Here is a 57,671-nt window from a genome sequence, read left to right as displayed (position 1 = left end):
CCTTCTGGATAATTGCCTGTTTCATAGATTCGCCCTGGTCTCTGGCTTCAGAAAGGATTGCATCCTTTTCTTGTTCCAGATTAGCAATACTCTTTTCCACGTCCTGCAACTTCTTCTCTGCTGCGACCTTGCGGTCTTTCAGATCTTGAAGTTCCTGCTTAATTCCAGCCTGACGTCCTTTGAAGAGTCCGGCAATTTTCTCGCCGGCAAACTTGTAAAGAATTCCAAGAACTAAAATTAAGTTAAGAACGCGCCAAGTAAAGTTCATCCAGGGAATCTCATGTTCCCCCGCTCCACCGCTAGCAAAGGCTGCGCCTGCTGCCAACAATGCAGTAAGAGTGGCAATTGCCATGATCATGTGTTTCCGCTTCAAGGCTAACCCCCCTTCGATATTGATTAGGCCTAGCCAAGAACCTTGGCTGTAACCTTCTGAGCAAAAGCTTCGATCTCACCATCAAGAACTTTCAAGGCTGCACCTTTTTCAGATGCAACTTCTGCGCGGGCATCTTTCATGGTCGTCGCTGCGACCTTGCCTGCGCCAGAAAGTAAAGCCTGCTCTTCTTTGGCACCCTGTTCTTTAAAGTCGTTCCGGATTTCCATACCCTCTCTGCGGGTACCATCCAGAGCGGCTTCATAGTCCTTAACCTTCAAATCAGCCGATGCTGTGAAATTTTCAACATCAGAAAGCTGATCGCTCATAAGCTGAGAACGCTTTCTGATAATTTCACGAATCGGGCGAAACATTAGAAGGTTGAGAACAAGAAGGGTGATGATGAAGTTTGCTAACTGGATAAAAAAGCTAATATCTAAATCAATCATGCCTGCTCCCGAAAAGGTTGTGAATTTTTGTCCAAAGTCAGAGGCCCTTTAGCTTTTATTCAAAGCTGTGTCAAAGGGTTTTTCGTTTTGAACTGCTTACTCAAACCTGTTCAAGCCCCGTAAATACTGGCTTGTTAAAAAATTAACTAATTTCTTCAGTTTCAGGCGAGGCCGTCTCAGCCCCCTTAGAACTCATAATAACGCGACCTTCCAAAACTGCTCCTTCTTCAACAACTAGGACTGGTGTAACCAGATCCCCTTGAAGGTTTGCAGTCTTGTGAAGAACAGCTTTATCACTCGCGTACACTTCACCTGTAACTTTCCCGCTCAACACGAGCTGACCTATCCTCAAAACACCTTCAACCTGGGCGTCCTTACCCACGACAAGAGTCCCTTCGGACTCGACTTCACCGCTGAAGTTGCCGTCAATACGCACTGCGCCCTGAAAACTAAGCTTTCCGTGATAATCAGTTCCACTACCTAGAAAAGCATTTATTTCATCTCTTGCCATTTGTGCTCCTTTCCCCTCAGCGCCGGATTTTGAAAAACCAAACATTCGGCTTACCCCTGTTTGAATACGTAACGTCTCATGGAAACGTTTAAAACGAGTCCCACGAGACAAAAATTGACCACAGTAGCGCTGCCACCATAGCTTATGAATGGTAGAGGGATGCCTACTACCGGCATTAATCCGAGCACCATACCCATATTGATCAGGATTTGCCAGAAGAAATAGAAGAACACGCCAGCCGCGAGATAACTTCCAAATAAATCCTTTGCATCCCTAGCAGTTACAACCATTTGATATAAAAAAACACAGAAGAGACTTAACAGAGACATTGCTCCGACAAATCCCCATTCTTCTCCAAAAACTGCAATCGCAAAATCTGTATGTTTTTCCGGTAAAAATCTCAACTGACTCTGAGTTCCGCCAAGAAAACCTTTACCCCAAAGACGACCTGATCCGATCGCAATTTCTGATTGAATAATATGATAACCCGCTCCCAATGGATCACTGGCTGGATCCATAAAGGACACGACTCGCCTCTTCTGATAGTCGTGCATAAATAGCCATCCGAGAGGAATAATACATGGGATTGCAACGGCCATAGTTTTAAAAACTTTAGACGTTAACCCTCTGTACAAAATCATTCCACCCAGAATGAGCAATATATTCAGCCCCGAACCAAGGTCAGGCTGCAAAATAACCATAACAGCAGGGACAAGACCTACACCGACAACATATGCCAGCTTAGTAAATCCTAAGGGATCTGAATCTTTTGATAATATTCTTGCACCGATAATTAGTATTGTAATTTTAGCAAGTTCACTTGGCTGGAAATTAAAAAAACCTAAATCCAGCCAGCGGCGAGCTCCATAAATTGTTTTTCCTGCAAATGGAACGGCTATCAGCAAAAGTACTGTCACAAAAAATAGCGGCCACGCAATTGTCTTCAAGTGCCTATAATCAAACAGCATAAAGGTTATCATCCCGCCAAAACCCATTAGGCCCCAGATAAGCTGCTTCTGATAAAAGGAATTAACACTCATGCCGTCTTCCATACGGAATCCGCTTGCAGAATAGAGGTTCATAACCCCTACAAAAAATAACACCCCTGCAAGGCCTAGCAAAAACCAGTTCATATGGATGAGTAATCGTCTGTCAACTGGCGACATTAGTCTCTTACCGCCTCGCCTTCCGGCTTTTTAGCATAAAGCTGATCATACAACGCCTTTACAATCGGCCCCGCACCAGAGGCGCCGTGAAGGCCGTGCTCGACCATACAGACAATCACATACCGTTCAGCTCCTCGTTCAGCAAAACTAGCCATCCATGCATGATCCCTGTATTTATAGGGGATATCTTTATCTTTCATTTTTTTCAGTTCATCAGTGAGCTTAACAACCTGCGCAGTTCCGGTTTTACCACCTACGACGATTCCTTTCATGCGAAGCCTTCGGGCAGTTCCATGCGCACCGTCAACAGTTTCAATCATAGCCTTTCTAATTAACTGCAACTGCACATCACTTAAGGGCAGACGTCCTTGCTCTTCAGCGGGCTCTCCCGCCAAAAGTTGCGGTCTCAGCAACCGGCCCCCATTTACAACAGAGGAAATGAATCTAGCCACCTGTAAAGGCGAAGTAAGGGTATATCCCTGTCCGATAGCGAAATTTAAATTTTCTCCCGGATGCCAAATCTCTCCGAAACGTCTACGTTTCCATGCCCGGGTCGGAATAAGACCGGGCTTTTCATGTGGCAAAGAAATACCTGTCTTCTTTCCAAAACCAGCTTTAAAAGCGAATTCACTAATGCGATCAACTCCGAGCTTCATTCCGAGTTTATAAAAATAAACATCACAGGATTGAACCAGAGCCTGCTCCATATTTACATCACCATGCCCATATTTTTTCCAGCAGCGGAAAACGTATTTTCCGAGCTTTACGAAACCGGGACAATGAACTGTTTCTTTAAGATTAATTACATTGTAATGGAGCCCTGCAGCAGCTACAGCCAGTTTAAAAACAGACCCCGGAGGGTACACGCTCTGAATGACTCTATTTTGCAAAGGGTGCATTGGATTATTCTGTAACTCCGCCCAATCTTTGCGACTAAAACCGGTGGTGAATAAATTATTATCGTATGATGGAGCACTGACAAAAGCCAATATTTGACCATTATCCGGGTTCATGACCACTACTGCCCCGGCCTTACCTTCCAAAAGCTTTCCACCAAGCGTTTGAAGTTCTATATCGATGGAAAGATCTATATCTTCACCCGCAACTGGCGGATTTAAAATTCTCTCTTTCAAACGTCTGCCAGTGGCATCAACTTCTACCTGCCTACGCCCCTTTACGCCACGAAATCTCTTTTCGAGCATAAACTCAAGGCCCTGCTTGCCGGTAAAATCGCCAACAGCTAGACCTTCATCGGCTTCAAGCTCTGCCTCTGTGGACTCAGCAACATAGCCCAGCACGTGGGACAACAAAGGCCCTTGCAAATATTTCCGTCTGGAGCGGACAACAACCTCAAGGCCCGGCCAATGCAACGCATTAGCCTCAATTATGGCGACCTGTTTAAAGGTCAAATTTGGAATGAGTATTAAAGGCTCAAAGGGCTTAACGCGTTTGCGGGATTTTTTGAAAACGTCTTTAAGTTTTGCCAGATCCACACCAGTCCACTTAGAGACAGTAAGCATAGTAGCATCAAGATCTTTGCAATCCTCACGAACTAGACCCAGCGCATAGGCAGGCTCATTAAGCGCGAGAAGCTTGCCCTCACGATCTCGGATTAATCCGCGCGGAGCATAAAGTCTGTCCTGCCGAAGCTGGTTGTTTTTGGCCTGCTCTTCGAAATAAATTCCCTTATGAATTTGTAGAAACCAAAATCGCAAGGCGAAAATAAAGAAAAGCAAGAGTATAAGCCCCTGCAGCAGCAGCAAACCTGTTTTAGGAGGCTGCTGAGATTTTGAATCATGCAGAGAACTCATGCTTCAACCGTTCCGGATAGATATATTTGAGAAAAGCCCACTCGAGCGGGAATATAAGAAATTGCAGAACCCCTTCCAAAAAATAGCGATCAGCCGTCCACTGCATATCTGCAAGAACCGCCATCAGACCTGTAAGAAGAGGATGTAATAAACCAAGCCCGGCTCCGCAAAGAATTGCAAACATCAGGCTCTGAACATCGAAGAACATTGCCCCGCAGCGGTATAAAGCAACTATGGAAGAATACCACAATATTGAGTAGCCAAACGGAAGTCCGCCAAGTCCTTCTTGTATAAGAGTCCAGACAATAAGCAGCCAAAAAAATAAAGTTTTCCGCTCAAGCTGAATACACAGCAAAAGACCCGGAGCCAAAAAATCCACCCCCGGCACGAACCTTTGCGCCCATATACCGGCAACGGTGAAAAGGGTCCACCATACGACAGACAACATATTAGTTCCCATCCGCAGATGTAGAGTTCGAAGCTGGACTAGACGTCGCGTTTCTATGGAGCAAAAGAATCTCTTCTGTATTTTCCATATCCACCATCGGAACAGCTTCTACTTTTAAAAATAATGATATATCTGAGCGTTCTACAGATGCAACCTTCGCAACAGGAAGACCGGGAGGGTAAAGCCCTGCAAGCCCTGATGTCACGAGAATCTCACCTTCTGAGACAGGCGCATTGAGCTTCATATACTTAACGTTCAGAGTTTCCCCTTCACCAGTTCCGGACAATAATCCGGTGGACCTGTGAAGCTGTCCTCGAACTGAAATTCTACTATTGAGGTCTGTGATCAGCATCGCCTTTGAAGCACTTAAGCCAGGCTGGACAACCCTGCCGACAATGCCGAGAGGAGTCAGGACAGGAGTGTCAGGCAAAACACCCGAAACAGATCCTTTACTGATAATAATTGAGTCTAATGCGGCGGAAGGACCCATTCTGTGAGCAATAACTCTAGCTCCGTCGACATACCATCCTTCGACGGGCGAAAATTTAAGCAGCGTTTGAAGCCTGCCAGCTTCTTCTGCTTTCTCTCTAAGCGTCATTATTTCTAGACGCATCAAATCGTTTTGCGAACTTAACTGGTCGTTAGTTTGCTTTAAACCTACGAGATAAATATACCTGTCCCAGAAATCTACAGAGCGATCATGTACCCATTCTCCGGGCCACATAACCCATTTGACAATTTCAAGTCCTGTATAGTCAGCTAAACGGTCAAGCTTACCTGACTGCAGATTCCACGAGTAAAGACTGAGGTAGATGAATAAACCTACAATGAGGGCTATAGCGGTACGCTTGAGCTTCAAACTAATCCTCTAGCTTATTTAAATGGAGATTGTGCCAAACAAAAAAAGAGGCCGACTGACACAACAATGCATCTTTCTAAAAGCATAGTTTTACGGACAAAACCTGTAAAACTATGCTTTTAGCAAAGAAAAATGCAATCTCTGCTAGTCCACCGCAAAGCAATAGAAGTTAATCTATTGTAACTTCTTTATAGATGTCTATTTCTTCAAGAGCCCTGCCGGAACCAATAACAACCGCATTAAGCGGGTTATCTACAACGGTGATAGGAAGGTGAGTTTCCTGACTGAGTAATTGATCCAAGCCTTTAAGCAAAGCTCCCCCACCAGTCAGCACAATACCTCTATCAACGATATCCGCAGCAAGTTCAGGAGGAGTTTGTTCCAGAGCAACGCGAACGCCTTGGACAATACTATCAACCTGTTCAGAAATAGCTTTTCGGATTTCACCAGAGGTAATCAAAATATTCTGAGGTATTCCAGTCACAAGGTCGCGGCCTTTGACTTCCATTTCAATCTCTTCTTCAAGAGGAAATGCAGAACCAATTTTAATTTTAATACGCTCTGCAGTGCTCTCCCCGATCAACATTGAATATTTGCGCTTCACATGCTGCATGATAGATTCATCCATCTTATCGCCACCAACTCTTACAGAGCGGGCATAGACGATACCGGACAGAGAAATAACTGCAATCTCAGAAGTACCACCGCCAATGTCTACGACCATATTGGAAGTAGGCTCGGTGATGGGAAGATTTGCTCCGATTGCCGCAGCCATGGGTTCTTCAATAAGGTAAACCTCACGAGCTCCAGCACTTTGAGCAGATTCTTTAACCGCTCTTTTTTCAACCTGAGTTATACCGGTAGGCACACAGATCATGATCCGCGGCCTTACTAGCCTGCGGCGGTTATGGACTTTTGAAATAAAATGACGCAACATAGCTTCAGTAACCTCAAAGTCAGCAATTACGCCGTCTTTCATAGGTCTGATAGCTACGATGTTACCGGGAGTACGGCCAAGCATTCTCTTGGCTTCCATCCCTACGGCGAGAACTTTACTTCCGCCGTGAACATCCCTTTTTACAGCTACAACCGATGGTTCGCTGAGCATTACGCCTTTACCCTTAACATAGACCAGAGTATTTGCTGTACCAAGGTCAATTGCAAGGTCGCTAGAAAACGAGCCGAGTATCTTGTCAAATATAGATGCCATATTCTACTGGAAACTCCAAAAAAAATGTGATTCAAATAACGCCGCAACAGACGCTTACTTTTCTTATATAAAAAGAAATTCCTAGGTATTAACTAGCAGAAGATATTACTACAGGCAACATATTACACCAATTATGACAACTACTACCCTAAAGCCATAAACCACTGTATATACTAATTTAATTAGATATTATTTATCAAAAGCAAACAGACTTCCTCATAAAAAGGAGCTTCGATGTATCGTTTTTACGGACTTGCCGCCAGGCTTAGACAAAATTTCGGCAAGCGGGTTCAGAAAGTACCTCTTGATTTTGGTTTCTCATGTCCCAACCGAGATGGTAAAATATCCACCGAAGGATGCATATTCTGCAATCCTCTTGGATCAGGGTCCGGTATGCATTCGCAATCCATGCCGGTCGATCAGCAATGGGATTTCTGGACTAAAAAATTTACAAGACTATACAACGCAAAACTGTTTCTAGCCTATTTGCAGTCTTACTCCAACACTTATGGAACCTTAGAAGAAGTTAAGTGTGCGCTTGACAAAATCCGTAATCTTCCGGGATTAACAGGGATATGCATCGGCACTCGCCCAGATTGCATTGATAGCGAAAAACTACAGCTTATTAAAGATTTGAACCTTAAAGAAACGTGGCTTGAACTTGGTTTGCAAAGCTCCAATGATGCAACCCTCGCCCGTATCAATAGAGGGCATGACGCTAAATGCTTTGCAGATGCAGTAAAACTAGCTGACTCTTTCGGAATAGAAGTTTGCGTCCACATAATAGCTGGTCTGCCCGGTGAAACGAAGGAAGACTTCCTTGCTTCAGTTGAATTCATTAATGCGCTGCCCGTCTCAGGCATTAAGTTTCACAATCTTTATGTCAGCCACGACACACCACTTCAGAAAATGTATGATGCGGGTGAATTCATACCTTTTTCTATGGCTGAATATCTCGAAATGCTCGAAGCGGCCATATCCATCCTACGGCCCGATATTGTGATTCATCGAATGAATGCAGACCCGACTCCGGGTGAACTGGTTGCACCGGACTGGATTGAACATAAAAGAAACGTTCAGAACGCAATTGATATGATGTTCCAAAACAATGATCTATGGCAAGGTAAAGCCAGAGAAGACGCGCCTGAGAGTCCTCCAGAATGGTTTGGTCCGGATCACATGCCGCCCGGAAGAGAAAGGAAAATATAACATGTTTCACACAGAGTTTATTGCAGCAGAAGATATCTGCATTCGGCTATTCTGGCAGGATGGCATGATCCGCAAAATTAAGCTTAACTGGGCAGACAGCCGCGAATCAGATCCGAACCTCAGCTCTTATGCGCTTAAGATTCAGAGCAAACTTGCAAAATATGTACGCGGTGAAAAAGTTGAATGGCCCGATCTTCCTCTCGATTTTTCTCAGCTTACTCCTTTTCGACAGCAAGTCCTAAAAGCCCTGTCAAAAGAGATAAAATGGGGAGTAGCCACCTCCTACAAAGATCTCAGCAAACTGGCGGGCTCACCACGCGCAGCCAGAGCAGTCGGAACCACAATGGCTAACAATCCATTTCCATTGATTATTCCGTGCCACAGAGTACTTGCGGCCGGAGAAAAGATCGGCGGGTTCAGCGGTTCAGGTATTCCAATGAAAGAGTATCTTCTAAATCTAGAAAAAATTTCATTTAAAAATGGATAGATGCGGTGAAGTTTATCTTGCCATTTTTTTCTGCATTCTGGCTCTAATGTATATAGCAACCATATTCATGCCCAGAACCAAAGTAATCAGCACAAGAGACGTTCCATATTGAATATGCCTCGTCTTCTCAATTTCTGTCCCGGCAGTCGCTAGTACATATATATGATATGGAAGAGCCATCACATCATCAAAAAGGGATGCTGGCATGTCCGGTGTAAAGAAAACTGCGGCGGTAAACATAATTGCTGCCGTTTCGCCAGCAGCTCTTGAAAGAGTCAATATAGCCCCTGTCAGCATACCCGGAAGAGCTGCGGGAAGAACTACTCTGTAAATAGTCTGCCACTTAGTTGCGCCAAGGCCGAGTGAGGCTTCACGATATGTCTGCGGGACTGAGCGAAGTGCTTCTTCAGATGCCCCGATAACAAGAGGTAGAGCCAGCGCACCAAGAGTGCAAACACCGGCCAGAATACTCACGCCCATACCCATGACAGTAACAAAAAGAGACAGTCCGAAAAGACCGAATACTACTGAAGGAACACCGGCAAGGTTGTTAATGCCAAGTCTGAGGATTCTTACCAATTTTGGAGATGTCGCATATTCATTAAGGTAAATCGCCGTTGCGATACCCCAAGGGAGCGCAACCATCAGTGCGCCATAACTAAGGACTATAGTCCCGACGATACAAGGCAGAATACCGCCTTCAGTCATTGAATTTCTTGGATTTTCAGTGAGAAACTCCCAGCTCATAGCCGGTAGACCGTAATAAAGAACGAACCCGCAAATAATCAATAGTGCCAATCCATTTATTGCGACTGCGCCCTTAAATAGCAAAAATACTACCTTCTGAATTCTCTCGCGCATTGCGTAGTTACCAGACCCGCCATGAGGCATCTGTTCACTCCTGTTACCTTCAGCTGTAAGCATCGAATCCACCTGTTCTATCGTATCTGCAGAATTACTCATTATTTGTACCCATTCATTCCCTTTATGTTGTTAACTTCTCTCGCTACAGAGTTGCCGAGCCGACTTGTGTATACTTGTGAGCGACATGATCAGCTATCAGATTGAAAACCATGGTGAATAAAAACAGGACCATACCAATGGCAAATAATGCGTGATAATGCTCGCTATGAAATGGAGCTTCTCCCATTTCTGCGGCAATTGATGCAGGCATAGGTCTTACAGGATCAAAAATCGATCCAGGCAAAAGGCCAGCGCCCCCAGCGACCATCAACACAACCATAGTCTCACCAATGGAGCGGGCCATTCCAAGAATAATCCCCGTTGATATCCCGGACAATGAAGCCGGTATCATAACTTTATATATGCTCTGCCAATGCGTTGCACCGAGGGCGAGGGAAGCTTCTTTGAGTTCAGGAGGAACCGAATAAAGAGCATCCTCAGAAATACTTGTTATTGTCGGAACAGCCATAAATGCCAGCATTACAGAGGCATTAAAGAGATTTAAGCCCACCGCAATATCAAATGTATCCTGTAGAAAAGGAGCAACTACGACCATTCCGAAAAAACCGATAACGACAGACGGTAGAGCTGCCAGCATTTCAACTGCGGGCTTCACAATGTCGCGAATTTTCGTAGGTGCAATTTCAGCAAGATAAATCGCAGTCATCACGCCCAGCGGAATGGCAATGAGGGAAGATAATAATGTAACAGCACCAGAACCGACAATCAGAGCCCAAATTCCAAAAGCAGCAGGTTCATCCGTCGGATACCATTCAAATCCGAAAATAAAGTCTTTCACTGATACGAAATTAAACACTGGTAATCCTTCAACAAATAAGAACACCATAATTAAGAACAGAACCAATATGGATGTAAATGCTGTTACGAGGAAAAATGAATGAATCAAACGTTCTGTTGAACGGCGTCCGAGATTTAATGCTTTAAGGATTAATATGACGGCTCCACCTAAGCCAAGTATAATACTGAAAATATACCAGCCACTGGATCTTGACGCGATAATATTATGAACACTTTCAGTAACAGCAGCTAAAAGAAGATTGCTATCCTTACCTTTACTTTTGCTCATCACGTCTCTGTCAGTGCGAACGTATGCATAAATACCGTTCAGGCTGTCAGTAAGACTCTTTACTTTAGACTCTTTTTCCGCCTGTGTAAGTTTAGATTCACTCACAGTTTCAGCTATTTCGTGAGTCGAAAGCATCATAACTTTCTTTAACGCTCCAACCGTGCTCATCGAGTAATCGCCCCTTTGCGCGACCTTATCAGTGGAATAAATAAAGATCTGTTCCGCTTCGGTTAATCCTGAAAGTTTATAGGCATAACCCCCGCTAGCTATCGCAAGGGTTATTAAGAAAACACAGATGTTTCGAGACGTAATCACGAGCATTCCCCTGATATAAAGAAAATTAGTAATGCAATTTCAATCAACCACGAACAATTGAGGCGGAAAAATCTTCGGGAGAAATTCACCTCCCGAAGATCCATAATCAGGCATTTTAGTATCAATAGTACTATTTTACTGGAATGAACCCTGTGTCAGCAGCAAGAGTCTGACCTGCGGGGCTCATCATGTAGTCGATAAGAGCTTTTGCTTCACCGGTTGGTTCGCCGGGAGTGTAGATATTAAGACCGCGGGCGATTGGGTAGGATTTATCTTTTGCAGTAGCAACTGATGCGGCAACACCCTGAACTTCAATACCTTTCAGCTCTTTATTCAAGTATGCAAGACCGACATAACCAATTGCTTTTTTATTTTTAGAAACAGCCTGTGCAACAGCGCCGTTTGAAGCCTGAAGAAGCGCCCCAGGAAATACACGGTGCTTTTTGCCGTCTTTCTTCATGACTTTGCTCTTCCAGCAATCGTAAGTTCCAGATGAAGTGTCACGAGAGATTACAACTATCTGAGAGTCATCGCCGCCAACTTCTTTCCAGTTTTTAATTTTGCCGGTATAAATTCCGAAGAGCTGATCTTTGCTGAGCCCTGAAACGGGGTTGTTCGGATTAACAACAGGAACGATGCAATCAAGAGCTACAATAAACTGGACAGGAGCGCGTCCATTGTCTGTCGCTTTCTGAATTTCAGCAGGTTTCATGTCACGTGACATCATTGCGATATCGGTAGTGCCATCGATTAAAGCTTTTGCTCCGTTACTTGATCCGCCACCAGAGATAGAGATCGAAGTAGATGGATTAGCTAACATGAAAGTTTCAGCTGATTTCTGCATTAACGGAAGAACAGTTGTTGAACCTTTGACTTGTACTGATCCAGCAAATGCTGATCCTGTAAACGCCATAACCATAATAGAAACTAAGGCGATAATTCTAGATTTCATTTTCCTTCCTCCAAATTTAAATTTTTTGCTGACACGTTGTTACCTAGTCAGTTTTCTTTGTCGTTGAAGAAGGGTCTATACGAGCTTAGTTACAAACTTGTTACGGCCAAGAGAAAGGTACGTGACATCACACTGGCATATTCATTGCTTTACATTCTCTAATTATACTAAAATTAGACGGAGATATTCCTGTGAAGCGAAAGTATGCTATAATCGGCGCGGGTCCAACGGGTCTCGGAGCTGCTAGACGGCTGATGGAACTAGGCGAAAAAGACTTCATTATTCTGGAAAAAAATTCCTATGCAGGTGGACTTGCGTCTAGTTTTACCGACGAGAAGGGGTTCACATGGGACATTGGCGGACATGTAGTCTTTTCCCATTACGAATATTATGACGATCTTCTTGCTGAAATTCTTATGGATGAATATCTGGAACACCTTCGTGAATCATGGGTGCGTTCCGTCAAAACGTGGGTTCCTTACCCTTTCCAAAATAATATAAGACACTTACCTAACCAGATTAAATGGAAATGTGTGCGAGGACTTCTTCCCGGAGTTCGCTCGGAAGACACTCCTGCAAACTTTTACGAGTGGATTAACAATACCTTCGGTGCGGGAATCGCAAAATATTTCATGCTGCCATATAACTATAAAGTATGGGCGACTTACCCTGAAATGATGTCATTTTCGTGGATTGGTGAGCGTGTAAGCGTTGTTGATCTTAAAACAGTGCTCAAAAACATTATTCTCGAGCAGGATCACCTGTCTTGGGGCCCTAACAATAAATTTAGATTCCCTCTTAAGGGCGGTACAGGTTCAATTTATAAGAAGTTGGCAGAGACAATCAGCAGCAATATTTTATACAATACTTGCGTTTCATCCATTGACCATAAGAATAAAATTCTCACTGATGCCCAAGGCAATACTTATGAATATGAATATTTGTTGTCCACTGCACCTGTAGATATTCTAGTTAAACAATGGCTGAACAAACCATCTGAAGACCTCATCAATGCAGCAAATATGCTAAAACATAACAGCGTAGTAGTTGCAGGAATAGGGCTATCGACCTCTAAAGAAGACACCCGTTGCTGGATGTACTTCCCTGATGATGACAGTCCATTTTACCGTGTGACAAACTTTCACAACTACTCACCGAATAATACACCTGTTTCAGGTGTTGGACGTGCGCTTATGTGCGAAGTTTCATATTCTAATCATAAAAAAATTAACCATGATCAGGTGCTTAGCGAAGTTGAAGATGGCCTCGTAAACACTACAATGATCACTGAAGAAGATAGAAAAGATATAATTTCCCGCTGGTCCATAAATGTGGATTACGGTTACCCTATCCCTTGCCTGCAACGCGATGAAGCGTTACAGATTCTGCAACCTGCTCTTGAATCCATGTCCATATTTTCCAGAGGCCGCTTCGGTGGCTGGAAATATGAAGTTTCAAACATGGACCATTCTGTAATGCAGGGCGTAGAATGGGCTGAAAGAATGATAAACGGTAAGCCCGAAACCACATACAGGATAAGTTAATCACATGACCATATCTGCCGCCACTTTCGAACAAAGGCGGGAAAGAGTCCGCAAACGTCTAAAAGACCGTGGACTCCCTCCTCTATTGGTAAATTTTGCTGCAAACCGTTATTATCTCAGCGGATTTGAACTTCATGACCCGCAATGCAACGAAACCGCTGGATGGGTTATCATTTGCCCTGACGGAAAAGATTTCCTTCTTACAGACCCAAGGTACTTAGACGCAGCACGCAGATTATGGAACGAAGAAGATATTTTTATCTATTCCGGACGCAAGTTCGATGCGCTCAAAAATTTCTTTAAATCTAATTCTATTTCTGCGCTGGCCTACGATCCTAAGTCTATTAATATTTTCGAGCACGAAAAACTAAACGAACTTTGCGAGCTTAAGCCTGTTTCAGGTTTGGTTGAACAACTTCGTCTTATTAAAGATGCTGATGAAATTGAGCTGATGGAAAAATCCTGCGCTCTTAATCATAAAGTATATGAGCTGATAGAGCCTAAACTTCAGGAAGGTCGCACTGAAGCTGAAATTTCATGGGAACTTGAACAGCTTTTCCGCAACAACGGTGCTTCTGAGCTATCATTTCCTTCCATTGTAGGCGTCGGCCCCAATGCCGCACTGCCGCATGCAATTCCCGGAGACACAAAACTTCGTGAAGGCGAGCTTGTTCTCATTGATATGGGTTGCAGACTTGGCGATTACTGTTCGGACCAGACCAGAACATTCTATATTGGCGACAAGCCTTCTGATCGTTTTTTAACTGTACGTGATCAAGTTCAGGAAGCACAAATGGCGGCAATCCGAGTATTGCGACCCGGCCTTCCAATTAAGCACGCATACCACACAGCAAAAGCGGTCTTTGAAAAGTATGAAGTAGAACAGTATTTCACCCATTCTCTAGGACACGGCATCGGCCTTGAAACACACGAACAGCCGAGCGTCAGCCCTATTGCAACAGGTGAACTCAAACCAGGTATGGTTATCACCATCGAGCCGGGATTGTATTACCCAGATTGGGGTGGAATACGCTGGGAATACATGGTTCTCATCACAGAAGATGGCTACAAAATAATGTAATTTCCGCAGGGTTCCCCGGAACCCTGCTTTTGATACAAGTCCTAAACCTCATAATATTCTTCAAGATTAAAATATGGCCCGTAAAAAAAGAAAACCACGCCCGCGTCCACTACCCGCTCCACCTGAATTTTCCAGCCGCGTTTATGTTCAGATAGCGCCGGCGGATATTGCTATATTCAGATTCCTGCTTGAAGCAATGGACAACCTTTCCATGTTTACAGTTGCTGATAGATTCAAAGGAGTACTGATGCTACGCTATAGCCCCCATCAGGAAAGAGAATTCAACGAATTTATGGACAGCATTAAGGATGAAATTAACATCAAATTCATCCCTACCCCGTCCACGACAGCCTGATTTAACTTCCCCTTTCTACGCCCTAACTCCTCCTGAAACTCTTTCTACATCACAATATGAATATAAATTCATATTTGTTGACAATATGAATATGAATTATTATTCATTAAAAAAGCTAATTTTATGAACCTGTTCATAAAAGTCACACGGACTACCGGAGAAAATCCAATGGTTAGAGATCCCATTCAAAGGCGAAGTAAAGAAAAGAAGCGCAAAATAATCGTTGCCGGCATGAAACGGTTTTCAGAAAAAGGATTCCACAAAACTGGTATCGCTGAAATTACAGAAGAGGCTGGAGTTTCGGTGGGATCATTCTACGGTTATTTTGAAGACAAAAAAGATCTACTTATTCAGGTTGCGCAGGCATACGGCAGCAGCATAATAAGAGGGATCTACGGAAGGATCTCAGAAGAAGCCCCTTTGTCTGGATCAAGCCATGAAATAGTTAAACATATGGTAGATTCTGCAATTCAAGCGCATACACTTTCAACAGAATTACATAGAGAAATGCTGGCCCTCAAAAACCGCGAACCGGAAATGGCCAAACTAGATAAGAGCATCACAGACTCATTTCAGACAGGAGTTGAAGCAATACTTGAAAATTGCGGAGATAGAATAAAAGTAAAAGACATAGAGATTGCTTCAAAGCTTGTGACAAGGACTATTGAAGAAACTATGCACAGCTGTTTTTTAGAACATTCCGATGTACCTAATGACAAAATATTTGATGAATTAGTTGAGATGTGTACGGGCTATTTATTTAAATCTACTGATCGGAATGAGATGAAGATTCAGAATGGTTAGATTGAGCAAAGTGATTAGGATGAATAGGGTCAGTAGAAAGGTTGCCCTTATCGACAAGGTCGGAATTAAGACAATCATAAGTGCAATTCATCTTTTTACAATCTTCGATTTCACAATATGAGTGTCGTGCTTCATTAACTATTTTCTTAAATGCCCCATCTTTTTTCATTTCAATTAACGTTATTGCCACCTTTTCAGCGAGGGCGGCATGTTTCTTATGCATATAAGCGTAAATTTTCGTCTCTTTTAGTTTTCCGACTTCTTTAATTCCATGAAAATCAGGATGTTTTAGCACCAGACGCTTCCCTTCAAGCCCCCCAGAAATGGCATATTCGATATACCCCTTGGCAAGCATTTTAAAAAGGTTGGGTTCAGAACTTTGGCGAATAATATTTTCGGGCTTTAAAGTTTTACCCAAAAAACTCTCCGCATATTTTTTACCACTTACAAAACCAACCTTAGAGCCGACTAGCTGTTCCCAATTAACAATTTTAACATCAGCATTCTTGGAAAAAACCGCAAGATAAATGGATAAAAGATCGCATTCTATACGTACTAGATTTGGATACTGCCCTCCGCTCACTTCGTGAAAATTATAAACGCGGTGAAGTTCTCCATCAAGAGCACCGGAATTAGACATAAGCAAAGACCTTGGGCTAGGGTAGCTTTTAGCATCAAATTCTACCCCATTTCTCTTAAAAGCTTCCTTAAGAAGAGGATAAATAACGCGCGATTGATAAGTCGAAAGAGGTGAACCAGAGGCAAAAACAACTTCACCCTGAGCAACGGCAGTGCTGCACAAGGTAAAAATAAAAACTATTATAAATGAATAAATGAAATGATGCATAATAAAATCCCATATAAAAACAAAGAAATCTTGCAAGAGATGCATAATATAAAATATATTTCTATTGCTATTACAAATCTACCACTCTGACATCATTAGTATCAATTTCTACTCCAAGAAAAGATCCACCAACAGCAGCAAATCTCTGTGCCGAATCCGTAGCTAAAAAAGAAACTTGCCCTTTATCCTTATCAGTGTTGCAAATTTTAGCTTCACTTAAAATATTTTCCACGGTCCTCGCTGTAGTCTCAGCAGAATCAACAAGTCTTATTGCGCTTCCTGCTACATTTGAAATTGCCTTCCTAAGCACGGGAAAATGAGTACAGCCAAGTACAAGAGTATCCGGCCCCACTTCACCGAAAGCGGCAAACAAAGGTTCCAAATAGCGAGCAACAATAGCTTCTACCAATTCACCTTCAACCCAACCTTCTTCCGCAAGGCCCACAAATAATGGACAAGGATAAGCAATTATCTCAGCGTCAGGATGCATACTACATATTGTCCGCTGATACGCTCCACCATTTACGGTGCTTTCAGTCGCAATGACGGCTATTTTACCATTGATGGTAGTTGCGCACGCAGCCTCTGCGCCGGGCTTAACAACACCAACTACCGGAAGCGGACCATACTCAGCAGCCAAAGCGTCTATTGAAACGGCAGATGCTGTATTACAAGCAACAACAAGCATTTTTATGCCTTCGCGAACAAGTGCCCCGCCGGCTTGCAAGGCATATTTGGTCACAGATTCCGGGCTTTTAGTTCCATATGGAACCCGTGCTGTATCACCAAGATACAAGAAATTTTCATTAGGTAACAGTTCACGCAGAGCTCGAAGCACAGTTAGCCCGCCAACGCCGGAATCGAACACCCCTATAGGTAAACTACTCGTACAAACTGACAATGTTAATACTCCCGAATCTTCAATTTTTACCAGCCAAAAATATATACTAAGTATCTAGTCTGTAACTCTACAATTAGTAAAGTAGGCGTACACCGTTCACTGTTTTATAGAGCAGTAGTCACAATTTAATGGTCTAGTATTCTACCCAATTTGTTCTGAATAAAAATTAGTCTAATACTAAAATACCACCATTGCTATTATTGACATAACAAAAAGAGTATTCAAGTATGTTAAGGCGTTTTAAATGAAGGAAAAGTTCAAAATTAAATAAGCAAGTGACTCAAACTTGAGGAAAAAAGATTCCCATGAAAACACAAAGCATGACTTATTACGGAGTCGGCCCTAGAATAATGAGGCCAACAGCTATCTATGGTATAATAGCCATATTACTGACAATTTTTTCTCCAAAACTGTTTCTAATGAATTTTATGCCGAGTGCGGTCTTCCATATAATAGGTGGGATTTTTCTGGGATTCGGAATCGCATTTCTTTACATATCAAGCAAAGCTATGAAAATAGCCGTTTCGAAAGGTAAACTCGAGACAACAGGAACTTTTGCCTTGGTCAGAAACCCGCTCTATTTTGGGTGGATGTTTTTCATTTTTACAGGAATCGCAATTGTGTCGCAGGCGTGGTTGATCTTCGGAATGCCCGCATTAGCGTATTTTAGATTTAACAAATTAATCTCACAGGAAGAAGACGCGCTGGAAGAAGCTTACGGAGAAGAATACATCACATACAAAAAAAACGTCCCTTTGATCATACCACGCTGTAAAGATATTTTTTAGAGATTAAGCTTGAGAAGCTCGTGGATTTTATGCCTCAACTGAGGCGGAGATTTATGACCCTCATGTTTTGCCCAATGAACTTTTAAATGAACCATCATTTTTATTTATATTGACGTTTTGTTTATCTTTTTCATGTCTGAAATTTATTTCCCAGTTATCGGGGGCAACTCCCTTCTTCATTTGAACGCAAAACAAATCACGCGGCAACGTACCCTCTTCTAAGCGAATGACATCTAAGAGCTCATATCCCTTTGACAAGTTATTCACTTTTGCTTGATCAAAAAAATGTATAACAAATCCTCCAATCTCATAAATATCATCAGACAAATGTTTTCCTGCTCTGAAATGCTTATCAAAATTATTCCGAACAGAATAAAAAACAAGACCATCAGGCTTAAGTACACGGTGAATTTCTCGCAAAACAAATGCAACTTCAGAATTAGTGAGGTTCATACACAGCAACATATGTGAATAACATACATCAAAAGAACAACTTTCAAATGGTAAAGTTTTCCTGACATCGTGCTCTTGAGGCTTAATTAAAGAAGGAAGACCGCATTTTTTAGCCCGGTTACGAATATTTAAGACTGCGGACTCAGAGTAATCAAGAGCGGTAACTTCTATTCCGTTTTGAGCAAAAAGAAATGAATCGCGCCCTTGACCGCAACCAAAGTCCAGCAAAGAACGAACTCCATTCTTCTTAAAGATCTCGAGAGAATTCTGTGCGAATTCACTTGCTGATTCTCCAAAAAACGCATCATCTTTCGCAAAAAGATCATTCCAGTGATCTTGCTGGCCAAGCGGTTTACAATCCTGAGATTTCATCAAAGCTCCATATATTACATTTGATAACTAGCTAACGTCAGTCTCTACAAAATTAAGTATTACTTAACAGCCCCGACAGGACAAACATTTGAACACTGACCACAGGATATACATTCCGTGGACATCACGGGGTTACCTAGGCTAATTGCGCCCATAACATCCACATCCATAGGGCACATTTCATTGCATTTATTGCAACTGATACATTTATTGTGCGTAGGTCGTTTTCTGATGCGAGCTAAGGATGATGCAGGTTTCATTATAAGTGAGACTGGACATAAAATCTTACAAAAAGCTCTCTTTTTCCTAAAAACAAAGGCCAATATTACAGCCGCCAAATAGTAAATTCCATTACCTGCTAAGAACCATATCAATTGGTCTGCTTTACCTTGAGCCGGGTCAATTTGATAACGGACATAATCATACCCAGTCCAAATGAATATTAGTGGAACGAGAATAGATAAAAATAAGACAGGATATCGTAAAGCAGTATATTTTGGAGGAATAGGAGCATTGTCTTTTATCGGAAGCCATTCTAAAAATGCAGCTGTCCAGCAAGCCCATCCACAAAAGCCTCGTCCCCATATTAAAGGGCCACAAACTTTCGCAACAGCATAATGAATGAGCACACGAGTAAATATTCCTGAACTCAAAAATAATGCCCCGTAAAAAACGGTTTGTTCAAGTTGTAAATTTTCTCTTTGCAACAATCCCAGAAAGACTAGAAATATCGGTGAAATTGCAAGAATAGCGATTCTTCGACCAATATCTTTTTGAGCCCCTTGAAATCTACTAGCAACTAATATTCCCACGGTGATACAGCCACCAATATAAGGGAATATAAGTAAAAAGCCCCACCATCCCACAAAAGTGTAAAGAATTAAACCAACCAACGCACCTACTAGCGCAGGAATAAAAGAAGACAAGGACTTATTCCTCAAAATCGACCTACCCCTGTCTATCCATACTACGATAATTTATTGCTTCAGCAAGATGCGCAACTTTGAGAGATTCATCGCCGCCAAGATCAGCAATAGTGCGCGCTATGCGAAGTATACGGGTGTAAGCTCTGGCTGAAAGTCCGAGACTGCGAACCGCCTGCTCAAGAAATGCGTGCTCGGTATCAGTGAGCTTGCAAAATTTCTCAAGAGATGAACCTGAAAGTTCACTGTTAGTGAGAATCTCAAGATCCTTATAACGCTCAGTTTGAACAGCTCTAACCCGCTCAATATTCCCGCGCATAGTAGCGGAATCAAGTCCCTTATTACCGCGCAAATCTTTATAATCTACCGCTGGAACTTCAATCTGCAAATCAATGCGATCCAAAAGAGGTCCCGATAAACGAGAAGTATACCTGCGCACAGCAACGGGGGTGCAAGTACAGGCATGTCGTTCATCAGTAAAATATCCACACGGACAAGGATTCATCGCCGCTACAAGCATAAAATCAGCAGGATACGACAACGACATTGCGGCGCGCGAAATAGTAACCTCGCCACCTTCAAGCGGTTGACGAAGCACTTCAAGCACATTTTTTTTAAATTCTGGCAATTCATCTAAAAACAACACACCGCGATGTGCGAGCGAAACTTCGCCGGGCTTAGGGTAAGCTCCGCCGCCGATCATTCCGGCATCTGAAATAGTATGATGGGGTGAACGGAAAGGACGGATAACCATCAATGCTTTGTCGCGATCAAGCTGACCTGACACACTATATATCTTTGTAACTTCAAGAGCTTCCTCAAAAACAAGAGGCGGCAGAACTGTAGGAATCCTCTGAGCCAGCATGGTTTTACCACTGCCGGGAGGTCCTATAAAAAGAATATTATGATTACCAGCCGCGCCGATTTCTATGGCACGCTTAGCGTACTCCTGCCCTTTTACTTCGGCAAAATCTAATCCAAAATTCTGGCGACCTGCCCACAAAGTTTCTGTATCCACAGCAGTAGGTTCAAGAACTTCCTCGCCTATCAAAAATTTCACAAGCTGAGAAAGAGACGAAACTCCGTAAACATCAAGACCTTCAACGACAGCAGCCTCATGAGCATTGGCAGTGCAGACAATAAGCCCCTTCGCACCCTTCTTTCGCGCTTCAAGAGCTAAAGAGAGTATCCCATGCACAGGCTTCACTTCGCCGCTAAGAGAGAGCTCGCCAGCCAGAAACCATCCTTCGAGAACACTCTGCTCCACAACTCCAGCCGCGCCCAGCAATGAAACAGCAAGCGGAAGATCATAGGCTGAACCAGCTTTGCGAATATCAGCAGGAGCAAGATTTACAGTAATTCGTGAGGGAGGCAACCTATAGCCACTGTTCTTCAGGGCAGAGAAAACTCTTTCCTTACTCTCTTTAACAGCTCCTTCAGCAAGGCCTACCATGGTAAAAGCAGGCATGCCTTGTCTGGCAAGATCTACTTCAAGATCAACTTTAAAAGCATCAATGCCCATTAGGGCTGCGCAGAAAACTTTGGCTATCAACGGTAGGCTCCTTAAAAAATGAAGGTTTCACGTTGTTTATATAGCCATTGCGATTTTGTAAAGATAAGCCCCTAAGTTATACAACTACAACTTACTAGACACCTATTTTTAATCAGAGGATTTTTCCGGATCCTGCGATTTATTACTGTCCGATTTAGCCCACTCTTTTTTGACTTTATCTCTAAAATCTTCAGGCTTATTCTTCTGCTCACTCAAATATTTAGCCACCTTAAAGTCATAATCTAAAATATGGTCAAGCAACCATGCCGAAAGAAGTTTTTTGTAATCATCCGATGACAGATTTTCATGATGAAAACGCGAATACTGTAGAGCTTTAACCTTTCTTTTAAGCTCTGTGTGGCGTTGAACATGTTTAAGGCGCAGCGGATAATGAATCTCCTCCATAAAAGCCTCTTCAGCGTTGAAATGGTAAATAGTATATTCTCGAAGTTTCGTAAGTAAGATCGTAATAGTATCTTCGTTCTCATTTTTATGCAGGGCATCTAAAAGCATACTCATTATACGCAATAGTTCTTTGTGATGACCGTCCAATTCGCCGATACCGAGACTTAAAGAGTCGCTCCATTCAATTTTTGCCACTTAAAAACTCCTGATCATATTTTCAGAAACTACTATTTTTTATTATCCAACTGAAATTTTAATTCTTATTTTATAAACATATAACACACTTATTAAACACTATAAAATATCCGTATTCATCATAAATAAGAATGAATAATTGAAAATTAAATCTACCCAATATCCCAGACTAAGCGTCTTACCCTTAGAATATGCATGAAACCTAAATAGCTGACAAGAAAACTGTGTCAAAAAAAGAAAGCCCGCCATAAATGGCGGGCTTTCAAACAATAAGCATAACTATTAAAGCTACTTAAATAAACTTAGTGAAGTATTTTACCTATACGATTCCAGCGCACAGAGTCAGGTCCGCCCCATGACCAATAAATGATCCAAGCTTTACCGAGAATATTATCGCGCGGAACATTTCCCCAGAACCTTGAATCATTTGAGCCGTCTCTATTGTCACCCATCACAAAATACTCACCTTCGGGGATATGTCTGGGTGGCATATTATCGCGCAAGGTGGAAACGTGGCCATTATCAATAAATTGAGTATAAGGCTCTACAAGCAAATTACCATTCACAAAAACTTTCTTGTTTTTAATCTCCACAGTATCACCGGGAACGCCTATTACTCTTTTGATATAATCTTTGCTCGGATCTCCGGGGTATTTGAAAACAATAATGTCTTTATATTCAGGATCGCCCAATTCAATAATCACTTTGGCAGTAAATGGAATTTTCACGCCATAAGTAAACTTATTAACTAACAGATGATCTCCGATTTGAAGAGTCTGCAACATGGAACCGGAAGGAATCTTAAAAGCCTGAACAATAAAAGTTCTAATAAATAGAGCTAAGAGAAGGGCTATAAATAACGCTTCAATATACTCTTTTACAGTGCTCTGCCATTTGGGATTCATACTATTCGTCCTTATAAATCTTCGCGAGGGATTGCCCTGCGAAATATTCGTTTAAAATAAAAACTAATCGTCGCCAGCCTTAAGTACAACAAGGAAGGCTTCCTGCGGAATTTCAATATTACCCATCTTCTTCATACGCTTCTTACCTTCCTTCTGTTTTTCAAGAAGTTTGCGTTTACGGGAAATATCTCCACCGTAACACTTGGCAATAACGTTTTTCCTGAACGGGGCAACGCGTTCTTTTGCAATAATCTTTCTTGCAATTGCAGCCTGAATTACAACTTCAAACATCTGACGAGGAATAGCCCTTTTGAGCTTCAATGCAAGGCTCCTACCATGAGTATAGGCTGAGTCCTTATGAACAATTATGGAAAAGGCATCCACAGGTTCGGTATTAATCAAAATATCCAGCTTAACAAGGTTAGAGACTCGGTAATCAATAATCTCGTAATCAAGTGAAGCATAACCTTTTGTATGCGATTTCAATTTATCGAAGAAATCGTACATAATTTCAGCAAAAGGAACCTCATACGTTATGATAACGCGTGAGGATGAGAGGTAACGCATGTCTTGCTGGATACCGCGTTTCTCTTCGCAAAGTTTCAATACGGAGCCGACATAAGCATCAGGAACATGAATTTCCAAACGACAGTATGGCTCAGAAAGAGATTCAAGCTCAGTTGCTTCCGGCATTTTACTAGGGTTATCAACCTCAATGACTTCGCCGCTGTTAAGCTTAGCCTGATAAATAACCGAAGGAGCAGTTGCAATCAGCTTAGCCTGAAATTCACGCTCAAGACGTTCCTGAATAATTTCCATGTGCAAAAGCCCAAGGAAGCCACAGCGGAAACCAAATCCGAGCGCGGTCGAAGTCTCTGCTTCATATGAAAATGCGGTATCATTAAGCTGAAGCTTTTCAAGAGAGCCTTTAAGCAGCTCATATTCAGCGGGTTCAACAGGATACAATCCACAGAAAACCATCGCCTTAACTTCCTGAAAGCCCGGGAAAGGCTCTTCAACGGGATCTTCCGCAAGAGTTATTGTGTCACCGACAGGAGCATCAGTCAGCTCTTTCATGCTGGCGCATAAAAACCCAACGTCTCCGGCACTGAGACTTTTCATATTCACTGCTTCAGGAGAATAAACGCCTAAAGTCGTTACATCAAAAACCAGCTTTGAAGAGAAAATTTGAATCTTATCGCCCTTTTTAATTGTTCCATCCAAAACACGGAAAAGAACAACCACGCCCTGATATGAGTCATACCACGAGTCGAAAATAAGAGCTTTAAGAGGCTTACTAGCATCGCCTTCAGGCGGAGGAAGCTGGTTAACAACCGCTTCAAGCACGGTATCCACGTTAAGTCCGGTCTTGGCACTGATCATCAAAGGATCAGAACAATCGAGGCCGATAATCTCTTCAATCTCACCGGCAACCCTATCACAATCAGCGCTGGCCAAGTCTATCTTGTTAAGCACTGGAACGATTTCAAGATCATGATCAAGAGCTAAAAATACGTTAGCAAGAGTCTGTGCTTCAACGCCCTGAGTTGCATCGACAACAAGCAAAGCTCCATCTGAAGCAGCTAAGCTTCGTGAAACTTCGTAACTGAAGTCAACGTGTCCGGGAGTATCAATCAGGTTGAGAATATAATCCTCACCGTTCTTCGATTTGTAAGGAATGCGAACACTCTGAGCTTTAATTGTAATCCCGCGCTCACGCTCAAGATCCATTTTATCCAAATATTGTGCTTTTTTATCGCGATCCCCAACAAGACCAGTAATCTCAAGGATTCTATCCGCAAGGGTGGACTTACCATGATCGATATGAGCTATGATGCTGAAATTTCGTATATTTTCTAATTTTGCCATATAATAAACGGTCGACGTTCATATTAATAGAACTGCCGGCTCCTTATATTTAACGTTATGATTCGCCACAAAAATGTGGACTAAGGGAGATCTTATTACGGTATTTGTTCAATCCTGTCTAATACGTAATGAATCCCAATCAAACAAAGCATTATTATCATTGATATTAAATAAATAAAAAAATTTAGTCTAAGGTACCAGATATATTTAGTATGATATTTTTCACGGAAAGAGTTGATTGACCCATCAAACTATAATACACAGAAAGACAGTATTCCCACAAAAGACGCTGATTAGCACTCTGCTTTTTGCTTTTTATGCAAAAGTATCTGTTGCGAAAAAACAGGCAAAGATCACACTTTAATAAAATTTTAGTTTGAACAATAAAATTGTAACAGACTTGATTTTTTAAACTTTACCCAGCACACTCCCTGGGAGTGAGTGATTAAGCGCACCGGACTGCTCACTATAAGCAGAAATGGCTCTACTGAGCCTGTAGCTGGAATTACCGGGAATAGATGTGGTGGAATCCTCGGAACGAGTAATTTGAGTTTGCGAAAGATACTTAGCAACATCTTGAACATGCTGCTCTTCGCTCTGAGCTCGAGGATATGCATTTGAACGAAACGCCTGTGAGGAGCTTTCAGCTTCACTTGGTTCAAACTCGAGGTCCTTTGCTGTGAAGTTTACCCCAAACTTGCCTAAACTGAACCCAAAACTGCGCGTCTTTACACGTGCTTGTACGCTTTCAGACGTGTTTTCCGTCTTTGCAAGCTCATTTCGCCCGTTTTCAGCATATATATTTATACCTTGTGATGCTATACGCATACCGTACTCCACACTTGAAACCGATCCACGTTCACAAAAAAAGCCTGACAGCCATCACTGGCAATCCGGCGATCCTGCGGCTCTGCCGCAATCATCCATGAAGGATACGTGGGATTTTCGGCTTCCATCCGTGGAAGCAACTGAAATTTCTTTCTGATCAACTGTTCTAAACATAATACGTTGAATCAGGTTTGGCAAGAGTAGCAAAACTTAGAACCTTGCTTTCCGAGGTCCAAAGATTTATCTTCCCCAAAACTTAAGCGATGTAGGAGACTATGAGCAACAAAATTCTTCAGAAAAAAGCTTTGATTCCAGGGCAGACAAGCTTGCTGGTTATCGAAGCTCCACAAATTGCCAAAAAGGCAAAACCGGGAAATTTCGTAATTCTTCGTATCCATGACAAAGGGGAACGCGTTCCTCTTACTATCGCTGATACGGACCCGGAAGCTGGAACTATCACTATTGTTTACCTTGTCGTGGGTAAAAGTTCGGCTCTTCTAGAAACATTAAAAGAAGGTGAGATCATCCTTGATGTCTGCGGACCTCTCGGAAAACCGACTCACATTGAAAAGTGCGGCACAGTTATCTGTGTTGGCGGCGGAACCGGAATCGCAGCCATGCACCATATTGCTAAGGGCCACCATAAAGCTGGCAACCACGTTGTCGCCATTGTCGGCGCACGTAGTAAAGACCTGCTTCTTTTCTGTGACGAACTCGGCGGATTCTGTCCTGAACTCCTTATCGCTACTGATGATGGAAGTTCCGGACATAAGGGATTCGTAACGGATGTTCTGCGCGAACGTCTGGAAAAAGACAAAGACGTAACCGAAGTTGTCGCCATCGGCCCGGTTCCTATGATGGAAGCCGTTGCTAATGTAACCAAACCTTTCGGAGTCAGAACTGTTGTAAGTCTGAACTCTATCATGGTTGACGGCGTGGGTATGTGCGGAGCTTGTCGTTGTAATGTTGGTGGAGAAACCCGCTTTGCATGCGTGGACGGCCCGGAATTTGACGGCCACAAAGTCGATTTCAACGAACTCAGAATGCGCCTCGCTCAGTACAAAAACCAAGAGAACGAATCAATGGACTTGTTCAGGAGGGAGCATGGCGAGTAAAAAGAAATTTAATCCAGTCCGTACCCCGATGCCGGAACAGCCAGCTGATGTGCGTAACAAAAACTTCAAAGAAGTCGCGCTGGGTTATACCCGCGAACAGGCTATCGAAGAAGCAAACCGCTGCATTCAATGCAAGGTTCCGCTCTGTCAGAAAGGTTGCCCTGTCGAAATCGACATCAAAAGCTTCGTGGGACATATGGCCGCAGGTGATGTTCCTTCTGCATATAGAGTACTTAAAGAAACCAATGCCCTGCCTGCTGTCTGTGGACGTGTCTGTCCTCAGGAAAGCCAGTGTGAAGGGTCCTGTATTCTTGGCAAAAAACATGAGCCGGTCGCAATCGGACGTATTGAAAGGTACGTAGCTGACACTTTTGACAGTGACTCAGCTTGTGAAATGATTACTGGACATACAGCATGTAGCCTTCCAAATGATCAGGTGAAAGTGGCCTGCATTGGCTCTGGTCCATCCAGCCTGACTGTTGCCGGATATCTGGCGGCTAGAGGCGTACCGGTAACAGTATATGAAGCTCTGCACGAAATAGGCGGAGTTCTTGTTTACGGTATCCCTGAGTTCAGACTTCCTAAGGCCGTTGTTGCCCGCGAAGTCGGAGCACTATGGGCCAAAGGTGTTACCTTTCTGCCCAACTGGGTCGGTGGTAAAACTATTACTATTCAGGACCTTATTGATGACGGATTCGATGCAGTATTCATCGGTGTTGGAGCGGGCCTTCCTTGGTTCCTAAACATACCGGGTGAAAACCTTGTCGGAGTTTACTCCTCAAACGAGTATTTAACCCGCATCAACTTAGGGCGCGCATATGACTTCCCGAATTACGACACCCCTGCCCCTAGACCGCGCAATGTTGCAGTCGTCGGCGGCGGAAACGTTGCCATGGACGCAGCACGCACAGCTCTCAGGCTTGGCGCGGAAAATGTGTACATCACCTACCGTCGTACTCAGGACGAAATGCCTGCCAGACTCGAAGAGCTCCACCACGCAATCGAAGAAGGAGTTCAACTCGAGCTTCTCACTTCTCCAATAGCCATTAACGGTGATGAAAACTCACACGTTAAATCCATGACTCTTCAGGTGATGGAACTTGGCGAACCGGACGATTCAGGCCGTCGCAGACCCGTTGCGGTTGAAGGTAAAACCAAAGAGCTTGAAGTCGATATGGTTATCTTAGCTGTAGGAACAGGGGCCAACCCCGTGCTTCTTGAAGCAACTCCGGGCCTTAAACTAAGCGAACGAGGCTACATTGATGCGAATCCTGAAACAGGTGAAACTTCAATCCCTAACGTCTTTGCCGGAGGCGATATCGTCGGCGGTTCAGCTACCGTTATTTCTGCCATGGGCGCAGGAAGAAAAGCTGCCAAGACTATTGCTGAACGTTTAAAAGTAGAGCTCTAGCAACAATCCCAAAGTAATTCAAAAGCCCCCGTCAGTTCCTATACGAGTCTGACGGGGGCTTTTTTACTTCCAAAATAAAGTTGCCGTATTACAAATCTTCAATTATTAAAGTGATAACTTACATTTCATATTCTTAAAATATATTTAACGACCTTCAAAAAGGTCAAATCATAGAAGATTTCTACCATGAGCATGGACAAATTTGATTTCGATGCAACGCTGTTAACCGTAAATTTCGCCACCAGGCTTCTAGCTATGGAACTGGATAAAGACACCCTGCTAGACCGCACATTAGAAGCATTCTGCGATCTTGGATCGTGCAAAGATGCAGCAATCCTAGGGTATGACAGAAAGGGCGATTTATTCATATATGCTGCGTCTCTAGATCTCGAAAGGACTTTTCCTAACGAGCAAATACCCATGACCAAGGCAATGGAAGAGGCAGCTAAAAGCCGTGCTCCTGTGACCAGACCAAAGCTCGAAGGGTCTAAGTACCCACTTCCCGGAGACAGCTGTGCAGAATGTCCTGAAACCTGTCTATGCATTCCGCTAGTTGGATCGCGTGACCTAGTTAAGGGATTCGTTACGCTTTACCGTAAAAACGACAAACCATGGTCTATTGCCGAGCTATTTCAACTTGGAATAATTTCAACAGTCGCCGCCATTTCATACGAAAACTCAGAACTTTTCAGACTGACAATCGAAGATAGTCTTACAGGGCTATACATGCGCCGCTATCTCTTTATAAGACTTGATGAGGAAGTGCAAAGAATTAAACGCAGGGGCGGAGATCTTTCTGTTATTATGGTAGATATTGATCATTTTAAACTTGTTAACGATTCCTATGGGCACGCCACAGGTGATGAAGCTCTTAAACAAGTCGCAAATATTCTGCTCGAGAACTCAAGACGAGGTGCAGACATAGTCTGCAGATATGGCGGAGAAGAATTCGCAATTCTGATGCCCGGATCGAAAAAAGAAGATGCCATGATCGTGGCCGAACGCATGCGCATAGGTTGCGCTGAGTCTAATATTCTAACGACCAATGGCGAAATTAAAGTCACCATAAGTGCCGGAGTTGCAAACTCGGATGAGTGCGATTTATTGGCAGGTGATACAATGCTTAGAATCGCGGACAAACGGCTCTATGATGCTAAAAAAGCTGGTCGTAACCAAGTTGTTTGCGAAGGATAAATTTACTATCTGCTAGATAAAACGTTTCATAATGGAATCGATAATTTCGTCCATTTTTTCAACATTTGCACCAAGCTCAACGCAGGTTCGCTCTGCATGAATACGTCTGACAGGATCACTTAAGTCAACCAGCCGTGACAGGGAATGAGTTCTTCTGCCGATGCAATAAACCATCTGATCGCGTGGGGACATTTTTAAAAAATCACGAATCGGCGCCATCATCTTTTCTTTGTCAGCAGGAAGAGTACCTTCCACCTCGGAAAAAAGATTGAGGATGTGATCACTTTTTACGGTAGAGGTTATACCCTCCAGAGACTCTAGAAATAAAAGTAATTCCTGAGCAGTTTCAACATCACCCATTTTATCAAATTCACCTGCTTCATGACTTGCGGCAAGCGGTGTTGCATTCGGCAGAGCCAAAGTCCGCAAACGAATAAAATCAGGATTAATCTGGTTCATGGATTCAGCCGTTTCAAGCGCATTTTCACGGGAAAGATTTCTACCGCCAAGCCCAGGCATAAAATACTCAGACAACTCTATTCCAGCGCGCTTTAACTTTTGCCCAGCCAAAATTTGCGCTGCTTTGTCGACCCCTTTTTTGACACTTTTCAGCACCTTATCCGAGCCGGATTCCATGCCTATGTGAATTCTATTCAGGCCAGCACTAGCAATACGAAAAAGATCCTCATCACTGATTTTTGCGACACTTTGCGAACGTGCATATGAAGTAACTCTATCGACAGCCGGAAAGGCTTTTTTGATGTGCTCAAGAATCTGCACAAGATCATCAACTTTCATGATCAAGCTGTTGCCATCTTGCAGAAAAATAGACTTCATACCGTTTGCAATAAAATTTTGTGCAGCATGAAAAGCCTGCCTATCAATACCACCATCCTGTCCAAGAGACGCCATTCGGCTATATGGAATACCGCCGGTTTCGCTTTGAGCCTCCAAAATCAATTCCACAGCACGGTGCACAGTATCAATATCTTGCAGTACATGTTCGACAGGCCGCAGTGTAAACTTCGTCCCTTTGTACAAAGAGCAAAAGGTACAATGATTCCATGGACAATTGCGGGTTAAGCGCAAAAGAAGACTACCGGCCTCACTTGGAGGACGGATTGGTCCTTGCTCAAACCCTGAATATGGCTCAACCTTTTTCATTACAGACCCCCTGCCGACGCTCTGATTGAAGCAAATGTCCCGCACAAATCATCCACATTATAAGAAAGTTCACTCTGAGTCGGTAGCAAAGGTTCCTCATGAAAAAAGACTGGTAACCTGTCGAACTCTTCAGTTAGCCCAGCGCGATGATTAAAATCGATCTCTGCGGACAGACAATTAGTTCCCAATTCTGTCCACTCACTATTGCCAAACGGCTTTCCAGTTAAAGCTGTAATAGCCTCAAAAATAGTATGCAAACCACCAGACTGCGCAAACATGCACACACCGGAGCAATCCAGCGCAGCGGCATGAATCTGAGAGGACTTTGACATGCCCATCAACATGTCTGCTGCCCCACTAGCGCCCCCTATAAAACCAGCGGTATGATCCGCTCCCATAGGAGACGTGGCATAAGTCACGCCCATACCGGGCATGGCGCGGGGATCATATCCTGCGATGCTCTGACCTTTAACAGCAGGTACTCTGGGGTTTCCAAAATATTTCCCCACAGCATCCGGACCTGCACCGATAAGCAGTCCCATTTCGGTTCCTTCTGCTACACTTTCCACTAATGCGATGGCGCCTTTAGAATCACCAAAAGAGATATGTCCTGAATCCATTGCAACAGCTATAGCGGTTCCAGTGTTCATGGTATCAAGGCCTATATCATCGCAAAGAAAATCAAGACGGGCGATGCTATCCAAATCGTCATTACAGATCATTGCACCCATAGCCCATAGAGTCTCATATTCGAGAGCGGATGTAATAGGTTTGCCAGCTTCATCCACATAAATATTGGAACACTTTATAACGCACTGGCTGCACCCTTTATGCGCAGTCTTGCCACCACGTTCACGGATAGTTTCCGCTAAAATATTCCCATCAATTTTATCAGCTCCCTCGAAGCTGCCCTGCCGCGCATTACGAGTCGGCAAGGCTCCGGCAGCATTGGTATTTGCAAGAATGCTTGCAGTACCAAACTGCGGCAAAACCTGTCCGCTCCATCCGTCTTTTACAACAGCAGATGCGAATCGTTTTGAAGCATCATTAAAATCATCAACTTGCTTTATATCTTTTGATTGTCTGCCACTTTTTGAAACGACAAGAGCCTTAAGCCCTTTGGCACCCATGACAGCCCCTAGTCCACCGCGCCCTGCGGCCCTGCTTGGATGCCCATCGGTATCAGTTGTCTGAATTGATGCACTTGTCAGCATCATTTCACCAGCCGGCCCAATGGACGAGATAGCGTTGTTTTCACCCAATTTACTCAATAAAAGTTCTGCCAATTCATAATTGCGCATCCCGCGGCAATCTCCGGCATCAATAAGCGTACCCTTGCCATTCTCATCTATCACTAAATGATACAAAGTTCCTTCAGGAGCCTTACCTCTGACCACAACGGCATCAATCCCATGATTTGAAATAGCCTTAGCCATTGTACCACCGACATTACTCTCTTTGATACCGCCAGTGAGGGGACTCTTTGCTCCTACAGAAAGACGCCCAGAATTAGCAAAGGGAGTACCTCCGAGAAATCCGGGAGCAAAAATTAAAAGATTTTCCGCACCGAAAGGGTCACAATCCGGTGGAACAAGATTGCTGATCATGGCTGAAGTCAAACCGCGCCCACCAAAGCTTTCATAACGTTTCGGAGGGGGGCCTTCAGTAACTAGGCCTGTTGTCATATCGACATGCAATAAGTTCATAGAATTCCCGCAAAATGATTTATACTTTTATTACTTATATTTTTAGCGTATCAAAGAATTTACCTCTGATGAAAAAAGCTACGATAAGCAAGTGCGTACGGCATAGCTTTCGCAACTATAACCAATATACTTTACAGTATGGCGACATTTCATTGAAGGCCTATTTCTGCATAAGAATAGCCTAATTGTGCAATATGACAAAAATGGTCCAACGCTCAAAACAGAACACAACTACCGCTGCAAATAAAATTGTATGAATAAATAGAGCTTAAAGATTATGAAGAGAACAGATATAATAGAAGATATTGAAAAAATGGTAAGTGATATGACCCCGAAAGAAGGGTATTCAGATACTCATTTAAGTGAAGTCAGCTTGTTCAGGGCAGAAAATAACTATCTCGATATTCCACTTCTCTACAATCAATGCCTTTGCATTATTGTTCGCGGAAGCAAAGACGTTAGCCTAAAAGGGAAAACGCTCACTTACGATCCCAATCATTTTTTGGTAGTACCGACCATAATGCCCTTCGAATGTGAAACCTACGCAACTCATGACAATCCCTTTTTCGGGATCACTATTTCCGTAGACTACATTATCGTGCAGGACATTCTTGACCAGCTCGGGGAAAAATTTACAGCATCGAGCGTAGCTCTCGCCCCCAACCCTGGAGCGTATCTGGAAGATCTGACGGAAGATATTCTTGAACCGACGTTACGCTTGCTCAACTCACTTAGAGAAAAAAAAGACGCAGACGTACTAGGTAAGCAAACGTTGCGGGAGCTCTATTACCGCACTCTGATGGGCAGCAATGGACACATTCTCGCTTCTGCCGCCAGAGGGAAAAGTTCATATGCAAAAATAGCAAAAGCGCTGCGAATTATACATGAGGACTGCTCCGCATCACTGGATGTTACTAATTTAGCTGAAAAGGCGAACATGAGCGTGCGTTCATTTCACGACCACTTCAAAACAGTAACGACCTATTCCCCGCTACAATATCTGAAACGAATAAGGCTCGATAAGGCCAGGCTGTTATTAGCAAATCAAGGACTGCAGGCCAACGTAACCGCCCACATGGTCGGGTATGAGTCCACGTCACAATTCAGCCGAGAATTTAAGAGATATTTTGGCTATTCGCCCAAAGATACTCAGAAGGAATTTTTGCAGAATCTGGTTCGCTAAGACGGGGAAATGCTCAAAAAAAGTCTTACAAAAAACGGCAGCCAACATCACTCTTGTGACGCTGGCTGCCGCTGATATTTAACTACTAAAACCTTCCCCCACCGCCACCGGGAGGGCCACCACGTCCACCACCAGACCCCCCGCGCCCGGATTTCCCGGAAGAGGTCTCCGTTTTCTTCTGAGATTCAACATACTGAAGGTAAAGATACATCTGTTCTTCTGTCAGAATCTTATTCATTTTTTTATAAATGATCCAATCTATGTCAGATCGTCTCTTCTCAATGTCCTTAGAGTCTTCATCACTTTCTTCAATCTTTTTAAGCTCATCGTACTCTTCTTTCAGAACGGGCCTAATTTGCTCAACTTGATCGCTTGTCAGATTAAGCCGCTTAGTCAAAACGGTTATTTTTTCATCTGGAGTCTGCAACTCTTGCTTCCGGTCAGGAGGAGGTCCTCCCTCGTCACGGCCGCCAGACCTTCCGCCTCTAGATTGAGAACAGGCAGTCATCCCAGCCATCAGCACAACAATCAGAATCAGATACTTTAATTTCATATTTGAACCTCTCTATCTGTTAATTAGCCAAACGTTTTCTATAAGAGGGCAAATCAAAAAGAAAACAATACATAGGCTCATTTCAGATAACTGATCACAGGCAAAAAATCACATTTATATTCATCAAGTTTACTATAGTTTGTTAATCAAATCTAAAAAATTAACCAAAGCTGGAAATCCATCCTTAACCTTGTAGACCACATGTATTTCAAGCGAAGGAATATTCCCCGTCAGTGGTTTAAAAAATACTCCCCCGGGCCTGCGCTTTGCAATACTCTCCGGCACAATGCCAACCCCGATTCCGGCAGCAACAAGTGCCACCGTTGCGGACTTAGTCGACGCCTCTTGAACTACATCAGGCGTAAACCCGTCCTCCGTGAAGACTCTAATCCATTCATCATATAAATGAGGCTGAACCTCGCGCGGAAAGAAGATTAAAGGCTCTCCCGCCAATTCTGCAACATCAACGACAGACTTATCAACAAAACTGTGTCCCATAGGTATCGCGAGTGCATATGATTCTTTATGAAACACCTTGCACTCAAGACCGCCTAAATCATGTCTAAAAATTCTGGCTACACCAACATCAATTCGCCCCTGTTGAAGCTCTTCAAGTTGTGAATTGGTGGACATCTCATTCAATGTGAAAGTCACATCAGGATATTTAGTTTTATACTCACGAATAATTTCAGAGAGTGAGCCATCCATCGCAGGGCCGATGTAGCCGATGCTAAGCCGTCCCTTTTCTCCGAGAGCCACCGACTGCAAACTGCATTTAGCCTTATCAATAGATTTCAGTATTGTGCGTGCATCAGTTAGCAGCGATTCACCTGCTGCAGTAAGCCTTACAGATCGCTTATTACGCTCAAAAAGCTTCACGCCAAGTTCATATTCGAATTTCATAATCTGCTGACTTAGCGGAGGCTGGGAGATATTAAGGCGTCTGGCTGCGTTACCAAAATGAAGCTCTTCTGCCACCGCTAAAAAATATTTTAGTTGTCTTGTTTCCATAGAGTAATACTTAAAAGATATTACTCTAATTAGAAAGATATATTCGACATATTTATTGAGTCACCATATTAAATCCATAAGTTAACAATCAACCGTAAAAAATGGAGTACAAAATGGCAGGTATTAAAAAATTTCAGATTTTAGGAAACAGCGACATCAAGATATCAAGCATTGGACTTGGATGCATGGGGTTAAGTGAGTTTTATGGAGAACCGACCTCCGAAGCAGAAGCAACTAAGCTCATTCACCACGCGATGGAATGCGGAGTAAACTTCTTCGATACCGCAGATATGTACGGAGCAGGACACAATGAAAAGCTAATTGCGGCAGCCCTTAAAGGCAGGCGCGAGCAAGCTGTGATCGCAACAAAATTCGGTATTGTACGCGAAGGAAATGAATACGCCCGCAATGTTTGTGGCAAACCGGAATATGTACGCAAATCCTGCCATGACAGCTTGCGCAGACTGAATACGGATTACATAGATTTGTACTACATCCATCGCATAGATGCAGACACTCCGATCGAGGAGACTATTGGCGAAATGGCTAAGCTGGTTAAGGAAGGCAAAATAAAATCTATCGGACTATCCGAAGCGTCAGTTGAAACTCTTCGCAGAGCACATGCGACTCATCCAGTTTCAGCATTGCAATCGGAATATTCCATGCTCACACGTGAACCGGAAAATGAAATATTGGCCATGACGCGCGAACTGGGCATAACATTTGTCCCTTACAGCCCAATCTGCCGCGGCCTATTGAGTTCCAGCAAACCATTAGAGAATGACCCCGCTGATGTAAGAAAAATGCTGCCACGCTTCCAAAAAGAAGCATACGAAAACAATAAGTCCATAGCGGAAAGCTTGACCCAAATAGCAGATCAAAAGGGATGCTCGCTGGCTCAGCTTTCTCTAGCATGGGTTATCGCGCAGGGCGAAAACATCGTCCCAATACCGGGCACAACCAAAATCAAAAACCTTGATTCCAATGTGGGTTCCATGAATGTTTCATTCACGGAAAAAGAATTAAGAGATATAGATACTCTTTTAACCAAGCACAAAGTGATTGGAGACAGGTACACTCAAGAAGGGATGAAAGGCGTTAATGTTTAGCCACCGATAACTACCCCGAAGGTCTTATAAATGGCCTTCGGGAATTACTCACTCGAAGGATCTTTAAGTTTGAGAATAGTCCGCTTTTCCGGCTGTAAAATTTCAAAGTTATTAACCCAATGTTTGCGGAGCAGCTCATCCATAAGCCCAGATTTCTTTGCTTCGAGAAGAGCCTCTTCGATTATAGGCCTAAGATGAGCAAACTTGGGACTCAAATAAAAAATAAAATCTCGCTTATATTCTAATAAAAGGTGTGGTTCAATTACTAACTCTTTATTAGCTCTAGACTCGTTGACAATTTCATTAAAACCTCGTGAAAAATAATCTATTCCACGCGATCTGTGTGCTATCATTTTAAAGATATTTCGCCAGTTTAACACTTCCTTAAATGGTAGCCCATTCTTTTCCCATATAACAGCATCGTACCATTTCCAACCGAATGCCCCCACTTTATTGAGAGCTCTAAAATCATCTAAAGTTTTAACATCTTTATAAGCATGCAGATCTTCCGGTGGCACTAAAAGTATTCTTTTTCCAATCAACCCATTTGTAATATTAACTGGGATTGGAACATATTGATTATCCCGTTGCGAAGATTGAAGATACCATCCTATACTAAGATCCCCATCTTCAAGCATCTTTCTTTCGCGAGCAGTAGGAAGCTCGGCAACCTTATCAATAGTGACTTCATGGCCAGCATTATGCAAAGCCATTTCTAACAACTCATAATAATAGTCATGTTCCCCATCAAAATAAGAGGGCATGCGTAGATATATTTTATCAGCATTGGCTGCTCTCGGAAAACAAAATACCAAACTCAAAATACATATAATAAAAATATTTTTCATACTAATTCCTTTCCCTGCAACTACACTCTTCACACAAATAGCAACCCATTTGAACCACACCGTGAGTATAACAAGGACTACCCGACCTGAATGCCTAAAAAATAACCTTCAAATTATTATTCTATAAAATCTTTAAGTTTAATCACAGTGCGCTTTTCCGGCTGCAAAACATCAAAATTTTGCGCCCAATATTTCCGAATAAGTTTATCGATAAGTCCAGATTTTCTCGCAGCGACAAGAGCTTTTTCGATTATAGGCTTAAGATAAGCAGACTTGGGACTCAGATAAAAAATAAAATCACGATTATATTCGAGCATAAGATGTGGCTCAATTGCTAAGTCCGTATGCTCTTTAAACTCACTAAGCACTTCATTAAAACCACGCGGAAAATAATCAATTCCGCGCGATCCCGCTGCAATCATTCCATATATGTTATTCCAATTTCCAATTGCCTGAGACTGCAGATTGTTTTCCTTCCACACTTTCAAATCGAACCACCCCAAACCGAGCGCGCCTACTTTATTAAGATTGCGAAAATCTTCTATGTTTTTAACACTCTTATAAGCATCCTTGTCGCTGACAGGAATCAATAATACCCTTTTCCCAATCAGACCATTTGTGAGATATACAGGAATAGGAACATACACAAGATCTCTTTCTGAGGTTCTGATATACCATGATATATCGAGATCACCATCTTTTAACATTTTCATTTGACGCAGTTGAGGAAGATCTGACACAGCCTCAATGACAACCTCATGCCCAGCATCACTTAAAGCTGTTTTAAGCAGTTCAGCATAATACTCATGCCCCCCTGCAGCCAAAGAGGGCATGCGCAAACATATTTTATCAGCATTGGCTGTTATTGGAAAACAAAACAACAAACTCAAAAGACATATTAAATACATATTTTTCAAACTAATCCCTTTTTCCCTGCAGCTCCACTCTCTAAAGAACAGCACTAGTTAACGACCAACTGTAGCAAGACTACTTATGGAATATATTATACTTTAATTTAATTTATGACCAACAATAGAACTAAACCAATGCACCTCTTATACATTAATTAAATCCTCCTAAACTTCAAGACACTTAGAATATTATAACGCACCATCACCCAAACATATTCAAACGCAAATTATTTCAAAATATTGATTTGAGTCTCACGCAGATTAAAGCTATAGGATCAAATATTACGAATATTCACTCCATGGAGGGAGCTATGCACGAAAAAAAATACGCTCATGGCGGAAACATCAAGAAGCTTGCTGCAAAAGCAGGATGCCCGTCCTCCGAACTACTTGATTTCTCTGCTAATATAAACCCCCTAGGCCCTCCACCTTGGCTTCAGCAAGTCATCGTTAATGCACTAGACGAAATTGACTGCTATCCTGACCCGGAAAGTGCAGAACTAACTCTCGCCGCCTGTCAAAAATATAAAGTGTGGCCTAACGAATGTATTGCCGGAAACGGTGCGTCCGAGTTAATCAATGCCATCACCCGCATTGGCGGATTCAAACGTGCTGTGATCCCTGTGCCCTGCTATGTTGACTATGAACGCTCATGCGTGGTTGCTGGACTTAAAACGGAACAAATCCCGCTCGATCCGCAGAATGGTTTCGCGCCTGATTTCGATACGCTATCATCATTTTTATCAGCTTCCCCTGCACTGGTTTTTCTCGCGCAGCCCAACAATCCTACAGGCACGGCATTTGATCCCGAAGCCTTAAAAAAAATTGCTCGCGCACATCCTGATTCACGCTTTATTGTAGATGAATCCTTTGCTGACTTTGTTCCAAATCTAGACCGCCTTGTGGGGCAACGGCCTCCTAACGTAATCACAATTCTTTCACTCACAAAATTTTACGCCATACCGGGCCTAAGGCTTGGACTCGCTTTTGCCACACCAGACATCATAATGGAGCTTAAAAACATTTTGCCCTGCTGGTCGGTAAATCTACTGGCGCAAAAAGTCGGTCTGAAGTGCATTAAAGATGATGAATATGCACGCAAAACCATAGAAACGACCACCCGTCTGCGTGAAGAATTGGTTCGGGAAATAGCAAAAATACCGGGAATACGAACCCTGCCTGCAGAAGCAAATTTCATGCTCTGCCAGATACAGCGAGTAGGAATGAATGCGGACGCGCTCATAGAGCACCTGATAAGTAACAATATTGCTGTGCGCCACTGCGACAATTTCGACGGGCTAGATTCCACATATTTCCGAATCGCAGTCCGCACTGAGGAAGAAAACCGTAAATTCATAGATGGCCTACGGACCTTCACAGGCATGGAAACCGCCCCGCCCGCACCGCGAAAAACTCCAGCTTTAATGATTCAAGGTACTTGCTCCAATGCCGGAAAATCCATCATAGCCGCAGCATTCTGCCGCATATTCCTACAGGATGGCTACAAAGTTGCGCCCTTCAAAGCGCAAAACATGTCACTTAATTCTTTCGTCACAGAGGACGGCTTAGAAATGGGCCGCGCACAAGTGACCCAAGCCGCAGCCAGCAAGCAAGCGCCTAATATCCGCATGAATCCGGTTCTCCTTAAACCAAACAGCGATGTAGGTTCACAGGTTATCGTCATGGGCAAACCTGTCGGCAATATGAAAGTGAAGGAATACGTAAAATATAAACCCACAGCCTTTGATGCTGTTAAATCTTCCTACGATTCTCTAAGCGATGAAAATGATATTATGGTGATAGAAGGAGCAGGTTCGCCTGCTGAAATCAACCTGAAGCAACATGACATAGTCAATATGGCAATGGCGGAATACGCAGAAGCTAAGGTCATCATCACAGGCGATATTGATCGCGGCGGAGTATTTGCGGCACTTTCAGGAACCATGGATTTAATCGACGCAAGCGAGCGGAAAATGGTTTGCGGATTCTTGCTGAACAAATTTCGAGGGGATGCATCCCTGCTTACCCCCGCTTTCGATTTTATGCTGGAACACACTGGCAAACCCGTATTAGGAGTAATCCCGCACATACATAATTTAGGATTGCCTGACGAAGATTCCGTTTCATTTAAAGATGACCTGAGCAAATCCGGCAGCAAGGTAACTCGAAAAGATTCAGTAGACATAGTCTGCATAGATCTACCGCGCATCTCAAATTTCACGGACCTCGACGCGCTGAAAGGCGAACCGGATGTAAATTTAAGGATTGTAGATAATCCGAAAGATCTAGGAAATCCTGATGCGATAATCATACCCGGAAGCAAATCCACCCTCTCCGACCTAGCACATCTGCGCGAAAGCGGATTAGCGGAGGCTATTTTAAAGCACAAAGGTAAGGCCGCAATTATAGGCATCTGCGGAGGATTCCAGATGCTAGGACAATACATCAGCGACCCGAAAGGAATTGAATCCACAGAAGGAACCGCAAACGGACTAGGTTTGCTACCGCTCCAAACAACATTAGCGCCAGAAAAGACCCTGAATCGTGCAACGGGAATTCACGGTGTTAGCAAGATGGAAGTCAGCGGGTACGAAATTCATCACGGCAAAACAGAACCTCTACTGCCCACAGTGCGCGCCATCATAGTTCCGCAAGGCGTTGAAGGGTCAGTGCCGATTTCGAAAGTATTAGGATTCGGGATAAAATCTGGAATGATATGGGGAACCTATCTGCACGGCATTTTCGACGCAGACGGATTCAGAAGATGGTTCATTGATTCATTGCGCGAGAAAAAAGGATTGCCCAAGCTAGAAACAATCCAGACCACCTTCGGAATGGAAGATGCGCTGGACAGATTAGCTAAAATCGTGCGGGAGAATGTTGATATGAAGGCAGTTTATGGAGCTTTGGGGTTGTAAACACCTTCACCCCAAAATCTTAAACTTCAACAATTTCAACCCGAACAGCGTATTCGTAACAAGATACCGCTTCCACATTCTGCGCGGCTCCTGCATCAATCTGTAAAGCCATTCTAGCCCGTGCTTTTGCATGAACAATGGAGCTCGTTTGGATTTTCCGGCGGCAATGTCGAATGTGCCGCCCACGCCCATTACGAATTTTACCCCTAGCTTTTCCCGCCAGCGATTAATGAAATTTTCTTTTTTAGGTGAAGTTATAGCGACAAAAAGAAGCTTTGCGCCCGACTTTGCAATATCATCCACTACAGCTTCTTCGTCATCCCAGAAATAGCCGTGATGGTAGCCCGCGATATTCAAAGCTGGAAATTTTACTCTAAGATTTGCGACTGCCTTTTCCACCACATCCGGCTTAGCGCCGAGTAGGTAAACAGGCTCATTTTCCAATTCCGCGCGAGTCAGCAAACTGTAAAAAAGATCCACCCCCGCCACGCGTTCAGGCACATCGTGTCCCAAAAACCGCGCTCCCCACACAACTCCCATGCCATCAATATTAATGATATCGCAGCTTTTAACAGATTCACGAAGCGATTCATCGCGCTCCATATTAATAAGCTTAGCGGCATTCACAACCACGTGCTGAGTGAACAGTCCGAAGTTTAAACGGCTGAAAATCTCATCCACGGTTTCGCGCATGGTCCAGGCATGCATCCGCACAGACATGAACCGTATTATATTTCCGCCTTCGATCATGAGTCCCGCCAGTTTTGAACGCTACAGCCCAAAAAAATCATACGCATTTTTCGCGCAGATAGCCCACAACTCATTAACATCCATACCCTTAAGGTCCGCAACTTTAGCCGCAGTAAATACCACATATGCAGGCTCGTTGCGTTTCCCGCGCCACGGTTCAGGAGTCAGGAACGGGCAATCAGTCTCAAACATCATTCGTTCAGCAGGAATATATTTAGCAGCTTCCTGCGCCTCTACATTCTTTTTATATGTAACAGGGCCGGGAATAGAAATATGCCATCCGTTATCCAAAATGCGCTTAGCCGTCGCAACGTCAGACCCAAAACAATGCCAGAGCAAAGGTTTATCGCGCCAGCCGAAATCTTCCAGCACATCCAAAGTTTTCTCATGCGCATCACGGCTATGAATCACCACAGGAACATCAAGCTCCTGCGCAAGCCCAAGCTGCGTGCGAAAAACTTTCTCCTGCACATCATAAGGAACTCGGTCCCAATAAAAATCCAGCCCAATTTCACCAAGCGCTTTCAAACGGCTATCAGCTTTAAACGCCGCCCGCATTGCATCAGTATCAGCGGCAGTATATTTATCAGAATTATTAGGATGAACTCCCAGCACAAAAAACACTTCTGGATGATCATCAAAAAGGTGGCGATTCTTCTCATAAGCCTGCGGCCCTAAAAAGACATTACCAATCTTAGCTATGCCACACTCTTTAGCCCTAACCAAAACTTCTGGAATATCATTAATTAAATCGTCTAAATCTAAGTGGGCGTGAGTCTCAACGCCCGGAACAGTAATACCTATCGTCTGCGGTAATGGACGAATCTTTTTCTTTTTTTTGGACATTATATGGGGATGCCTCCGGCGGCTTGAACCCTTTTGGGAAAAGGGGTCAAGACTCCCAAAACTTTTTAATGGTTTAGTAATTTAAATGCGAAGCGATATGCTCAACAATGTAAATTTTCTCTATCGCAAGCCAACTCTTCCCTCTTAAATACTAGAACCTCTCCCCAAATAAAAAGTTTTAGGGAAAGGGAGTCCAGAGGGAAAACCCTTTTTCCCAAAAAGGGTTTCCCCTTTGGCCGCCGGAGGCAATAAAACTAATTAAATTTATCCCAAATATCACTTACGGCTTGGGCTTGAACTTCTAGGGTGTAGGACTGAACGGTTTTTTGTCCGGCTGCTAGTGCGCTTTGTAGATTTTGTCCACCTTCGCGCCACAGGTTGATTGCTTTTTCCAGATTGAGTGCCGCATCTAATACGTCGGCATCGGCAGACCAGAATCCATTTCCGGACCATTCGACTTCACGCAGGGGCCACCATGGTTTGAATATGGCACCATCAAGTTGGCGCATGTAATCCCATCCTCCGAAACCTGAAAAGCCTACGGGAATGCAACCTGAGGCTAATGCTTCGAGGGGCGGCAATGGACATCCTTCTGGAAAGCCGGACACTAGAAATATGTGACTAGCGCGCAAAGTTTGGGCGACACCTTGTGCATCCATACCGGCTATTTCAACCCAGCGAATATCACAATTAGGATTGCGCGCTTCGAATATGGATTTTATTTGAGCGACTAATGCTTTGTTCTTACGCGGCATGTAGGCGATTCTGAGGGGGCCGTCATCCATGCATTTAGGAGGATAGAAAATTCTTGTATCGATTCCCGGCCTTAGTATGGGAGACTTTTTGCCTAGAGTCTGTTGCATAAACCATTCTACGGGATCTGATACAGCTAAGAATGATACGGGCAAGTTCTGCCATGACACGCCTGCTGGTAGAGAAGAAAAAAGGTAGGCCCAGTTTTGACAATAGACTATGCACTTAGCTCCAGCATTTAGACCGGGAGCAAGGCTGTTTACCCACCCTTCAGGCACTAACCAGAGATCATCTTTACTGAGACTTAGCTCATCCCAAAGAATAGGTTCTGGATCGTCAGCTTCTAAAGGAGGCATCCAGCTTCCGGCTTCACGTAATACCAGACGCACATTCTTTCCCTGACGTGCAAGGATAGATGCTATCTGACAAAAAACAGTGATGCCGCCAGTGGGCTTTCTAACAGGTGGTATAAAAATGTATGTATTCATAGTTTTTCCGTATGCAAATGTAACCGCAAAAAACTGCTTTGGAAAGTCCGAACATGACTGTCATAATGATGTATTTAGACAAATTGTGCCATTTTTACTCAAACTGAAAGGTGACTTACTGATAGAAGCCATGCTACTTAGGTGGTGTGAAAAATGATAATACATACCTTGTCAGCGGACTGCTCAATCAGCAATTCCTTTTGCCGGATCTTCTAAATGAAATCCCTGTAGGCATTGCCGTGCTTGATATTAATGGAAACATTGAGGTCGTCAACCGCACATGGCAGACAATAACAGGCGCAGAACCAGACTCTATGGTCGGCCTGAAATGCATGCTCGGGCTTAGATGTGATTACTGCTTCAAAGGCTGCCCCGTTATGGCCAGCAAAGCGGACTTTGATCCCATCTCGGTCGATGCAGATATTATAGATCGCTCTCGCATTAAAATACCCATCAGACTGACAGTCGCCCCAATATTTTCAAAAGATAACAAACTTTCGGGTTTTGTGGAAACGATTCAGGATATCAGGCAGGTTGCGGAGCTTAGCAGCACGGCAAGTAAGGCTTATTCGCTAGGTGGTTTAATCGGCACCAGCTCCCAAATGGTCAAAGTTTTCAGCATGATTCCGAGCATCGCCGCAACGGATTCATCTGTACTGATCACGGGCGAGACGGGCACAGGAAAAGACGTGCTGGCAGAAGCTGTGCACAATGCATCGGACCGCGCGGGATCTCCGTTCATTAAGGTTAACTGCGGCGCGCTACCGGAAACTTTGCTGGAATCGGAACTGTTTGGGCATGTTAAAGGGGCTTTTACCGGAGCACATGAAAACCGCCCGGGCCGGATCAAATTGGCTCATAACGGTTCATTCTTCCTGACAGAGATTGGCGACCTTCCGCTAGGCCTTCAAGTTAAGCTGTTATCCTTCTTAGATGATAAAGAGATACACCCACTGGGTAGCTCAGTAGGATTTAAAGCGGACGTACGGGTCATTGTTGCCACTCATCGCAACTTGAAACAGATGGTTATGGATAAAGCTTTTCGTGCCGATTTACTTTTTAGACTTAACGTTGTTCACCTTCACCTGCCGCCCCTCAGGGAACGTGGAGAAGATATCCTTCTGCTGAAAAATCACTTTCTCAAAGATTACTGCACAAAATTTCATAAGAAGATTAAAGGGTTTACAAAGAAGACTGCCAAAATCATTTTGGCCTACCATTTCCCCGGAAACGTTCGAGAGCTTCGAAATATAGTTGAATACGCAGTAAACTTTTGCGACCGCGAATATATAGGAACAGAACATCTACCTGCATACCTTACAGAGCAGGATATTTTACGTCCGGTCATGGAATCCGCAAAGACTTTGCCCGATCATGCGCCGCAAAAAGAATACTCTCCTGCCGAAAATTGGGACCATGCTGAAAAGAGAATGATTATGGATGCTCTTGTTAAAAGTGGCGGCAGAAAAGGTGAGGCGGCGAAAATGCTGGGCTGGAGCAGATCCACCTTCTGGCGCAAAATGAACAAACACTCGATCAATGGATAATCCTAATGGATAAAAAAATACTTATCCCACTTTTTCACGACGATGTAGCTCCCCGCTTTGACTTGGCTACGGATGTCCTTTTGGTCGAGATAAAATCTAACTCCAACTATTACGAAAGGATAATAGTTCTACCGCAAGCGTCCGCAGACGACCTATGCGCCCTTGCGACATCGGCCAATGCAGACGCTGTAATTTGCGGAGGAATTGGAGATGAGCATTACCAGTACCTTACATGGAAAGAAATCAACGTCTTCGACGACGTAATCGGACCTGTGAAAAAAGTTTTAGAAGCTCACAAAAACGAGACACTTTCGACTGGAATGAACTTTTACAACGTCTAATACCCTTCTCGTAAGCACCTATATATCCAATAATATTTCCACCACAATTTGATTTATGTCGCACAGTGTTTCATTTTGTTTCTACACTGCAGTCTCATTATGTCGCATATTGTCTCACCAAAAAGAAAGCAAAACTCTTCCTCAACACCTAAGAACCTGTTATGCATTGTTTTATTTCTTGTGGCACACTGAGTGCTTTAACAATGCCAATGTTGCAAAAAACCGATTCCCCGGAGATGCAACAAAACCAACAGTCGGCCAAATGAAAATAATGATTGTTGAAAGTGACGCAGAATTTCGTGAGCATCTCCTTCAGCGACTGGAAAGCGAAGGGCTTGAAGTCATTGGTTCAGGATATCTCAGTGAAGCGGAGAAGCTTGCAAAAGAATGCGGAGTAGACGCGATTGTTCTGGGACTATCCGGGTTTGGAAGAAGTTCTCTTGAGTTTATGAAAAAGATTTCGACAATTGTTCCTGATTTAAAAGTTATTTTAATTAATCGGCACAGTAAGATTCAGCTCTCAATAGAAGCAATGAATCTTGGGGCATGTGCTGAAATTCAAGTACCGGTTGATATTGCAGCGCTCACAAAGACATTGCTGAGAGCCGCAAGTGAAAAGGCGTAGCTACAATAGTTTTGACCGAACAACTAATACAGGGGTTTACATGAATAATTTAAAAGTTAGTGATCTTATGATCCCAGTGGTTGAATACAGCCGGGTAAAAGAAGACACATCAGTACACGCGGCCATGATGGAGCTCGTGAAAGAAAGTAAAGACAAGAATCTTTCCCATCCGCATCGCGATCTTCTTGTTGAAGGAGCCGATGGTAAGGTTGTTGGAATGGTCACAATGCTTGATATTTTTAAGCACATGGAACCTTCCTACTTAAAGCTTTTGTCAAAAAACCCGAGTGGATTTTTAGATAAAAGTTACGTTCAAAAAGTTTTCAAAGATTTTAACCTCTGGTCTGAGCCATTCAACTCACTTTGCCAGCGTATCGGCGGGATTAAAGTTAGCGACATAATGCACACTCCGGAACAAGCTGACATTGTAGGAGAAGAGGACAAGCTCGATAAAGCTCTGCACGCATATATAGTTGGAGCTCAGCAGCCACTATTAGTTCGGAAAGATGACAGAATCACAGGCGTTCTTCGCTTAGGTGATGTCTTTGAGAAAGTGCGTGATTCCATTCTCGCCTGTGAAATCGCAACTACGGATAATTTCAAGGAGTAATTAAGATATGAGCACAGCAACTCTATCACAACCAAAATCTTTCGATTTCAAAAGACTATTCTTCATGCTGCTCGGTGTAGCCCTATTTGCCATTGTCTACTATTGTCCGGCATGGCCAGATGCAATTGACCCCATGGGCGAGCATTTCGTCCTTTCCAAAGAGGCTAAAGGCGCTATCGGCGTATTTCTCCTCGCTGGTACATGGTGGGTCTTCGAGGTTGTGCCGATTGGCGTAACTTCACTTGCCATTGGCGTACTACAGGCCATGTTCTTTATTCGCCCTGCCAAGGTCGCTTTTAAAGATTTCATGGACCCGTCAGTTCTCTTTATCTTCGCATCCATTATGATTGGACTTGTTTTCACCAAGACCGGACTTACCAAGCGCCTTGCATACAAGATGCTCATGGTTGTCGGTGAGAAGACAAAAAATATTTATCTCGGAGTTTTCGTCGTTACCGCCCTGCTGACCCATATTATGGCTCACACCGCAGTAGCAGCGACCATCTACCCACTTCTCCTCGCCATTTACGGTCTTTACGGAGAAGGCGATAAGCCTACGAAGTTTGGTAAAGGGCTCTTCATGGGCATGGCCTATGTAGCTGGAGCGGGTTCTATTGTAACCTTGCTTGGTGCTGCTCGCGGAGCTGTCGCCATCGGGTTCTTCCAGGAGATTCTTGGAAAGGATGTCACCTTCTTCGAGCTTACTTACTATATGGCCCCTGTCGGCTGGGCTATGGTATTCCTGCTTTGGGGATTCTTCATGATCTTCCTGAAGCCTGAAAAAGCGACCATTCCGGGACTTCGTGAAAAAGCTAGAGAGCTCAATAAGCAGATGGGCCCACTTAGCCGTGACGAAATCATGGCAGCTGTTCTTGTCGGCTCCATTATTGTCATCATGAGCCTTAGATCCTTTATTCCTGAACTCAAGGCGATTGATAAAACAGCTCTGATCTTGGTCTCTTCCATATCGTTCTTTATCTTCAAAATTCTGGATATCGACGATCTCGAAGATATCCCTTGGAATATCATTCTCCTTTTCGCTGGAGCGATGTCCATCGGTTTCTGTCTATGGGAAACAGGCGCAGCTAAGTGGATGGCTGTTAACTGGCTGACAATCTTTCAGAACTCTCACTGGTTCGTGTTTGTTATGTCCATTGCGTTCTTCGTCCTCATGATGACCAACTTCATTATGAATGTGGCCGCGATAGCGATCTCGCTCCCTGTTGCTCTGGTTATCGCTCCGTACCTCGGAGTTGCCCCTGAAGTAATCCTTTTTGTAGCACTCGTTGTTGCAGGTATGCCATTCCTGCTCCTCGTCGGCGCAGCACCAAACGCCATTGCTTACGATTCAGGCCAATTCACCACTGGTGAGTTCTTCTTATACGGGATTCCAGCCAGCATAATGCTGCTAGTAGTAACTGGAATTGCAGTTCTGGTCCTCTGGCCAATGATGGGAATGCCTGTAACCTTGCCCGGCTAGCAATATCAAGGTATAGGGGTTCATCAAGATGAAGCCTAGGCGGTTTCGGCACATGCCGGAGCCGCCCGACTTATATCAACCAGTTCCGGTTTCCACCTACGACTTCCGGCACCCAAAAAGCGAGAAGGAAAAAATGAAACAGCTAAACAAGCTCATCGATCACATTGTGCACCGCGTTAATATCAATCTACGCGAACCACTTGTAGACGTTGGCCCTTATGTTAAAGGGCTCCTCCCAAAAGACAGCTTTGCTATCTACTATGCGTTCTACTCACTAACCTCCACCCACCCTTTGAAATTTCATTTCAGACATTCAAGTATTGGGGGAACATACTTTCTAGGCAAGTGTGTTGTAGACCACTCCATACTATACAAAAGCGACATTCGCGGAGATGAACTCAAGCGAAAAGGGCATGTCGTCGAATGTAATGGACACAGCATAAGACTACGTGACGATGAAGTAATTTATATCAGAGACAGTTTTCTCTTGAAAACTCTTGTACATAATAACTCTCACGACCCTGAAAATCTCGAAGTATTCAAAATCTCAAACACCGTATCTTTGCATTATGCAAACATTCACGGAACATCTGTCGAAGGCTGTTTCCTTGAGCCTTTCGCAACAGTAGACCTTTCTATCTGTCATGACTGTGCCATAGGAGCCTACTCTTATGTTCAGGCAGGAGAATTGTCCCACAAGCGCATCCTTCCGGGTCGTATATGGGTCAAAGCCAGTGGAGCTTTTGAGTTTAACTACCAGTACCCCAAGGAAGTTCTTGAGCAATACATACGCATGGAAGACAATAAGCCTGTGGGTATATTGATGGACTTCTTTGACGAAAGAAAAGAAGATTTCATCCCGATATACTCTGCCGTTAACCCCGATGCTATGATTGATGTTCCAGAAGGGGCCTCCGTCAGTCCTTATGCCGTTATCAAGGGCGACTGCAAAGTAGACAAAAATGTCATTGTGGCCCAGCGTGCTTACCTTGAGAACTCAACTCTCGGACCAGGCTCAAATGCTCAGGAAAACTGCTACATCATAAACTCAACCTACGATGGTTACGATGTAACAGCTCACGGTGGAAAAGTTATTTACAGCCACCTGCATAAGAACTGTTTTGTTGGGTTCAACTCATTTTTGAACGGCAAAAAAGAAAGTCAAATCGAAGTAGGGGCAGGATCTATTATCATGCCTCACACAATAATAGATGCAGCAGAACCAATCACTATCCCCGAAAATTCATTAGTTTGGGGATTTCTTAGCAAACAGAAAGATCTCGAGCTTCAATCCATTCCTCTTGCTGACTTTGCTGCTCTTAAAGGTCAATTCCGCCTTGGCGACATGACTTTTGAAGGTATTGGATCAAAATTTGTAGATGGTTTCGCTCACCGTATTGAGCACATTCTTGAGTGCAACGGTGCATTCTGGGATGGTTCAGAGGAAACAGCGGGACACGCACAGCAAACTCAGGACATTTCTTTCAACATTCTCCAGCCATATCCGGAAGGAGATTTGAAAGGACTCTACCCAGAACTATCAATCGACCCACTGGAACCTAGCGAACTGTAGGGATCAAGTCGATCCTAGTAATAACTAAAACAACAAGGTAAAAGGAGCAACTCGTGCCCAAAACAATTTCGCAGGCAATGCAAAAAAACTTTCTAGGCAATTCGCCTGATTGGTATAAGTTAACCATCATCGGTTTTCTTGTTCTCAACCCAATCCTTCTAGCCGTTGCCGGACCCTTCGTAACTGGTTGGGTTTTGATTGCTGAATTCATTTTCACACTTGCAATGGCTCTAAAGTGTTATCCACTACCAGCTAGTGGTTTGCTTGCCATTGAGGCTATTGCTCTGGGCATGGCTTCCCCTCAGTCTGTTTACAACGAAACAGCACATAACTTCCCGGTTATTCTCCTTTTGATGTTCATGGTTGCAGGTATCTACTTTATGCAGGACATGCTCAGGTATGCCTTCACAAAGATCCTCATCCGCATCAAATCGAAAATTGTAATATCATTGCTGTTCTGTTTCTCAGGAGCGTTCCTATCTGCGTTCCTTGATGCATTGACTGTTACCGCAGTTCTCATTGCAGTTGCATACGGATTTTATGCAGTTTACCATAAATTCGCATCAACGGGTTCCTGTTCTCTAACAGATGATAATCTCCTTAGAGGTGAATGCGTAAGTCATCTAGGAGAGTTCAGAGGTTTCCTAAGAAACCTTATGATGCATGGTGCAGTCGGTACCGCTCTTGGTGGAGTTTGTACTATCGTTGGTGAGCCTCAGAACCTGCTTATCGGTCACGTTATGGACTGGCAGTTTGTTGAGTTCTTCATGAGAACAGCTCCTGTCTCCATGCCTGTATTGGCAGTCGGACTACTAACTTGTCTTATGCTTGAAGTCACAGGTATCTTTGGATATGGCTATAAGCTCCCAGACAACGTTCGTGGCATTCTTGAAGAAGAAGACCGCAAGAATGACGCAAAAATGACTTTGAAGAAGAAGGCTGCACTAATAATTCAAGCATGTGCGGCAGTATTCTTGATCTTTGGTCTTGCATTACATGTTGCAGAAGTTGGTCTGATCGGGCTGGCTATCATCGTTGTTCTTACTGCTCTTAACGGAGTAACTGAGGAACATCGTATCGGCCATGCATTTGAAGAAGCTCTTCCGTTTACCGCACTGTTGGTAGTCTTTTTCTCCATCGTTGCGGTTATTCATGAGCAGCACTTATTCTCTCCAGTCATTCACTACGTGTTAGGCTTGGAAGGTAAAGTTCAACTCGCAGCCTATTACTTGGCAAACGGCGTGCTCTCCATGATTTCTGATAACGTATTTGTTGCGACAGTATACATATCCGAAACTAAAGCGGCTTTCCTTAGCGGTGCTATCGATCAAGCTCAGTTTGACCTACTTGCAGTAGCAATCAACACAGGAACAAACATTCCGAGTGTTGCTACTCCTAACGGACAGGCAGCATTCTTGTTCCTACTTACTTCCGCAGTTGCGCCTCTTATCAGGCTCTCTTACGGGGAAATGGTTAAGCTTGCTTTCCCATACACTATAACCATGTCACTGACAGGCCTCGCCGCAGTATGGTGGTTGTTGTAAATCTATTACGGTTACATACTTAAAAAGGTATAAGGCCCCTGTCGAATGAAAATTCGACAGGGGCCTTTTTAGATCCTTCAGCTTCTTATTAATCAGGATAAAATGGCTCGTCCGTGACTAGTTGCTTCCTGCTTCTTTAGAGCAATCCAGCCTCATTTCCACAAGATCTTCCTCGTAATTCTCACTGATTTCAAATCCAAACTTGCGCGACAATCCCTGCATAGCCTTATTCTCAAATAAAGTCTGACCGACAAGCCAGTGAGTAGCACGTTCGCGGGTATACCTGATAATTTTATGAAACAACATGCTTCCCAGTCCCGACCCCTTCAAATCTGACCTGATGACAATAGCAAATTCAGCTTCAGAGTTATCAGGTTTAGTTGAAGTCCGGACAACTCCAAGTGTCTCCGGCAGCCCAGAACTTCCTATCGCAGTTGCAATGAATGCCATTTCCCGATCATAATTGATCTGAGTGAACCGGGACATATCTTTGTGGTCGAAATCTCTGCGCACAACTCCGAAGAAACGCATACGCATATCTTCATCAGAGACCTGTGCAAGAAAGGCATAATGCGCCGGCTCATCCTCAGGTCTGATCGGCCGCAGTGTAACCTGCCTATTGTCCTTGAGCACCACGCACTCTTCAAGCTCCCTTGGATACGGTCTAATTGCCAGTTCGGGGCAATTCTCTCCGCATTCGGCAACTCTTATCTTAGCGCCCAGAGCGAGAACCCCTGTATCATCGGCATAAAGCGGATTGATATCAAGATTTACAATCTGCGGAATATCAATGAAAAGCTGTGAAACCTGAATCAAGGTTAAACATAAATCTTCAATATCTATGGGAGGCTGCGTTGGCGTTCCAGAAAGAAGCCTGAAAATACGCGTACGACTGATAAGCTCACGCGCAAGACTCATATTCAGAGGAACCATTGCTATAGCCTGATCCCGAACAACTTCGCGGGTCATACCGCCGTGGCCAAAATGTATAATCGGGCCGAAGGTGGGATCAACCGACGCAGAAATAAACAATTCATGAGCTCTGGACCTTCTGCCCATTTTCTGGACAGTGAACCCTTCAATATAAGCGTCCGGCCTCTGTCTGTTCACTCGGGTCAGCATAGTAGCTGCGGTTTCCCACACTTTTTCAGGGCTTTCCAAATCAAGCACAACCCCACCGACATCATAAGGCTGACTGATTTGCGGGGAGCGGATTTTAAGAGCTACAGGACACCCAAGCTCGTCTGCGGCAATAACCGCTTCACGGGCAGAAATAGCTATTTTGGTCTCAACAACAGGTAGCCCATAGGCCGCTAAAACTCTATGAGATTCAGGATCATTTAAATCCTCACGCCCTTCGGAAAGAGCTTTTCTAACAATCTCACGGGCGGTTGTGGTGTCGGGGAAAAAGTCAGATGGCAAAGAGTCAGGAGTCTCAGTGAGTAGCTCCTGATTTCGCTGATATTCAGCCATATACATAAAGGCACGAACAGCTTGATCTGCGCTGTCATAGGTAGGTATACCCGCCTGAGAAAATACACGTCTGGATTTGCGGGATATCCCCGAACCCAGCCATGAAGTAAGCACCATCCGCCTTATCTTTTTAAGGCCAGTAGCAAGAGTTTCAGCTATTTTCACCCCTGAAAAACCAGCAAACGGAACATTTACAACGAGTACCGCGTCTACGCCCTTATCTTTAATAAGGACTTTTACAGCATCCAGATACTCCTCTCCCGGACTATCAAATCCAATAATTACCGGATTAGATTTACCCCATGCCCCGTCAAAAACTTCATCCAGCTTAGTTATCGTCTCATCTGAAAGTTGTGCTAATTTACCACCACGCCTTATGAGACCATCAGCCGCAGTAAGCCCTGCACTTGTACCATTTGCAATAATAGCAAGACGATTTCCCCGCACAGGCTGGCGAAGACTGGCAAGCGTCTGTGCCGCATCAAAAAGGCCATCAATAGTTTGCACTCGCAACATTCCAGCCCGGCGAAAAGCTACATCGAAAACTTCGTCAGATCTGGCGCTCATAGTCCCGCCAAGTTGCGAAAGTTCTTGAGTCACATGCTGAAGAGCCTGCCCGGGCCTGATAACCAAAACAGGCTTATTACGAGAGGCCGCACGAGCAGCTGACATAAAGTCTCTGGCATCATTAATAGACTCTATATAAAGTAAAATGGAGCGCGTCTGCGAATCAGACCCAAGGTAATCTAATATATCACCAAAGGTTAAATCAATCCGGCTTCCCATTGAAATAACATGTGAAAAACCAATATCATTGGTATGCGCCCAGTCTAAAACAGTAGGAATAAAGCTATCCGACTGAGAAACAAAAGCTATTTTTCCGGCCTTCGCAGGAAGCGGAGCTATACTGGCGTTCAAATTTAATGATGGTATGATAAAACCTAAACTTTTAGGGCCCAAAATTCTCATATGCGGAGAATTTGCCGCAGTCATCAGTTCACGACTCAGCTTAATTTTGTCATCTTCAGACATTTTGCTGAATCCGGGACCGATCAAAGCGGAAGCTTTAACCCCCCGCGCACTGAGTTTCGCCAAAATTTCAGGGCATTCTTCAAGCGGACGACAGATGATTGCAAGGTCGGGGACTTTCGGAAGTGCATCGACATCCTTATAGGTAAGAACTCCTGAAATAGCCTCAACGTTAACACTTACAGGCATAACAGGACCAAGAAATCCTCCCCCCATAAGGTTTCGCATAAGAATATTGCCGGGATTGTCAGGCTCGTTGGTAGCACCGATAACGGCTATGGATCTAGGCTGAAACAAGAACTCCAGATTAACAACACTCATGAAAGCCTCTTTTTAAAATTCAGGTAATGAAAATTATCTATATCTCGTCATACCTATGTATTGAAACCATTATCAAGTAGAAACCTACCCTGAGCAATAATTAGTAGCAGAAAACAATCAGGATTGAAATTGACAGGACAGCACTATCCAACTTGGTAGAAACAGTATATATTTAATTGGAGTGCACAAACAAGAACAAGACAGGAAGTTCCAGAGTAAAAATATGAGAGAAAAATCCATCGAACACCTGATGACTGAAGAAAGAACTTTTGATCCTCCACAGGATATGCAAGATCAGGCATTTATCAGTGGCAGAGAAGAATATGATGAAGCATATCTGAAAGCTGCGAATGATCCTGAAAAATTCTGGGCGGAAAGAGCACGGGAACTGCTTCACTGGAATCGTGACTTTCGCACAACCCTCGTTGCCGACCCGGAAAAACATGAATATAAATGGTTCGAAGGCGGCCGACTAAACGCCTCATACAACTGCCTAGATCGCCATCTAACCGATGGACGCAGAAATAAAGCAGCTCTCGTATGGCAGGGCGAAGCGGAAGAAGATGTTACAGTCTTCACTTATCAAATGCTGCACCGTGAAGTTTGCAGATTTGCGAATGTCCTGAAAAAAATGGGCATAAGTAAAGGCGACCGCATAGCAATATACCTCCCTATGGTTCCGGAACTCGTAATAGCCATGCTCGCGTGTGCTAGAATCGGAGCGGTAAATTCTGTTGTTTTTGCAGGTTTTTCAGCAATCAGCCTACAAAACCGCATTTTAGATTGTGACGCCAAAGTACTCATCACTGCAGATGGAGTATTCAGAGGCGGAAAAACTATTCCCCTGAAAAAGAATGTTGATGAGGCTCTATTCTCCTGCCCGTCCATTGAACAGGTCATTGTTGTTAAAAGAACTGAATCTGAAATAGATTTTATTGAAGGACGAGACACCTGGTGGCACGAAGAAATGGCTGCCAAAGATATCCCGGACCATTGCACACCAGTCTCACTGAAATCCGGCGAACCTCTTTTCATACTTTATACATCAGGAAGCACTGGAAAACCTAAAGGTATTGTCCACTCGGTAGGTGGATATATGACCAGCGTGGCGCACACCTCCCAATGGGTTTTCGATATTAAAGACGATGATGTTCACTGGTGTACCGCAGATCTAGGATGGGTAACCGGACACAGCTATACTGTATACGGGCCTCTGGCTCTTGGCGCGACAACCCTTATGTTTGAGGGAGTCCCGACATATCCAAGACCTGACAGATTCTGGAAAATTGTGAATAAATTCGGCGTAAATATTTTCTATACGACTCCAACTGCCATCAGAGCGCTCATGCGCGAAGGCGAACAGTGGACTGATAAATATGATCTTTCTTCACTGAGAATACTCGGCACAGTTGGAGAAACCATCAATCCCGAAGTATGGATGTGGTATCACCAACACGTAGGTAAAGGAAAACTGCCCCTGCTCGATACATGGTGGCAAACCGAAACAAGTGGGATTTTGATATCCCCGCTACCCTACGCAACCAAACTGAAACCAGGCTCAGCCGCAAAACCGTTGCCCGGTATAAATGTGACTGTAATTCGCAGTGACGGAACTCCCGCAGACGTAAACGAAGGCGGACACCTCGTTATAAAAGACCCATGGCCTGGAATGCTGCAAACTATTCATGGCGATGCAGAAAGATGCCACAGAACCTACTTCGAACGGTTCCCCGGTATGTATGAAACAGGTGATGGAGCAAGGATAGATGAAGATGGCTATGTATGGATAATGGGCAGACTTGATGATGTCATTAATATATCAGGCCACAGACTGGGAACCTCAGAAATTGAGTCAGCCCTTGTGGCGCACCCGGATGTGACAGAAGCGGCAGTAGTTGGTGTCCCCCATGAGATAAAAGGACAATCTATTTACGCATACGTGACTTTGCGCTCTGGGCTGAATGAAGATGATGAAATGGGCGATTTATTGCGAGAATGGATTCGCAAAGAAATTGGTCAAATTGCTGTTCCTGAAGTAATTCAATTCTCCGAGGGACTTCCCAAGACCCGTTCCGGAAAGATAATGCGTAGAATATTACGCAAAATAGCCTCGGGAGAGAGCGAGTTCGGAGATACCTCCACACTCTCAGATTCTTCGGTGATCACAGATCTAATTGAAGGTCAAAAAAATCTCTTTGAATAAAACCACAGTGAGCTCATATGCCTAATAAACAACACAAAATAGATACTTGCCTTGAGCTTATCAAGAACAACAACATTCTGGTTCTCGCCACTCAGGGGGAACCAGGACCTTACACTTCGCTCATGACATATGCCAGCTCTGAAGACCGAAGAGAAATTTTCATGGTCAGTAGCAAGCACAGCCACAAGTGGGATAATATTATGAAAAATACCGCAGTAAGCCTGCTTATCGATAATCGGGACGGCAAAATTGAAACAAGCCGCGATAAAATTAAAGCCCTGACTATTACAGGGAACTTTATCCCTGTTTCCGGCACAAGTCAGCGAGAAGAAATCTTAGAATCAATAGCCAAAGTAAACCCAGCCATAACTGAAATATTTGCAGGCCCTGAATGCGGAATAATAAGAATAAAAGCCATTTCATTTTTACTACTTGATGGACCGGAAAAAGCTTTCAACTTTGCATTATAGAGGATTATACCTCAAAAGTTTTTTCAAACACAATAAGAAGCTGCCCTAACAGATCTTTTTTGTTATACTTGTTATAATAATTCTTTCAGGTAAAATATTTTTCGAGGTTCTCAAATTCTGATTGAAAGTTAGGAAACCCTTTATGTTTAAATCGATGAGAGCGATCATACTTCTTTTTGTAGCCGGGCTAGTAATTACCACAACAGTTGGTATTACTTACTTTGCGCAACGAGAATTATCCAGCTCAGCTTATAAGTCTCAATATGACGCGGCCCAAGCTCTCATTGATTCAACTCTGCTTAATGTCTCAAACGAATACCAAAGTTTACTTTTCTCCGAAAAAGCAGCTCTTGATAGACGCAAAAAGGAACTCAAAGCGGTTGTCGGCATTGCATATGGCGCCGTACTTTTAAACTACACCAAGTATAAAGAAGGAAAGCTTACCGAAAAGGAAGCTAAGTCTCTAAGCATAGAACAACTCAAAAACATGCGATACGATGATGGGGTCGGTTACATTTGGGTTAACGACACAAAGACCCCTTTCCCAAGTATGATAATGCACGCGACACTGCCGGAATTGGACGGGACAATTCTTGACAATCCACGCTTTGACTGTGCGCTTGGAATTAAAAAAAATCTTTTCTCAGCATTTCGCGATATATGTGAAAAAAGCGGATCAGGTTATGTAGATTATTTCTGGCCAAAGCCAACTCCTGAAGGGCTTTCCAAAGACCAACCGAAACTTTCTTATGTGCAACTTTTTAAAGAATGGAACTGGATTATAGGTTCCGGCCTTTATGTGGACGATCTGGAAGAAGATGTTCGCAAAAGATTTG

Annotated in this window: 53 protein-coding genes (2 of these 53 cut by a window edge); 23 read left to right on the top strand and 30 right to left on the bottom strand. The window is 43.7% G+C overall.

From position 1 onward, the window contains the following. The 8 genes from BR06_RS0115415 to BR06_RS0115380 all read right to left on the bottom strand — a co-directional run. Positions 1–373: the 5' portion of an ATP synthase F0 subunit B gene (locus BR06_RS0115415; RefSeq protein ID WP_407637431.1), read on the bottom strand. 200 nt of this gene lie to the left of the window's left edge; only the first 373 of its 573 coding nucleotides appear in the window; its start codon is at positions 371–373; its stop codon lies off the left edge, out of view. 29 nt (positions 374–402) lie between these two features. Then, complete coding sequence (locus BR06_RS0115410) at positions 403–819, bottom strand: ATP synthase F0 subunit B (RefSeq protein WP_031484652.1); 417 nt, start codon at positions 817–819, stop codon at positions 403–405. Between the two features lie 142 nt (positions 820–961). Then, positions 962–1,330: a bactofilin family protein gene (locus BR06_RS0115405; protein WP_031484650.1), complete on the bottom strand. Its 369-nt coding sequence runs from the start codon at positions 1,328–1,330 to the stop codon at positions 962–964. A gap of 50 nt (positions 1,331–1,380) precedes the next feature. Beyond that, the gene (rodA, locus tag BR06_RS0115400; protein ID WP_031484648.1) at positions 1,381–2,496 is read right to left on the bottom strand and encodes a rod shape-determining protein RodA; all 1,116 of its coding nucleotides are present in this window, start codon (positions 2,494–2,496) and stop codon (positions 1,381–1,383) included. After that, positions 2,496–4,307, bottom strand: coding sequence for a penicillin-binding protein 2 (gene mrdA / locus BR06_RS0115395; RefSeq protein ID WP_031484647.1), 1,812 nt, complete (start codon positions 4,305–4,307; stop codon positions 2,496–2,498). The genes rodA and mrdA overlap by 1 nt, the downstream gene beginning before the upstream one ends. Beyond that, positions 4,291–4,755, bottom strand: coding sequence for a hypothetical protein (locus BR06_RS0115390; protein WP_031484645.1), 465 nt, complete (start codon positions 4,753–4,755; stop codon positions 4,291–4,293). Before BR06_RS0115390 ends, mrdA begins: the two co-directional genes overlap by 17 nt. A 1-nt stretch (position 4,756) precedes the next feature. Beyond that, the gene (gene mreC, locus BR06_RS0115385) at positions 4,757–5,614 is read right to left on the bottom strand and encodes a rod shape-determining protein MreC (RefSeq protein WP_031484643.1); all 858 of its coding nucleotides are present in this window, start codon (positions 5,612–5,614) and stop codon (positions 4,757–4,759) included. Positions 5,615–5,783: 169 nt separating this feature from the next. Then, complete coding sequence (locus BR06_RS0115380; protein ID WP_031484640.1) at positions 5,784–6,824, bottom strand: rod shape-determining protein; 1,041 nt, start codon at positions 6,822–6,824, stop codon at positions 5,784–5,786. Positions 6,825–7,058: 234 nt separating this feature from the next. Between BR06_RS0115380 and BR06_RS0115375 the strand changes: the two genes are divergently transcribed. Both BR06_RS0115375 and BR06_RS0115370 read left to right on the top strand, forming a co-directional pair. Continuing rightward, positions 7,059–8,033, top strand: a complete 975-nt coding sequence (locus BR06_RS0115375) for a TIGR01212 family radical SAM protein (RefSeq protein WP_031484637.1) — start codon at positions 7,059–7,061, stop codon at positions 8,031–8,033. 1 nt (position 8,034) lies between these two features. Continuing rightward, complete coding sequence (locus BR06_RS0115370; protein ID WP_031484635.1) at positions 8,035–8,520, top strand: methylated-DNA--[protein]-cysteine S-methyltransferase; 486 nt, start codon at positions 8,035–8,037, stop codon at positions 8,518–8,520. 12 nt (positions 8,521–8,532) lie between these two features. Here BR06_RS0115370 and pstA read toward each other — a convergent pair whose 3' ends face one another. The 3 genes from pstA to BR06_RS0115355 form a co-directional block, all read right to left on the bottom strand. After that, positions 8,533–9,483, bottom strand: a complete 951-nt coding sequence (gene pstA, locus BR06_RS0115365) for a phosphate ABC transporter permease PstA (protein WP_156952720.1) — start codon at positions 9,481–9,483, stop codon at positions 8,533–8,535. Positions 9,484–9,526: 43 nt separating this feature from the next. After that, positions 9,527–10,390, bottom strand: coding sequence for a phosphate ABC transporter permease subunit PstC (gene pstC, locus BR06_RS20770; protein WP_235727742.1), 864 nt, complete (start codon positions 10,388–10,390; stop codon positions 9,527–9,529). Between the two features lie 625 nt (positions 10,391–11,015). Further along, the gene (locus BR06_RS0115355; RefSeq protein WP_031484631.1) at positions 11,016–11,837 is read right to left on the bottom strand and encodes a PstS family phosphate ABC transporter substrate-binding protein; all 822 of its coding nucleotides are present in this window, start codon (positions 11,835–11,837) and stop codon (positions 11,016–11,018) included. 191 nt (positions 11,838–12,028) lie between these two features. Here BR06_RS0115355 and BR06_RS0115350 point away from each other — a divergent pair, with 191 nt between their 5' ends. The 4 genes from BR06_RS0115350 (at position 12,029) to BR06_RS19870 (ending at position 15,621) form a co-directional block, all read left to right on the top strand. Continuing rightward, positions 12,029–13,381 carry a protoporphyrinogen/coproporphyrinogen oxidase gene (locus BR06_RS0115350; RefSeq protein WP_031484628.1) on the top strand — a complete coding sequence of 451 codons (1,353 nt, stop codon included), beginning with the start codon at positions 12,029–12,031 and terminating at the stop codon, positions 13,379–13,381. A 4-nt stretch (positions 13,382–13,385) separates the two neighbouring features. Next, the gene (locus BR06_RS0115345) at positions 13,386–14,462 is read left to right on the top strand and encodes a M24 family metallopeptidase (RefSeq protein ID WP_031484626.1); all 1,077 of its coding nucleotides are present in this window, start codon (positions 13,386–13,388) and stop codon (positions 14,460–14,462) included. A 73-nt stretch (positions 14,463–14,535) separates the two neighbouring features. After that, the gene (locus BR06_RS0115340; RefSeq protein ID WP_031484623.1) at positions 14,536–14,817 is read left to right on the top strand and encodes a DUF4911 domain-containing protein; all 282 of its coding nucleotides are present in this window, start codon (positions 14,536–14,538) and stop codon (positions 14,815–14,817) included. Between the two features lie 168 nt (positions 14,818–14,985). Continuing rightward, positions 14,986–15,621, top strand: coding sequence for a TetR/AcrR family transcriptional regulator (locus BR06_RS19870; protein ID WP_031484621.1), 636 nt, complete (start codon positions 14,986–14,988; stop codon positions 15,619–15,621). Here BR06_RS19870 and BR06_RS0115330 read toward each other — a convergent pair. Further along, positions 15,584–16,468, bottom strand: coding sequence for a substrate-binding periplasmic protein (locus BR06_RS0115330; RefSeq protein ID WP_031484620.1), 885 nt, complete (start codon positions 16,466–16,468; stop codon positions 15,584–15,586). The two genes, BR06_RS19870 and BR06_RS0115330, sit on opposite strands and share 38 nt — an antisense overlap. Before the next feature lie 70 nt (positions 16,469–16,538). After that, positions 16,539–17,369, bottom strand: a complete 831-nt coding sequence (gene murI, locus BR06_RS0115325; protein ID WP_031484617.1) for a glutamate racemase — start codon at positions 17,367–17,369, stop codon at positions 16,539–16,541. A gap of 305 nt (positions 17,370–17,674) precedes the next feature. On the opposite strand from murI, the gene BR06_RS0115320 reads away from it, so the two are divergent. Beyond that, entirely contained in the window at positions 17,675–18,157 is a 483-nt protein-coding gene (locus BR06_RS0115320; protein ID WP_031484615.1) for a methyltransferase family protein, read from the top strand. A 60-nt stretch (positions 18,158–18,217) separates the two neighbouring features. On the opposite strand, the gene BR06_RS0115315 is transcribed toward BR06_RS0115320, so the two are convergent. The 7 genes from BR06_RS0115315 to BR06_RS0115285 all read right to left on the bottom strand — a co-directional run bounded on the left by BR06_RS0115315 (position 18,218) and on the right by BR06_RS0115285 (position 25,659). Beyond that, positions 18,218–18,982 (bottom strand): class I SAM-dependent methyltransferase, encoded by a 765-nt coding sequence (locus BR06_RS0115315; protein ID WP_031484614.1) that lies wholly within the window; start codon positions 18,980–18,982, stop codon positions 18,218–18,220. A 59-nt stretch (positions 18,983–19,041) separates the two neighbouring features. Then, complete coding sequence (locus tag BR06_RS0115310; RefSeq protein ID WP_211252487.1) at positions 19,042–19,908, bottom strand: 4Fe-4S binding protein; 867 nt, start codon at positions 19,906–19,908, stop codon at positions 19,042–19,044. 22 nt (positions 19,909–19,930) lie between these two features. After that, complete coding sequence (locus tag BR06_RS0115305) at positions 19,931–21,457, bottom strand: YifB family Mg chelatase-like AAA ATPase (RefSeq protein ID WP_031484610.1); 1,527 nt, start codon at positions 21,455–21,457, stop codon at positions 19,931–19,933. 108 nt (positions 21,458–21,565) lie between these two features. Beyond that, complete coding sequence (locus tag BR06_RS19865; RefSeq protein ID WP_051677129.1) at positions 21,566–22,057, bottom strand: bacteriohemerythrin; 492 nt, start codon at positions 22,055–22,057, stop codon at positions 21,566–21,568. A 302-nt stretch (positions 22,058–22,359) separates the two neighbouring features. Continuing rightward, positions 22,360–22,962 (bottom strand): signal peptidase I, encoded by a 603-nt coding sequence (gene lepB, locus BR06_RS0115295; RefSeq protein ID WP_031484605.1) that lies wholly within the window; start codon positions 22,960–22,962, stop codon positions 22,360–22,362. A gap of 63 nt (positions 22,963–23,025) precedes the next feature. Then, positions 23,026–24,831: a translation elongation factor 4 gene (gene lepA / locus BR06_RS0115290; RefSeq protein ID WP_031484603.1), complete on the bottom strand. Its 1,806-nt coding sequence runs from the start codon at positions 24,829–24,831 to the stop codon at positions 23,026–23,028. A gap of 408 nt (positions 24,832–25,239) precedes the next feature. Further along, positions 25,240–25,659 carry a hypothetical protein gene (locus tag BR06_RS0115285; RefSeq protein ID WP_031484601.1) on the bottom strand — a complete coding sequence of 140 codons (420 nt, stop codon included), beginning with the start codon at positions 25,657–25,659 and terminating at the stop codon, positions 25,240–25,242. Between the two features lie 275 nt (positions 25,660–25,934). On the opposite strand from BR06_RS0115285, the gene BR06_RS0115280 reads away from it, so the two are divergent. The 3 genes from BR06_RS0115280 (at position 25,935) to BR06_RS0115270 (ending at position 29,379) form a co-directional block, all read left to right on the top strand. Beyond that, positions 25,935–26,774, top strand: a complete 840-nt coding sequence (locus tag BR06_RS0115280) for a sulfide/dihydroorotate dehydrogenase-like FAD/NAD-binding protein (protein WP_031484599.1) — start codon at positions 25,935–25,937, stop codon at positions 26,772–26,774. Continuing rightward, complete coding sequence (gene gltA / locus BR06_RS0115275; protein ID WP_031484598.1) at positions 26,764–28,185, top strand: NADPH-dependent glutamate synthase; 1,422 nt, start codon at positions 26,764–26,766, stop codon at positions 28,183–28,185. Before BR06_RS0115280 ends, gltA begins: the two co-directional genes overlap by 11 nt. Positions 28,186–28,371: 186 nt before the next feature. Further along, positions 28,372–29,379, top strand: a complete 1,008-nt coding sequence (locus BR06_RS0115270; protein WP_031484597.1) for a sensor domain-containing diguanylate cyclase — start codon at positions 28,372–28,374, stop codon at positions 29,377–29,379. Between the two features lie 12 nt (positions 29,380–29,391). Here BR06_RS0115270 and BR06_RS0115265 read toward each other — a convergent pair whose 3' ends face one another. Further along, positions 29,392–30,543 (bottom strand): radical SAM protein, encoded by a 1,152-nt coding sequence (locus tag BR06_RS0115265; protein ID WP_031484595.1) that lies wholly within the window; start codon positions 30,541–30,543, stop codon positions 29,392–29,394. After that, complete coding sequence (locus tag BR06_RS0115260; protein WP_084154182.1) at positions 30,543–32,249, bottom strand: aldehyde ferredoxin oxidoreductase C-terminal domain-containing protein; 1,707 nt, start codon at positions 32,247–32,249, stop codon at positions 30,543–30,545. Before BR06_RS0115260 ends, BR06_RS0115265 begins: the two co-directional genes overlap by 1 nt. 277 nt (positions 32,250–32,526) lie before the next feature. Here BR06_RS0115260 and BR06_RS0115255 point away from each other — a divergent pair, with 277 nt between their 5' ends. Beyond that, positions 32,527–33,432 carry an AraC family transcriptional regulator gene (locus BR06_RS0115255; protein WP_051677128.1) on the top strand — a complete coding sequence of 302 codons (906 nt, stop codon included), beginning with the start codon at positions 32,527–32,529 and terminating at the stop codon, positions 33,430–33,432. Positions 33,433–33,517: 85 nt separating this feature from the next. Here the strand turns inward: BR06_RS0115255 and BR06_RS0115250 are convergent, their stop codons facing one another. Next, positions 33,518–33,985 carry a hypothetical protein gene (locus BR06_RS0115250; RefSeq protein WP_031484588.1) on the bottom strand — a complete coding sequence of 156 codons (468 nt, stop codon included), beginning with the start codon at positions 33,983–33,985 and terminating at the stop codon, positions 33,518–33,520. Between the two features lie 132 nt (positions 33,986–34,117). Continuing rightward, positions 34,118–34,996: a LysR substrate-binding domain-containing protein gene (locus BR06_RS0115245; RefSeq protein ID WP_031484586.1), complete on the bottom strand. Its 879-nt coding sequence runs from the start codon at positions 34,994–34,996 to the stop codon at positions 34,118–34,120. A 113-nt stretch (positions 34,997–35,109) separates the two neighbouring features. Between BR06_RS0115245 and BR06_RS0115240 the strand changes: the two genes are divergently transcribed. Beyond that, the gene (locus BR06_RS0115240) at positions 35,110–36,105 is read left to right on the top strand and encodes an aldo/keto reductase (protein WP_156952719.1); all 996 of its coding nucleotides are present in this window, start codon (positions 35,110–35,112) and stop codon (positions 36,103–36,105) included. A gap of 44 nt (positions 36,106–36,149) precedes the next feature. Here BR06_RS0115240 and BR06_RS0115235 read toward each other — a convergent pair whose 3' ends face one another. Together BR06_RS0115235 and BR06_RS0115230 are read right to left on the bottom strand one after the other, a co-directional pair. After that, the gene (locus BR06_RS0115235) at positions 36,150–36,953 is read right to left on the bottom strand and encodes a hypothetical protein (RefSeq protein ID WP_051677127.1); all 804 of its coding nucleotides are present in this window, start codon (positions 36,951–36,953) and stop codon (positions 36,150–36,152) included. A gap of 116 nt (positions 36,954–37,069) precedes the next feature. Then, positions 37,070–37,786, bottom strand: a complete 717-nt coding sequence (locus tag BR06_RS0115230; protein ID WP_169738253.1) for a hypothetical protein — start codon at positions 37,784–37,786, stop codon at positions 37,070–37,072. A 389-nt stretch (positions 37,787–38,175) separates the two neighbouring features. Here BR06_RS0115230 and BR06_RS0115225 point away from each other — a divergent pair, with 389 nt between their 5' ends. Then, on the top strand, positions 38,176–40,782 hold the full coding sequence (locus tag BR06_RS0115225; RefSeq protein ID WP_051677126.1) for a cobyric acid synthase: 2,607 nt from the start codon (positions 38,176–38,178) through the stop codon (positions 40,780–40,782). Between the two features lie 6 nt (positions 40,783–40,788). Here the strand turns inward: BR06_RS0115225 and BR06_RS0115220 are convergent, their stop codons facing one another. The 3 genes from BR06_RS0115220 to BR06_RS0115210 form a co-directional block, all read right to left on the bottom strand. Continuing rightward, positions 40,789–41,532, bottom strand: a complete 744-nt coding sequence (locus BR06_RS0115220; RefSeq protein WP_084154180.1) for a WecB/TagA/CpsF family glycosyltransferase — start codon at positions 41,530–41,532, stop codon at positions 40,789–40,791. A gap of 21 nt (positions 41,533–41,553) precedes the next feature. Next, positions 41,554–42,378, bottom strand: a complete 825-nt coding sequence (locus BR06_RS0115215; RefSeq protein WP_031484575.1) for a TatD family hydrolase — start codon at positions 42,376–42,378, stop codon at positions 41,554–41,556. A gap of 254 nt (positions 42,379–42,632) precedes the next feature. Further along, the gene (locus tag BR06_RS0115210) at positions 42,633–43,619 is read right to left on the bottom strand and encodes a glycosyltransferase family protein (protein WP_031484574.1); all 987 of its coding nucleotides are present in this window, start codon (positions 43,617–43,619) and stop codon (positions 42,633–42,635) included. A gap of 146 nt (positions 43,620–43,765) precedes the next feature. On the opposite strand from BR06_RS0115210, the gene BR06_RS0115205 reads away from it, so the two are divergent. The 7 genes from BR06_RS0115205 to nhaB all read left to right on the top strand — a co-directional run bounded on the left by BR06_RS0115205 (position 43,766) and on the right by nhaB (position 51,339). Further along, complete coding sequence (locus BR06_RS0115205; protein WP_051677125.1) at positions 43,766–45,166, top strand: sigma-54 interaction domain-containing protein; 1,401 nt, start codon at positions 43,766–43,768, stop codon at positions 45,164–45,166. Positions 45,167–45,171: 5 nt separating this feature from the next. After that, positions 45,172–45,507 (top strand): NifB/NifX family molybdenum-iron cluster-binding protein, encoded by a 336-nt coding sequence (locus BR06_RS0115200; protein WP_031484570.1) that lies wholly within the window; start codon positions 45,172–45,174, stop codon positions 45,505–45,507. A gap of 262 nt (positions 45,508–45,769) precedes the next feature. After that, positions 45,770–46,132 (top strand): response regulator, encoded by a 363-nt coding sequence (locus BR06_RS0115195; protein WP_031484568.1) that lies wholly within the window; start codon positions 45,770–45,772, stop codon positions 46,130–46,132. A gap of 40 nt (positions 46,133–46,172) precedes the next feature. Next, positions 46,173–46,742, top strand: a complete 570-nt coding sequence (locus tag BR06_RS0115190; RefSeq protein WP_031484567.1) for a CBS domain-containing protein — start codon at positions 46,173–46,175, stop codon at positions 46,740–46,742. 7 nt (positions 46,743–46,749) lie between these two features. Beyond that, on the top strand, positions 46,750–48,222 hold the full coding sequence (locus BR06_RS0115185; protein ID WP_031484565.1) for an SLC13 family permease: 1,473 nt from the start codon (positions 46,750–46,752) through the stop codon (positions 48,220–48,222). A 133-nt stretch (positions 48,223–48,355) separates the two neighbouring features. Further along, positions 48,356–49,795 (top strand): transferase, encoded by a 1,440-nt coding sequence (locus tag BR06_RS0115180; RefSeq protein ID WP_031484563.1) that lies wholly within the window; start codon positions 48,356–48,358, stop codon positions 49,793–49,795. A 53-nt stretch (positions 49,796–49,848) separates the two neighbouring features. Then, on the top strand, positions 49,849–51,339 hold the full coding sequence (nhaB, locus tag BR06_RS0115175) for a sodium/proton antiporter NhaB (RefSeq protein ID WP_031484561.1): 1,491 nt from the start codon (positions 49,849–49,851) through the stop codon (positions 51,337–51,339). A gap of 117 nt (positions 51,340–51,456) precedes the next feature. On the opposite strand, the gene BR06_RS0115170 is transcribed toward nhaB, so the two are convergent. Then, positions 51,457–54,162 carry a bifunctional acetate--CoA ligase family protein/GNAT family N-acetyltransferase gene (locus BR06_RS0115170; RefSeq protein WP_031484559.1) on the bottom strand — a complete coding sequence of 902 codons (2,706 nt, stop codon included), beginning with the start codon at positions 54,160–54,162 and terminating at the stop codon, positions 51,457–51,459. 223 nt (positions 54,163–54,385) lie between these two features. Here BR06_RS0115170 and acs point away from each other — a divergent pair, with 223 nt between their 5' ends. The 3 genes from acs to BR06_RS0115155 all read left to right on the top strand — a co-directional run. After that, positions 54,386–56,365 carry an acetate--CoA ligase gene (acs, locus tag BR06_RS0115165; protein ID WP_031484557.1) on the top strand — a complete coding sequence of 660 codons (1,980 nt, stop codon included), beginning with the start codon at positions 54,386–54,388 and terminating at the stop codon, positions 56,363–56,365. A 17-nt stretch (positions 56,366–56,382) separates the two neighbouring features. Next, positions 56,383–56,835: a pyridoxamine 5'-phosphate oxidase family protein gene (locus BR06_RS19365; protein WP_034603069.1), complete on the top strand. Its 453-nt coding sequence runs from the start codon at positions 56,383–56,385 to the stop codon at positions 56,833–56,835. Positions 56,836–56,977: 142 nt separating this feature from the next. Next, positions 56,978–57,671 carry the start of a cache domain-containing protein gene (locus BR06_RS0115155; protein WP_031484553.1) on the top strand. It continues 1,799 nt past the right edge of the window, so only the first 694 of its 2,493 coding nucleotides appear in the window; its start codon is at positions 56,978–56,980; its stop codon lies beyond the right edge, outside the window.

The organism is Maridesulfovibrio frigidus DSM 17176 (assembly GCF_000711735.1).
Taxonomy (GTDB): Bacteria; Desulfobacterota; Desulfovibrionia; order Desulfovibrionales; family Desulfovibrionaceae; genus Maridesulfovibrio; species Maridesulfovibrio frigidus.
This window is presented reverse-complemented; position numbering and strand designations above follow the sequence as displayed.

Coding starts and splice junctions, on each gene's coding strand:
- BR06_RS0115410 (WP_031484652.1), bottom strand. CDS start 819: ATGATTGATTTAGATATTAGCTTTTTTATCCAGTTAGCAAACTTCATC.
- BR06_RS0115405 (WP_031484650.1), bottom strand. CDS start 1,330: ATGGCAAGAGATGAAATAAATGCTTTTCTAGGTAGTGGAACTGATTAT.
- rodA (WP_031484648.1), bottom strand. CDS start 2,496: ATGTCGCCAGTTGACAGACGATTACTCATCCATATGAACTGGTTTTTG.
- mrdA (WP_031484647.1), bottom strand. CDS start 4,307: ATGAGTTCTCTGCATGATTCAAAATCTCAGCAGCCTCCTAAAACAGGT.
- BR06_RS0115390 (WP_031484645.1), bottom strand. CDS start 4,755: ATGTTGTCTGTCGTATGGTGGACCCTTTTCACCGTTGCCGGTATATGG.
- BR06_RS0115380 (WP_031484640.1), bottom strand. CDS start 6,824: ATGGCATCTATATTTGACAAGATACTCGGCTCGTTTTCTAGCGACCTT.
- BR06_RS0115375 (WP_031484637.1), top strand. CDS start 7,059: ATGTATCGTTTTTACGGACTTGCCGCCAGGCTTAGACAAAATTTCGGC.
- BR06_RS0115370 (WP_031484635.1), top strand. CDS start 8,035: ATGTTTCACACAGAGTTTATTGCAGCAGAAGATATCTGCATTCGGCTA.
- pstA (WP_156952720.1), bottom strand. CDS start 9,483: ATGAGTAATTCTGCAGATACGATAGAACAGGTGGATTCGATGCTTACA.
- BR06_RS0115355 (WP_031484631.1), bottom strand. CDS start 11,837: ATGAAATCTAGAATTATCGCCTTAGTTTCTATTATGGTTATGGCGTTT.
- BR06_RS0115345 (WP_031484626.1), top strand. CDS start 13,386: ATGACCATATCTGCCGCCACTTTCGAACAAAGGCGGGAAAGAGTCCGC.
- BR06_RS0115340 (WP_031484623.1), top strand. CDS start 14,536: ATGGCCCGTAAAAAAAGAAAACCACGCCCGCGTCCACTACCCGCTCCA.
- BR06_RS19870 (WP_031484621.1), top strand. CDS start 14,986: ATGGTTAGAGATCCCATTCAAAGGCGAAGTAAAGAAAAGAAGCGCAAA.
- BR06_RS0115330 (WP_031484620.1), bottom strand. CDS start 16,468: ATGCATCATTTCATTTATTCATTTATAATAGTTTTTATTTTTACCTTG.
- BR06_RS0115320 (WP_031484615.1), top strand. CDS start 17,675: ATGAAAACACAAAGCATGACTTATTACGGAGTCGGCCCTAGAATAATG.
- BR06_RS0115315 (WP_031484614.1), bottom strand. CDS start 18,982: ATGAAATCTCAGGATTGTAAACCGCTTGGCCAGCAAGATCACTGGAAT.
- lepB (WP_031484605.1), bottom strand. CDS start 22,962: ATGAATCCCAAATGGCAGAGCACTGTAAAAGAGTATATTGAAGCGTTA.
- lepA (WP_031484603.1), bottom strand. CDS start 24,831: ATGGCAAAATTAGAAAATATACGAAATTTCAGCATCATAGCTCATATC.
- BR06_RS0115285 (WP_031484601.1), bottom strand. CDS start 25,659: ATGCGTATAGCATCACAAGGTATAAATATATATGCTGAAAACGGGCGA.
- BR06_RS0115280 (WP_031484599.1), top strand. CDS start 25,935: ATGAGCAACAAAATTCTTCAGAAAAAAGCTTTGATTCCAGGGCAGACA.
- gltA (WP_031484598.1), top strand. CDS start 26,764: ATGGCGAGTAAAAAGAAATTTAATCCAGTCCGTACCCCGATGCCGGAA.
- BR06_RS0115270 (WP_031484597.1), top strand. CDS start 28,372: ATGAGCATGGACAAATTTGATTTCGATGCAACGCTGTTAACCGTAAAT.
- BR06_RS0115265 (WP_031484595.1), bottom strand. CDS start 30,543: ATGAAAAAGGTTGAGCCATATTCAGGGTTTGAGCAAGGACCAATCCGT.
- BR06_RS0115260 (WP_084154182.1), bottom strand. CDS start 32,249: ATGAACTTATTGCATGTCGATATGACAACAGGCCTAGTTACTGAAGGC.
- BR06_RS0115255 (WP_051677128.1), top strand. CDS start 32,527: ATGAAGAGAACAGATATAATAGAAGATATTGAAAAAATGGTAAGTGAT.
- BR06_RS0115250 (WP_031484588.1), bottom strand. CDS start 33,985: ATGAAATTAAAGTATCTGATTCTGATTGTTGTGCTGATGGCTGGGATG.
- BR06_RS0115245 (WP_031484586.1), bottom strand. CDS start 34,996: ATGGAAACAAGACAACTAAAATATTTTTTAGCGGTGGCAGAAGAGCTT.
- BR06_RS0115240 (WP_156952719.1), top strand. CDS start 35,110: ATGGCAGGTATTAAAAAATTTCAGATTTTAGGAAACAGCGACATCAAG.
- BR06_RS0115235 (WP_051677127.1), bottom strand. CDS start 36,953: ATGAAAAATATTTTTATTATATGTATTTTGAGTTTGGTATTTTGTTTT.
- BR06_RS0115230 (WP_169738253.1), bottom strand. CDS start 37,786: ATGCCCTCTTTGGCTGCAGGGGGGCATGAGTATTATGCTGAACTGCTT.
- BR06_RS0115225 (WP_051677126.1), top strand. CDS start 38,176: ATGCACGAAAAAAAATACGCTCATGGCGGAAACATCAAGAAGCTTGCT.
- BR06_RS0115220 (WP_084154180.1), bottom strand. CDS start 41,532: ATGATCGAAGGCGGAAATATAATACGGTTCATGTCTGTGCGGATGCAT.
- BR06_RS0115215 (WP_031484575.1), bottom strand. CDS start 42,378: ATGTCCAAAAAAAAGAAAAAGATTCGTCCATTACCGCAGACGATAGGT.
- BR06_RS0115210 (WP_031484574.1), bottom strand. CDS start 43,619: ATGAATACATACATTTTTATACCACCTGTTAGAAAGCCCACTGGCGGC.
- BR06_RS0115200 (WP_031484570.1), top strand. CDS start 45,172: ATGGATAAAAAAATACTTATCCCACTTTTTCACGACGATGTAGCTCCC.
- BR06_RS0115195 (WP_031484568.1), top strand. CDS start 45,770: ATGAAAATAATGATTGTTGAAAGTGACGCAGAATTTCGTGAGCATCTC.
- BR06_RS0115190 (WP_031484567.1), top strand. CDS start 46,173: ATGAATAATTTAAAAGTTAGTGATCTTATGATCCCAGTGGTTGAATAC.
- BR06_RS0115185 (WP_031484565.1), top strand. CDS start 46,750: ATGAGCACAGCAACTCTATCACAACCAAAATCTTTCGATTTCAAAAGA.
- BR06_RS0115180 (WP_031484563.1), top strand. CDS start 48,356: ATGAAACAGCTAAACAAGCTCATCGATCACATTGTGCACCGCGTTAAT.
- BR06_RS0115170 (WP_031484559.1), bottom strand. CDS start 54,162: ATGAGTGTTGTTAATCTGGAGTTCTTGTTTCAGCCTAGATCCATAGCC.
- acs (WP_031484557.1), top strand. CDS start 54,386: ATGAGAGAAAAATCCATCGAACACCTGATGACTGAAGAAAGAACTTTT.
- BR06_RS19365 (WP_034603069.1), top strand. CDS start 56,383: ATGCCTAATAAACAACACAAAATAGATACTTGCCTTGAGCTTATCAAG.